We start from the raw sequence: 56620 nt of genomic DNA on the forward strand, positions 1-56620 counted from the left end.
CCGCTAGAAACGGATCCAAACCACGAGGTTTTTGGCATTTGACATTGTGCACGCTGTTGAGTTCTCAAGGATCGGACGCACTCGACTTCAAGCCCCATAACGGGCTGTCGCTTCGAGGCAACTTGTATAACTTAGCTGCCCGGCCACACCCTGTCAAATCACGGAAAGCAGCCGATTCCGAGTGCACCAAAGCGACTCGAACAACCACCCACCAGACCAGACACGCAGCCGGAGAGAGTTACCATCTTAGGCCTCCCCCACACTCACCTGAAACAGGAACAAGCATGAGACGAAGCTAAAACTGTGGTCCCACATGAGGCCGGGAAGCTCAGCGGCTTTCCGCACCTGTGGGGTACGTTTGAATACATTACGGCCGTCACACCGGGCCGTCAAAACCAGCAACCGCCCGGGCGTGTCACGCCCCAACGGGGCGGAACGACCGGGCGGTATCCGGCTCTGAATCAGACGACGAAAACGCCGGCCAGGGTCTTCTTCCCGCGGCGGAGCACGGCGACTCCCCCGGGAAGAACGGCCCCCTCGATGGTTTGGTCGTCGCTCAGCACCTTCACGTTGTTGAGGTAGACCCCACCCTGGCTGATGGCACGGCGGGCTTCGCTCAGACTCATGCTGAGTCCGGTGTCGACCAGCAGCTGCACCACGGGGGCGTGCGGGGCGGTGGTGGTGTTCGGGAGTTCCCGCAGGGCGGCTTCGAGGGTGGCTTCGTCGAGATCGGAGAGTTCACCCTGGCCGAAGAGGGCATGCGCGGCCTGGATGGCGGCATCCGTTGCGGCACGCCCGTGAACGAGGCTTGTCACCGACACGGCGAGCGTGCGCTGGGCGAGGCGTTTGAACGGTTCGGTCGCCACGGCACTCTCGAGCTCCTCGATGTCGGCCCGGGTGAGGAAGGTGAACACCTTCAGCCGGTTGATGACATCGGCATCGTCGGTGTTGAGCCAGAACTGGTAGAACGCGTACGGGCTGGTGAGGGTGGGGTCGAGCCAGACCGCGTTGCCCTCGCTCTTGCCGAATTTGGTGCCGTCACTGTTGGTGATCAACGGGGTGCCGATGGCGTGGGCGCCCTTCCCCTCCGCCTTGCGGATGAGGTCGATACCGCTGGTGAGGTTGCCCCACTGGTCGCTACCTCCGGTCTGCAGCACGCAGCCGGACGTGCGGAAGAGCTCGAGGAAGTCCATCCCCTGCAGTACCTGGTAACTGAACTCGGTGTAGCTGATGCCGGCGTCGGAATTCAGCCGGGCGCTCACGGCATCCTTCTTGAGCATGCTGCCGACCCGGAAGTACTTGCCGATGTCGCGCAGGAAGTCGATGGCGCTGAGCGGGGCGGTCCAGTCCAGGTTGTTCACCAGGGTGACGGCGTTGTCGCCCTCCGAGCTCAGAAAGCGCGAGACCTGGGCCTGGAGGTAGCCCACCCACTCGCCGACGACATCCCGAGAGTTCAGGGTGCGTTCGGCCGTGGGGCGCGGGTCACCGATCAGTCCGGTGGACCCGCCGACCAGGCCGAGGGGCTTATGCCCGGCCAGCTGCAGCCGGCGCATGAGCAGCAGCTGCACGAGGTTGCCGAGGTGCAGGCTCGGGGCGGTCGGGTCGAAGCCGCAGTAGAACGTGACCGGCGGGCCGGCGAGCAGCTCACGCAGTTCGGTGGTGTCGGTGGACACCTGCACCAGGCCTCGCCAGGAGATCTCCTCCCAGACGTCGTCGAAGGTCGGGTCGTTGGCTTGCAGGGTGAGGATGGCTGGATCTGACACGAGCCAAGGATATCAGCGCCCGACTCGCTGCCCGGGAATTCGGGACCACACCTTGATCGGAAGATATTAAGCCTATAGGGTGAATTAATGTAGATTCACCGTGGAGGCTTCATATCAGCCCGCCAATTCCGTCGGAGGACCCGCCCATGTTCGTCATCACAGCCGATCAGGTCGACAGCCGCAACGATCGCGATCGGGCCGGCGAGATGATCGCCGAGCTCGTGGCCGCGTACGGCCCGGCGTTCACGCTGCCGCCCGACCAGACCTCCGGCGATGAGATCCAGCTACTGCTGCCCGACGCCGGCTCGGCCCTTGCCGCCGTTCTCTCACTGCATCGCGCGGGCCATTGGAGCATCGGGCTCGGCATCGGCGAGGTGCGCACCCCTCTTCCAGAAACAACCCGGCAGGCCTCCGGCGGTGCGTTCGTCGCGGCGCGGGCGGCCGTGACGCGGGCAAAGAAGGCCGAGGCCAGGTTCAGTCTCGAGGTTGATCCGGCCGCTGGCCGTACTGCTGGCCGTACTGCTCCGCTGCTCGACGCCGACGGGGTGGAAGCGCTCATCACCAATCTGCTGCTCCTTCGCCAGCGTCGCTCGCAGGAGGGTTGGGCGGCCATCGACCTGCTGGCGAGCGGGATGTCCCAGGTCGAGATCGCCGCCGAGCTCGGCGTTTCCCCCGCCGCCGTCAGCCAGCGCATCCGAGTCGCCCTCTGGAGGGTCGACCAGTCCGCCCAGCCCGCACTCGTTAGGCTGCTGGAGAACCTCGAGCACGCCACGACCGAAACGGACCCTGCCGCATGATCTCCTCGTCCTTCCCGATCGTTGCCTACCTCTACTGGTTGTCCCTTCTGGTCGTCACCACCGGATCGCTGGTCTTCGCCATTCTCGCGTTCCGGCGCCAGAAGCCGCAGTTCGCCGCAATCTCCGGCGGCGCCCTCGCTGCGGCCCTGATGATCGCCGCCCTCCCCTCGCCCGGAGGCGCGACCGTGTCGGGCGTGCTCCTCGGCATGGTGGCCCTCGGTCTCGCCGTGGTCGGCGGCGGCCCGGCGGCGCTGCTTACGCTGAGGCTGGCCACGAACAACTCCGTGCCCCAGGGCCAGCATGGCGGGATCCTGGTCGAGAACGGCGGTGCGCCCGTGACGCCGGAGCCGGGCCGCGCGTCCGGGGTTGATGCCGGCGCGCCGGATGCACCGGCTGCACCGGCTGCCACGGGTGCACCCGATGCAGAGGGGACGGCCGGAACGCACGGCGCTTTCGTGCACGAGGTGCTGCGCGGTGGATTGATGATCGGAATCCTGGAGCGCCTCGCCGTGGCCGGAGCGATCCTGGCGGGCTTCCCGGAAGCCATCGCGGTCGTCGTGGCGATCAAGGGCGTCGGTCGGTTCACCGAGCTGGCCACGGCCGAGGCCCGGGAGCGGTTCATCATCGGCACGCTGGCGAGCCTGATCTGGGCGTGCGCGTGCGCCGCCCTGGTGCAGATCGCCCTGACGTAGGCGCCGGTCGGCGGTCGGCGGTCGGCGGTCGGCGGTCGGCGGTCGGCGGTCGGCGGTCGGCGGTCGAGCTTGACGGGCCCCGGAGACCCGAACCTCCCGCGCGACCCGGGACATCCCTGCCGATCGCGCTGACGTCACCTCGGAGTTTTTCGCGCCACGCCGGTCGGCACGCCACCGAAGCCCGCGTTTCCCGAAAATCTCCGTGATTGCGTGACGCCGGATGCCGCAGCGCGGGCCCCGGTGACGGCCCGCGCCTGTCGACGGCGCGGGGCTAGCGAGAGTCGGGCTCAGCGCCCAGCTTCGGATGCCGCCGGTACGGCGACACCGACGCGTCGCCCGGGATCCAGAATCGCCACGGATACTCCGCTCCCCCGCCGGCTCCGCCCACCCCGGTGCGGGGTCCGCTGCGGAAAGCGACCGGTTGGGGAGGCAGGGTCAGCGTGAACGGTGCCTCACCGAGGTTCGCACCGTCGTCTCCCAGCCCGATGCCGAGCGCCAGCGTGAGCCGGGCCGGGCCGCGCGCCAGGTCGCGGTCGCTGCGTGAGGTGGGGCGGCGCATCCGTGCCTCGGCGACACCGTCGACGATCTCGCCGGCGCGCAGCAGCACGGCGGACGCCTCGCCGCCCGGCGAGCAGACGATGTTCGCACAGACGTGCATGCCGTAGCTGAAGTACGCGTAGAGGTGGCCGCTCGGGCCGAACATCGACGCGTTCCGCCGGGTCTGGCCACGGAAGGCGTGCGAGCCGGGGTCGAGCCCCGGCCCGAGGTAGGCCTCCACCTCGGTGATGCGCAGGCGCACCCCGGCGCGGCCGAGCAGCGCGCCCAACAACCGTGGCCCGACCTCAACCGCCGGTCGCGCCAGGATGCCGTCGGCGAGTGTCACCTGCCGAGCGCAGCTGCCAGCGCGCGCACCCGGGTGACGAGCGCCGCGCGCTGCTCGGCCACGCGCACCGGGGCGGTCCCGCCCTGGCCGTCGCGGCGGGACACCGAACCGGTGATGGTGAGTACCTCGCGCACGTCCGGCGTGAGGTGCGGCGACAGCGCGAGCAGCGCGACGTCGTCCACCTCGTGCAGGTCGAGCCCGTTCCGCTCCGCGAACTTCACCAGCGAACCCGTGATTTCGTGCGCGTCCCGGAACGTGACCTGCTGCTTGACGAGCCACTCGGCGACGTCGGTGGCCAGGGAGAATCCCTGGGGGGCGAGCTCGGCCATCCGTTCGGTGTGGAAGGTCAGGGTCGCGATCATTCCGCTGAAGGCCGGCAGGAGCACCTCGAGCGTCTCGATCGAGTCGAAGACGGGCTCCTTGTCTTCCTGCAGGTCGCGGTTGTAGGCGAGCGGCAACCCCTTGAGAGTGGTCAGCAGACCGGTCAGGTTGCCGATCAGGCGCCCCGACTTGCCGCGGGCCAGCTCGGCGATGTCCGGGTTCTTCTTCTGCGGCATGATCGACGAGCCGGTGGAGTAGGAGTCGTCGAGGGTGACGAAACCGAACTCGCGGGTATTCCAGAGGATGATCTCCTCGGCCAGACGGGACAGGTCGATACCGATCTGGGCGGTGATGTACGCGAACTCGGCGACCAGGTCGCGGCTCGCGGTGCCGTCGATCGAGTTCTCGACCACGGCGCTGAAGCCGAGGTCGGCCGCCACCAGGTTGGCGTCGAGGCCGAGCGTGTTGCCGGCCAGGGCACCCGACCCATAGGGCGAGAAGTCGGCGCGCGTGTTCCAGTCGGTGAACCGCTCGAGGTCGCGCACGAGCGGCCAGCAGTGCGCGAACAGGTGATGGGCAAGCAGCACCGGTTGGGCGTGCTGCAGGTGCGTGCGGCCCGGCATGATGGCGTCGGCGTTCGCCTCGGCCTGCGACGCCAGGGCGTCGATCAGGTCGATCACGTGGGCGGAGATCCCCTGCGCCTTGTCGCGGAGCAGCATCCGCACCAGGGTGGCGACCTGGTCGTTGCGGCTGCGGCCGGCGCGCAGCTTGCCGCCGAGTTCGACGCCGACGATGTCGATCAGGCCTCGTTCCAGGGCCGAATGCACATCCTCGTCGGATTCTTCCGGCAGGAAGCCCTCGTCGAGCACGGCCTGCATCAGGGTGTCGAGGCCGGCGATCATGGCGACAAGTTCCGGTTCCGTCAGGTAACCGGCCGCGGCCAGGGCCCGCGCGTGGGCCTGGGAGCCGCGGATGTCGTAGGGAGCCAGCGGCCAGTCGAACTGGGTCGACTTGCTCAGCTTCGCCAGTTCCGGTGACGGTCCCCCGGCGAAGCGGCCGCCCCAGAGGGCGCCCGCCTTGCCCGCGCGGTTCTCGGTCGTGTCTTTGTCGCCAGCCACGTCGGCCCTACTTGCCGGCGAGGTCGCGGCGAGCCGAGATCTTGCTCGGCAGCGACCACAGCTCGATAAAACCCTTGGCCATGGACTGGTCGAAAGTGTCCCCGGTGTCGTAGGTGGCGAGGTTGAAGTCGTAGAGGCTCTTCGACGACTTCCGCCCGGTGACGACGGCGGAGCCGGCGTGCATCTTCAAACGGATGTCGCCGGTCACGTGCTTCTGCGTCTCATCGATGAACACGTCGAGGGCCCGCTTGAGGCCGGAGAACCAGAGGCCGTCGTAGACGAGTTCCGCCCACTTCGATTCGACCGAGCGCTTGTAGCGGGCCAGGTCGCGTTCGACGGTCATGTTCTCGAGCTCTTCGTGCGCGGCGATCAGGGCGATGCCGGCGGGGGCCTCGTAGACCTCGCGGCTCTTGATGCCGACGAGGCGGTCCTCGACGATGTCGATGCGTCCGACGCCCTGGTTGCCGGCGAGGAGGTTCATCATTTCGATGGCCCGCAGCGGCGTGACGGCGACGCCGTCGATCGCGACGGGAACACCCTGGTCGAAGCTGATGACGACCTCGGTGGGCTCGCGAGTCACGGCCGGGTCCTGCGTGTAGGTGTAGAGGTCTTCGATCGGGGCGTTCCACGGGTCTTCGAGGAAGCCGGTCTCGACCGCACGGCCGTAGACGTTCTGGTCGATCGAGTAGGGGCTCTTCTTCGACTGTGCGATGGGCAGGTTGTGCAGCGCCGCGTATTCGATGGCTTTGTCCCGGGTGAGGGCGAAGTCGCGCACCGGGGCGAGCGAGGTGAGCTCGGGCGCGAGGGCGGCGACGGCGGCCTCGAAGCGCACCTGGTCGTTGCCCTTGCCGGTGCAGCCGTGCGCGACGCTGTTCGCGCCGAGCTCCTTGGCCGTGGAGGCGAGGTACTTGGCGATCAGCGGGCGGCTGAGCGCGGAGACCAGCGGATAACGCTTCTGGTAGAGCGCGTTGGCCTTGAGGGCCGGCACGACGTAATCGCTGGCGAACTCGTCCTTCGCGTCGACGACGATGGACTCGACGGCACCGCAGTCCAGGGCGCGCTGGCGGATGACGTCCATATCCTCGCCGCTCTGTCCCACGTCGATGGCGAGGGCCACGACCTCTTTGCCGGTCGCATCCTTCAACCAGCCGATGCCAACCGAGGTATCGAGTCCGCCCGAATATGCCAGCACAACGCGTTCAGCCATGGTTCTCCCTAAGAATTCGATCTGTTCAAGTTTACGGTCACGCTCTGACGCCCGCCGGGGCGTTAGGCGCTGTTGTGGGTGAGCAGCCAGACGAGCAGCGCCTTCTGGGCATGCAGGCGATTTTCTGCCTCGTCCCAGATGATGCTCTGCTCGCCGTCGATGACGTCGGCGGTCACCTCGTAACCTCGGTCAGCCGGCAGACAGTGCAGGAAGTGCGCGTCGGGCTTCGCGAGCGCCATCAGGGCGGTGTCCACACGGTAGCGACTGAGGTCACCCAGGCGGGTGGCCTTCTCCTCTTCCTTGCCCATCGACACCCAGGTGTCGGTGACGACCACGTCGACGCCTGTGACGGCCGCGCCCGGGTCGGTGAAGAGCTCCACGGAGCCGCCGGTGCGCAGGGCGATCGCCGCGGCGTCCGCAACGACCGCATCGGTGGGCGCGTACCCGACCGGGGAGGCGATGCGCACGTGCATGCCCGCGGTCGCGCCGGCGAGCAGGTAGGACTGGCCCATATTGCAGGCGCCGTCGCCGAGGAACGCGAGGGTCTGACCGGCCAGGTCGCCGCGGTGCTCACGGATGGTGAGCAGGTCGGCGAGCAATTGGCAGGGGTGGAAGTCATCGGACAGCGCATTGACGACGGGCACCGTGGTGCCGAGGGCCATCTCCTCGAGTCCGGCCTGGCCGTAGGTGCGCCAGACGATCGCGGCCACCTGGCGCTCGAGCACGCGGGCCGTGTCGGAGGCGGTTTCCTTGCCACCGAGCTGGCTGTTCGCCGTGCTGATGATCAGCGGGCTGCCGCCGAGGTCGGCGATCCCCACGGCGAAGGAGACCCGGGTGCGGGTCGATGACTTGTCGAAGATGACAGCCACGGTCTGCGGGCCGGCCAGAGGCTTGACCGCGAATCGGTCACGCTTGAGTTCCAGGGCAAGGTCGAGGATCTCGGCCTGTTCGGCCGGTGAGATGTCGTCGTCGCGCAGGAAATGGCGGGTCACGGTGTCACTTTCGCTTCTGGGGAATAGATCGTTCAACTCTAGAGGCTGGTCAGAGCGAGCCCGAATCGGCGCTCGAAGTCGGCCAGTTCATCGTCGCCGACGATGAGGGGCGGGGCCAGACGGATGGTGGACTCGTTTGCGGCGTTCACGATCAAGCCGTTGCTCTGGGCCGCGGCCGCCAGGCGGGTGGCGACCGGTTCGGTCAGCCCGACACCGAGCAGGAGCCCGCGGCCGCGCACCTCGCCGATGAGGGGGGAACCGAAACCGGCGAGGATCTCCCGCAGCTGCTCGCCGCGCCGCGCGGCGTTGGCGACCAGGCCGTCGGCGTCGATGGCGCCGAGCACGGCGTTGGCGGCGGCCGTGACGAGCGGGTTGCCGGCATAGGTCGAGCCGTGCTGGCCGCGCTGGAACAGCTCCGACGCCGCCCCGAAGGTGATGAGGGCGCCGATGGGCAGGCCGCCGCCGATCCCCTTCGCCAGCGTGAGCGCATCCGGCTGGATTCCGTCGTACTGGTAGGCGAACCACTCGCCGGTGCGGCCGGCGCCGGTCTGCACCTCGTCGAGGATGAGCAGCACGCCGTTTCGGGTGCACAGTTCGCGGGCGCGGCGCAGGAACCCAGCGGGCAGGTCGACCACCCCGGCCTCGCCCTGCACGGGCTCGAGGAAGAGGGCGGCGACGGTCTCGTCGATCGCGGCGTCCAGCCCCTCGAGCGTGGCGTGGATGTGCTCGACCCCCTCGGGGACCGGCAGGAACGGCTCGCGCATGGCCGGCTTGCCGGAGAGGGCGAGAGCCCCCATCGTGCGGCCGTGGAACGAGTCGTGCAGGGAGAGGATGCGGGTCCGGCTGCCACCGTCGGTGTTCAGTCGGGCCAGCTTGAATGCGGCCTCGTTGGCCTCGGCGCCGGAATTGCAGAAGTAGACCCGGCCGGCCTGTCCCGCACCGGTGAGGCGCTTGAGCCGTTCGGCCAGTTCCAGCTGCGGTGGCGACGCGAAGTAGTTCGACACGTGGGCAAGCCGGCCGACCTGGTCGGTGACCGCGGCGACGAGAGCCGGATGCGCGTGGCCGAGCGAGTTCACGGCGATTCCGGCGAGGAAGTCGAGGTACTTAGTTCCCTCGTCGTCCCAGACGTAGCACCCCTTCCCGCGCACGAGCATCGCCAGCGGCGGTGCGATCGTGTGCATCATGGCGGCACTGAAACGCTCGCGCCAGTCGGGGGTGCCGGAGTCGGCCATCTGTGCAGTGCTCGATTCTGGGTGCGTGTCGCTCATGCCGGGACCACTTCGGTTCCAATCCCGCTGCCGGTGAAGACCTCGAGCAGGATCGAGTGTGGTACCCGGCCGTCGATGATGGCCGCCTTCGCGACGCCACCCTCGACCGCGTCGAGGCAGGCCGTCATCTTGGGGATCATTCCCGACTCGAGGCCCGGCAGCAGGGAGCGAAGCGAGTCCACGTCGATGACCGACACCAGCGAGTCGCGGTTGGGCCAGTCGCTGTACAGCCCCGCAACATCGGTCAGGATGACCAGTTTGGCGGCGCCGAGCGCGACCGCGAGGGCGGCGGCGGCGGCGTCGGCGTTGATGTTCAGGGACTGGCCCGGGACATCCGTGTCGGGTGCGATCGAGGAGACGACCGGTATGCGGCCGGCGGCGAGCTGGGCGAGCACGGCCTCGGGGTCGACGCCGATCACGTCGCCGACGAGGCCGAGGTCGACCTCGTCGCCGTCGATGACGGTGCCGCGGCGACGGCCCTGAAACAGCCCGGCGTCCTCGCCGGACAGCCCGGCGGAGAGCGGGCCGTGCTGGTTGATGCGGCTGACGAGCTCACGGTTGATCTGGCCGGTGAGCACCATCCGCACGACGTCCATCGCCTCGGGCGTGGTCACCCGGTAGCCGCCGCGGAACTCGCTCTCGATGCCGAGGCGGTCGAGCATCGCGGAGATCTGCGGGCCGCCGCCGTGCACGACGACGGGGCGGATGCCGGCATAACGCAGGTACACCATGTCTTCGGCGAACGCACGCTTCAGCGCCTCGCTGACCATGGCGTTGCCGCCGAACTTGACCACGATGATCTGGTCGTGGAACCGCTTGAGCCAGGGCAGCGACTCAATCAGCGTGGCGGCCTTGACGGCTGCCGCCGCCCGGCTGTTCCTCGCGTCGCCGGGGGTCGTCTCGTCGCCGGGGGTTTCGTGGACCGGGTTCAACTCGAGTACGCGCTGTTCTCTTCGACGTAGGCGTGGGTGAGGTCGTTGGTCCAGATGGTGGCCGTCTCGTCGCCCTCGTGCAGGTCGATCAGTACGGAGACCGAGCGGGGGGTCAGGTCGACGAGCTCGCGCGGCTGATCGGGTTCCCCCGCGGTGCAGACCTGCACGCCGTTGATGGCGACGTCGATGCCGTAGGGGTCGAAGGCGGCATCCGTCGTACCGACCGCCGCGAGCACGCGGCCCCAATTCGGGTCGTTGCCGAAGATCGCGGTCTTGAACAAGTTGCTGCGGGAGACCGCGCGGGCGACCATGACGGCGTCGGCCTCGGTGCCGGCGTGCCGCACCGTGATGGCGACGTCGTGGGCGGACCCTTCGGCGTCGGCCTGCAGCTGCAGGGTGAGGTCCTGGCAGATGGCGATGAGGGCATCCGTGAATTCGGCCAGGTCGGCGGTGACCCCGCTCGCCCCGGAGCCGAGGAGGGTGACAGTGTCGTTGGTGGACATGCAGCCGTCGGAGTCGAGGCGGTCGAACGTGACCCGGGTGGCCTGACGGAGGGCCACGTCCAGCTGCTCGGAGTCGAGCACGGCGTCGGTGGTCAGCACCACGAGCATGGTGGCCAGGCCAGGCGCGAGCATGCCGGCGCCCTTGGCCATGCCGCCGATGGTCCAGCCGGTGTCGGAAACGAGCACGGTCTGCTTGGGTGTGGTGTCGGTGGTCATGATCGCCTGAGCCGCGGCCAGGCCGGCGGCGTCGGAGGTGGCCTTCTCACCCTGCAGCGCGAGGGTCGCGTCCCACACGCCGGCGGTGATCGTGCCGAGGTCGAGCTGTTCGCCGATCAGGCCTGTGGAACAGACCAACACCTCGCCGGCGGAGATCTCCAAGCGGTCGGCGACGGCCTCGGCGGTGGCGTGCGTGGTCTGGAAGCCGATGCTGCCGGTGTAGCAGTTCGCGCCGCCCGAGTTGAGCACGACGGCCTTGACCCGGCCGCCCTTCATGACCTGCTCGCTCCAGAGCACCGGGTTCGCCTTGCACCGGTTACTGGTGAAAACGCTGGCCGCGCTGGTGAGCGGGCCGAGGTTCTGCACGACGGCGAGGTCGAGCCCGCCGGACTGTTTCAGGCCGGCCGTGACGCCGGCAGCGGCAAACCCGGCGGGGGCGGTGACACTCATGGGGCAACTCCATTCGTGCTCAGGCCCGTGGTTTCGGGCAGTCCCAGCGCCAGGTTGGCGGACTGGATGGCGGCACCGGCGGTGCCCTTGGTGAGATTGTCGACGGCGGTGATCGTCACGACGCGGCCCACGGCCTCGTCGACGGCGAGGCCGATCAGCGCGGTGTTGGCGCCGAGCACATCGCTCGTGCGCGGGAATCGGCCCTCCGGCAGCACATGCACGAACGGTTCGTCGGCGTAGGTCGCTTCCCAGGCGGCGCGCACCGCGGCGCCGGATGTACCGGGCACGAGACGGGCCGTCGCGGTGCAGAGGATGCCCCGCGACATCGGCACGATCACCGGGGTGAATGAGATGGTCGGGTTCGAGGCCCCGGCCCAGCGCAGGCTCTGCTGGATTTCGGGGATATGGCGGTGCACGCCGCCGACCGCGTAGGGGTTCGCGGAGCCGAGGATCTCGCTTGCGAGGTTCGGCAGCGTCAGGCTCTTGCCGGCGCCGGAGGGTCCGACCGCGAGCACTGCGGCCAAGTCTTCGGGCTCGATCACCCCGGCACGGATGCCCGGCGCCAGCGCCAACGCCACCGTGCTCGCGTTGCAGCCGGGGGCGGCGACGCGCCGGGAGCCGGCCAACCGGGAGCGCTGCGTGCCGCCGGCCACCGGGAGCTCGGGCACGCCGTAGGTCCAGGCGCCGAAGTAGTCGCCCCCGTAGAACGCCGCCCAGTCGCTCTCACTTTCGAGCCGGTGGTCGGCACCGCAGTCCACGACTAGCGTGTCGGCGGAAAGGTGCGCGGTGAGGGCACCGGATGCCCCATGGGGCAGGGCGAGGAACACCACATCGTGCCCGGCGAGGGTTTCGGGCGTCGTGTCGACCAGGGTGAGGTGCGCGAGCGAGCGCAGGTGCGGCTGGGCGTCGATCAGACGCCGCCCGGCAGTGCTGTGCGCCGTGACCGTGCGCACCTCGAAGTCGGGGTGCCCGGCGAGCAGACGCAACAATTCACCGCCCGCGTAGCCACTCGCACCTGCCACCGCCACCGAAAAAGACATGTTCCCAACTTAGCGCGCCGTCCCGCGCGCCGAGAATCGCCGTTCGCGCAGATAATCGCCGCCCGGGCGGTGACTCTCGGCAGAACGGGCGACACTCGGCGCGCGGAGCGGGCGCCAGCCCGCGCTACTCGCGGAGAGTGGCCCCGAAGCGGGCGGCGGCCACCGCGACGCCGGCGAGCTTGGCGTCGCTGGCCTCCTTGGCGGTGAGGGTGCGCTCCGGCGCCCGGAACCGCAGCGCGAACGTCAGTGACTTGCGCCCGGACGGCACGCCCGTGCCGCGGTAGTCGTCGACGAGTTCGGCGTGGTCGAGCAGCGGCCCGCAGCCCTCGAGCACCGTGCGGAGCACGTCAGCGGCCGGCACGCCGGCGTCGACCACGAGGGACAGGTCCTGTGTGGCGGCCGGCATCGTGGCGATCGGGGTGGCGCGCAGCTCGGCGCCGGCCTCAGCGAACACGGCGGTCAGGTCGATCTCGGCAACCGCGACGACCGCGGGCAGGTCCGCGTCGCGGGCGATGCTGGGCAGCAGTTCGCCGGCGTAGCCGACCGAGGTCATGCCGGCATCCGTCGTCACGAACAGCTCGGCGGTGCGGCCGGGGTGCATCGCCTGGTGCGAACCCTGGCGAACCATGATCGGAACGCCGGCGGCCAGCGCGACCTGCTGCACCGCGGCGAGGGCGTGCTGCCACCCTGCGGCCACGGCGGGCTGCCCCGGCTGGTGCCGCACGACGGAGCCGGTCAGCACCACCGCCACCGACAGGGGCTGCGGGGGGATGCCCGCGTTGAGCTCGGCCTCCAACTGCACGCTCGGGCGCACCGCGCCGGGCGGCACGACGGAGCCGCCGTAACGGATGTCCACCACCGGCCGGAACACCAGGCCCAGTTCGAAGACGGCCAGGTCGGTGAGGCCGCGCGAGCGGTTGCGGTGTGCGATCTGCAGCAGCCCGGGCAGGATCGACGTGCGCAGGAACGGCGCCTCTCCGTCGAGGGGGTTGGCGACCCGGATCTGCGGCACATTCGGGCCGACGGGCCGCCCGAACGAGTTGTTCGACTTCTCCGCCACGAACGGGTACGCGAGCACCTCGGTGTGGCCGGTGGCGGCGAGGGTCTGCGCCACCTGGCGGCGCAGGGTCTGTGCGTGGGTGAGGCCGCGCCCGGGCGGGGCGATGGGCAGCACCGAGGGGATCCGGTCGTAGCCGACGATGCGGGCGACCTCCTCGGCCAGGGTCCACTTGTCGGTCAGGTCGGGGCGCCAGCTCGGGGCGGTGACGTTCAGCCCGGTCTCGGTCTCCTCGAGCGAGGCGCCGATCTCGGCCAGCGAGGTGCGCACCTCGTCCCGGGTGTAATCGAGTCCGATCAGGCCGGAGATGAAGCCGGTCGGCAGGAAGATCGGCTCGGCATCAGGCGTGGCGTCGTGCAGGGAGCCGAGGCCGTCGGCCTCTCCCCCGGCGAGCTCGACCAGCAGCTGAACGACGCGGGTGGCGGCGACCGCGGCCACGGCCGGGTCCACCCCGCGCTCGAACCTGCGGGATGCCTCGCTGGGAAGCTTGTGCCGGCGGGCCGTGCGAGCGATCGATACCGGGTCGAAGTTCGCGGCCTCGATCAGCACATTCGTGGTGGCGGAGCCGATCTCGGTGCTCTGACCGCCCATCACGCCGGCCAGACCGATCGGCCCGGACTCGTCGGTGATCAGCAAGTCTTCGGCGTTCAGGGTGCGGGTGACGTCGTCGAGGGTGGCGAGCTTCTCGCCCGGCTGCGCGCGGCGCACGGTGATGCCGCCGGTCAGCTTGTCCAGGTCGTAGCCGTGGATCGGCTGGCCGAGCTCGATCATCACGTAGTTCGTGACGTCGACGATCAACGAAATCGAACGGATGCCGGCCAGCTTCAGCCGGGCGATCAACCAGGCCGGAGACGGCCGGGTGGGGTCCACGCCGCGCACCGCGCGGGTGACGAACACGCTCGCGCCGACGCGACCGCGGACCGGGGCCTGATCGGCGATGGTGACCGGGAAGGCGACCGTGGACGCGTCCGCGGTGACGGAGAGCGCCGGGTCACGGAAGGCAGCACCGGTGGCGTGCGCGTACTCGCGGGCGACGCCACGGATCGAGAAGGCGTAGCCCCGGTCGGGCGTGACGTTGATCTCGACGGCGGTGTCGTCCAGGCCGAGGAGGGCGATCGCATCCGTGCCGATCGCGGGGTCGAGCCCGAGGCTGCCGAGCACCAGGATGCCGTCGTGCTCGTCGCCGAGGCCGAGCTCGCGGGCCGAGGCGATCATGCCGTCGGACACGTGGCCGTAGGTCGTGCGCGGCGCGATCGGGAACGGGCCGGGCAGCACGGCGCCGGGCAGGGTCACGACGACCTTGTCACCGACGACGAAGTTGTGGGCGCCGCAGACGATGCCGTGCACGGCCGGGCCGCCATCGGCCGCGAGTTCATCCCCCGGTGCCACGCGCACCTGGCACCAGTTGATGGTCTTGCCATTGGTCTGCTCTTCGCCGACGAACTCGAGCACCTGGCCGACCACGATCGGACCGGTCAGCTCGAAGCGGTGGATCTCCTCCTCTTCGAGTCCCACGCTCACCAGGGCCGCGTGCACGTCTTCGGGCGTGGCGCCCGGGGCCAGGTCGACGAACTCGCCCAGCCAGCTCAGTGGAACGCGCATCAGACGGTCATCCCGTACTGCTGGCTGAACCGGACGTCGCCTTCGACCATGTCGTGCATATCCTTCACATCGTTTCGGAACATCAGGGCCCGTTCGACGCCGACGCCGAACGCGAATCCGGAGTAGACCTCCGGGTCGATCCCGGCGGAACGCAACACATTGGCGTTGACCATGCCGCAGCCGCCCCACTCGATCCAGCGGGGGCCGTCCTTGAAGGTCGGGTGCCACAGGTCGAGTTCGGCGCTCGGCTCGGTGAACGGGAAGTAGTTGGGGCGCAGGCGCACCTTCGCCTCGGGGCCGAACATGGCCTGCACGAAGTGGTTGAGGGTGCCGCGCAGGTGCGCCATGGTCAGACCCTTGTCGACGGCGATGCCCTCGATCTGGTGGAACACGGGCGTGTGCGTGGCGTCAAGCTCGTCGGTGCGGAACACCCGGCCGGGCGCGACGACGTAGACGGGCAGTTCGCGCGACAACAGGGCACGCAGCTGCACCGGAGAGGTGTGGGTGCGCAGCACCAGGTGCGCCTCGGGCGGGTCGATGAAGAAGGTGTCCTGCATGGCGCGGGCCGGGTGGTCCTCGTCGAAATTGAGGGCGTCGAAGTTGAACCACTCGCTCTCGAGCTCGGGGCCCTCGGCGACCTCCCAGCCCATGCCGACGAAGACATCCGCGACGCGCTCCTGCAACAGGGTGAGCGGATGCCGCGCGCCGGGCCTCCAGGTGGAGGCCGCCGCGGTCACGTCGACCGTTTCGGCCGCAAGCTGAGCGGTTGCCTCAGCCTTGGTGATCGCGGCCTCGCGGGCGGCGAACGCCTGGGCGACGGCACCGCGGGCCTGGCCGAGGAGCTTGCCGGCGGTGGCCTTCTGGTTGCCCGGCACGCTGCGCATCAGCGCGTTGAGCCGGGCCAGCGGGGAGGCCTCGCCGGTGTGCGCGGTGCGCACGGTTTTCAGGGCCGCGGAGTCGTTCGCGGCGTCAATGGCGGCGAGTGCGGCGTCGACGGCCGCGCTCACGACTGGTTCGGAGATCTCAGTGGGGTCAGACACAAGGCACAAGTTTAGTGCCGCTAGAGCCCCCGGGCGCCCATCTGGTTGCCGAGCGCAGCGGGGTAGACCACCTCGGGATCGAGGGGCTTCTCAGGTGGCGCCTTCGTGTCCGTGGTGACGCCGCCGGACTTGGAGCCGGTGCGGCGGGCGATGACGCGGGCCAGCCAGGAGAGCAGCAGGTTCATCGTCAGGTAGATCGCGAGCACGACGAGGAAGAAGGAGAAGGAGTACCGGCTGCCGAAGAAGTTCGTCAGGTTGTACAGCCCGCTGCGGAGGAGCTCCTCGTAGCCGACCACGAACGCCAGGGACGTGTCCTTGAGGAGCACGACGAGTTGCGCGATGATGATCGGCAGCATCTGCCGGAACGCCTGCGGGAACTCGATCCGGAACCGGGTCGCCACGGGGGTGAGCCCGATGGCCAGCCCGGCCTCGCGCTGGCCGCGAGGCAGGCTTTTGATACCGGCCCGCAGCGCCTCGCCGATGATCGCGCCGTTATAGACGGAGAGGGCGGCGACACCGGCCCAGAAGGAGCCGGTGGAGAAGACGAGGAGGATGAAGAGCATCATCAGCAGCACGGGCATGCCGCGCACGAATTCGAGCAGGACCGTGGTCGGGATCCGAATCCATTTAGTGTCGGAGACGCGCCCGAAAGAGAACAGCACACCGAGCACCAGGGCGAATGCGGCGGCGACGCCGGCCATTCGGAGAGTGTTCAGCGCTCCGCGGCCGAGCGTGCGCCAGACCTCGCGGTCGGCGAAGACGTCCCACCGGGAGACGTCCCAAAGGCCCGGCTGAACGGCGCCGTTGGCGCTGGTTTTGGGCGCACCCAGCGCCAGGATCAGCCAGACCAGGCCGGCGGCGATGACGAGGCCGGCCACCACGGAGAACAGCCGGGAACGGAAGATGGCCTTGGGGCCCGGAGCGTCGTAGAGCACGGAAGTCATCGGAGAACCGCCACCTTCTTCTCGACCCGCCCGGCGATCAGGCCGAGCGAGATGGTGACCAGGAGGTAGAAGACTGCCACGGCGAGCAAGATCGCGAGCACCTCATCGCCGCGATCGTTGGTGATCTTACGGGCGGCGCCGAAAAGTTCGAAGACGAAGAAGGCGCCGGCGACCGAGGTGTTCTTCGTCAGGGCGATGAACACATTGATGAGCGGCGGGATGACCATGCGCACCGCCTGGGGCATGACGACGAACGAGAGGGTCTGCGTGAAGGTCAGACCCACGCTGCGGGCGGCCTCGGCCTGACCCACGTGCACACCGTTGACGCCCGAGCGCAGGGCTTCGGCGACGAACGGCGAGGTGTAGACGGTCAGTCCGATCGTGGCGAGCACGAAGTAGCCTGGGCTGAACTGGAGGTAGGGCAGGATGTAGGCGCAGAAGAACAGCACCAGCGTGAGCGGGGTGTTGCGCACAATCTCGGTGTAGACGGTGGCGAATCCGCGCAGGGATGCGACGGGCGAGATGCGCATGGCAGCGATGATGATGCCGAGCACGAGCGCTCCCGTGCCGGCCAGAAGCAGAAGGCCCAACGTATTCCTGAAGCCCTCCAGAAACAGGGGCAGGTTTTCGATGACTGCGTCCACAACTCACCTCCTCTTCTGTAGTGACTATCTGAATGTCGTGCGGGTGGGTCGTGCGGGTGCCCGGGGAAAGGTGCTGGTCGAGGCGGCCGCGTGCGGCGCGGCCGCCCCGATCAGCAGGTGCTGCTTTCGGCGACTAGTACCGGTCGACTGCCGGCGGGGTCGGGGTCTCGAGCACGGTACCGGCGGTCGCTTCCCAGGCTTCGGCCCACGTGCCATCCTCGTACGCCTCATCGAGCACATCGTTGATGAAGGTGCGGAATTCGGTGTCGTCCTTCTTCAGGCCGATGCCGTAGGGCTCCTTGGTGAAGGGGTTGTCGACAACCTCGAACTCACCGGCGTTCTGGTCGGCGAGGCCGGCCAGGATGACGTTGTCCGTGGTCACGGCGACAACCTCGCCGCTGCGGAGCGGGCCCAAGCAGTTGGAGTACGTGTCGGTCGCGATCACGTTGTCCGTGTACGCGGCGATGTTCTTCTCCGACGTCGAGCCGCTTACGGTGCAGACGGGCTTGCCGGCGAGATCTTCCGGGCCGGTGATCTTGTCGGGGTTGCCGGCGAGCACAAGCAGGTCCTGGCCGGCCTGGTAGTACGGTCCGGCGAAGTCGACGACCTCCTTGCGGGTGTCGTTGATCGTGTAGGTCGCGACGACGAGGTCAACCTGGCCGTTCTGGAGGAAGGGCTCGCGGTTGGCCGAGACGGTCTCGGTCCACTTGATCTTGTCGGCGGGGATGCCGAGTTTCGCGGCGATGAGCTTGCCGATCTCGACGTCGAAGCCGACCGGGTTGTTGTCCGGGCCTTTGAGGCCGAACAGCGGCTGGTCGAACTTGGTGCCGATGGTGATCGTCCCGGCCTCGTTCAATGCGGCCATGGCGGTGCCGGCTTCGAACTCGACCGTTTCCTCGACCGGTGCGGCCTCGGGCGTCTGGGCGGAATCGGTACATCCGCTCAACGTGAGAACGCTCGCGAGGGCAATGGCCGAAATCATTAGACCTTTACTGAGTCTCATGGGTATCTCCTGATTGCTGTGTCGTCCTGCACACCGGTTAGTGGGCAAGTATTTTGGAGAGGAAGTCCTTCGCTCTCGAGCTCTGGGGGTTGGTGAAGAACTGCTCGGGCGTGGTCTCCTCGACGATCTCGCCCTCGGCCATGAAGATGACCCGGTCGGCGGCGCGGCGGGCGAAGCCCATCTCATGCGTGACGACGATCATGGTCATGCCGTCGTTGGCCAGGTTGATCATGACTTCGAGCACCTCGTTGATCATCTCGGGGTCGAGCGCACTGGTGGGCTCGTCGAGCAGGATGACCTTCGGGTCCATGGCGAGGGCCCGTGCGATCGCGACCCGCTGCTGCTGTCCACCGGAAAGCTGGGCAGGCATCTTCTTGGCTTGGTTGGCCACACCGACGCGCTCGAGGAGGACCATGGCCTTTTTCTCGGCCTCGGCCTTCGACAGGCCGCGCACCTTGATCGGTCCGAGGGTGACGTTCTCAAGGACGGTTTTGTGGGCAAAGAGGTTGAACGCTTGGAACACCATTCCGACGTCCGCGCGCAGCTTGGCCAGCGCCTTGCCCTCGGCCGGCAGCTTGACGCCGTCGATCGTGATGACGCCCGCGTCGATGGTCTCAAGCCGGTTGATGGCTCGGCAGAGGGTGGACTTGCCTGAGCCACTCGGCCCGATCACCACCACGACCTCGCCACGGTTCACCACGGCGTTGATCTTCTTCAGCACGTGAAGGTCACCGTAGTGCTTGTCCACGTCGCTGATCACGACGAGAGGCTCACCGCGCAACACCGTGATGTTGGACGTCGCCGGCGCAGATTCTGTAGGCTCCATGTCCCAAACCTAGGCTAGAACAGGGTCTCAGAGAACCACCAAGCCGGTGGTTACCGAGCTGTGATGATCAGCTGCGCTGCGCAAACGCGCTTTCATACAGGCAAACACTGGCGGCCGTCGCCAGGTTCATCGATTCGGCGTGACCGTAGATGGGAACGGAAATGGACCGGTCGACCACGGCGAGATCTTCGTCGGTCAGTCCACGGGCTTCGTTGCCGAACAGCCACGCCGTCGGCGCGACCAGAAGCCCCTCGGTGCGGGCAGCGAGCAAATCGGTGCCCTTGACGTCGGCGGCGAAGATCTGCAGGCCCGCGAACCGGGCCCGTTCGCGCACGTCGGAGAGCGTCGCGCTGACGGCGACGGGGAGGTGGAAGATCGAGCCGGTCGAGGAGCGCACGACCTTCGGGTTGTACAGGTCCACGCTGCGGCCGGTGAGGATCACGGCGTCGGCGCCGGCGGCATCCGCGGCACGGATGATGGTGCCGGCGTTTCCGGGGTCGCGCACCTCTTCGAGGATGGCGATGAGCTTGGGCTCGTTGGCGAAGATGTCCTTGACCGAGGTGGGGAACTGACGGCACACCGCGATGAAACCCTGCGGCGTGACCGTGTCGGCCATCGTTTCGAGCACCTGCTCGGTGACGAATTCGAGCTCGGTGCCCACCTCTTGGGCGACCTGGGCGATCTCGGGGTGCCGCTCGAGGGCGGTGGGGGTCACGAAGAGCTCCACAACGAGCTCGGGCCGGAAGTTGAGGGCCTCGGAGACCGACTGGGGGCCTTCCAGGAGGAACAGCCCCGTCTCGGAGCGAGCGGCTCGATTCGCCAGTTTCGCGACAGCCCGCACGCGCGGAGAACGGGGATTATCTAACATGCCTCCAGCTTACTTGCCGGGGCGGGGCGGCTGTGTTCCCGCTCGGGGTGCACACGGTGACCCCGCGAACCGGCCCCGGGCACGCAAAACGGGAGCGGGCGCGGGGCCCGCTCCCGTGAAGAGTGCGTGATGGTGCTGGTGCCGGCTGAACGCTACGCGGCGATCCGGGGTGCCGACGTGTCGGCGGGCAGTGCTGCCTTGGCGCTCTCGACGATGGCCGCGAACGTGGCGGGCTCGTTGACGGCCAGCTCGGCCAGGATGCGACGGTCGACCTGGATGCCGGCCAGGGCGAGACCCTGGATCAGACGGTTGTAGGTCAGGCCGTTCGCGCGGGACGCAGCGTTAATCCGCTGGATCCACAGGCGACGGAAGTCACCCTTGCGTGCACGACGGTCACGGTAGCTATAGGTAAAGGAGTGAGTGAGCTGCTCCTTGGCCTTGGTGACCAGACGCGAGCGCTGACCGCGGTAACCCTTGGCGCGCTCGAGAATAACGCGACGGCTCTTATGGGCGTTTACGGCCCTCTTGACTCTTGCCATTTTCTTAGTTCCTTACGGGGTACGGGTCTAGCGACCGAGAAGCTTCTTGATGACCTTGGTGTCGGCCTTGGCCAGCACCTGGTCGTGGTTGAGGCGGGACTTGCGCTGGGTGCTCTTGACCTCGAGGTTGTGGCGCAGGCCGGCCTGCTGCTTCATGATCTTGCCGGAGCCGGTGACCTTGAAGCGTTTCTTCGTCCCGGAGTGGGTCTTCATCTTAGGCATCTTTTTCCTCCAGTTTCGCTGCCTTATCAGCAACTTTGTCAGCCTTGTCGGCAACCTTTTCTGCCCGATCGGCAGCCTTGTGTGCGTTGATCTCGGCCTTGGCTTCCGCTTTGTTCTTCAGCGGGCCAACGACCATGACCATGTTTCGACCGTCGATGGTCGGGCTCGATTCCACGGAACCGAACTCGGCGACATCCTCGGCAAATTTTTGGAGCAGACGTACGCCCTGGTCGGGACGGGACTGTTCACGGCCACGGAACAGAATCATGGCCTTGACCTTGTCACCGGCCTTCAGGAAGCCCTCGGCGCGCTTGCGCTTGGTCTCGTAGTCGTGCTTATCAATCTTGAGACGGAAACGAACCTCTTTCAGGATCGTGTTCGCCTGGTTGCGCCGGGCCTCCTTGGCCTTCTGCGCAGCCTCGTACTTGAACTTGCCGTAGTCCATGATCTTGGCAACGGGCGGCTTCGAGGTCGGTGCAACCTCGACGAGGTCAAGATCGGCCTCCTGTGCAAGGCGCAGCGCAACATCAATGGCCACGACCCCTACCTGCTCGCCGTTAGGACCAACGAGACGGACTTCGGGGACGCGGATACGGTCATTTGTACGGGGATCGCTGATGCGTCTCTCCTCTTCTCATGCATCGTGGCTACAGCCAGGAGACGGATGTCGCCCGGAGACGAAGAGAGGAAAACCGCGTCTGGATTGTCGGAGAAAACTGCCCGAACATCACAGACGACACCCTGTCTACCCTCGTGGAGCGGATTCCTGTCGGAGTCCAGCGCCGCGAAGGCGGAGTGCAACTACCCGGTAACCTTGATGAAGCGGTATGCGCGGGTGGGAGATTATCCACTTTCGTACCGAGACTTGCATCTCGGAGCCCAGTCGAGTCTAACAGAGGAATGCAGTGACCAACAGCAATGAGCAGGATGCAGCCCAGGCAACACGCGATATCGCCGACGTGCCGGCCGTGGAGATCATCACGACGGCATCCGTTCACCTGATGAGCGCCGCCGCGGTCAAGGTGGGCTTGGCCGACGACCCGAAGAACCAGACCGACCTCGACGAGGCACGCAAGCTGATCACGGCCCTCGCCGGCCTGATCACCGCCGCGGCCCCCGACATCGCCGACATGCACGCGCGCAGCCTGCGCGACGGTCTGCGGTCGCTGCAGCTGGCGTTCCGAGAGGCCTCGGCCATCCCCGACGCGATCGGCCAGGGTCCGGGCGAAAAGTTCACCGGGCCGGTCAACTAGCGCGAACGGCTGCGGGGGGATCGCCATGGATCTGAGACTGCTGTTTCCGTTTCGAAAGGATGCCGGTGTCGCGCAACGGGCCACACCGGCCCGTCGGCGATTCATGTGGGGCGTGATGGTGCCCTATGCGATCACGCTTGTTCTCACCTGGATAGACGTGATCCCCCGGTGGGTGCTGTGGCCGCTTCTCGTGGCCGTCTTTCTGCTGGTCACGGTGCTCAGCAACGTCTGGGCAGGCCAGGACGCCCTCGCGGCGTTGGACGAGGACGACGTCGGCGACAACCCGATGCCGTAGGGCGTGTCCCGGCACCGTGTCCTGGCCGGGCGCAGCGAGTGGTGGGTACCCGGATCGCACGACCGCTGCTGCGCGTCCGCCGGACGTCGTGGCTAACTCAGGAGATCCGTCCGGTTACGCCGGGCATCGGCGCCGGTTCCGCACTGGTCCGCGGCGGCCGGTGACCGATGACGACGGATGTCCTGAGTTGGCCACGTCCACGGTCGTTCGGACACACACGCCCCTAGGTCTGGCAGCGCGGGCACCAGTAGGTGACCCGCAGTTCGAGCTCGGTGCGGCCGAGCCGGCCCTGCTCGACCGCGGTACCGCAGCGCCGGCAGGGCTGGCCGGCGCGGCCGTAGACCCAGCTCTGCATGCCGCGCCGGGCATTGCCGGTCGTGATCCGCTCCGTGCGGTCACGGTTCGCCAGGATCAGGCGGCGAGCGAGAGCGACGAGACCCGGGACATCCGTCACCTCGGCCACCGGCCGGGTCGGCAGCAGGCCGCGAAGGAAGCCCAGTTCGTTCACGTAAACGTTGCCGAGCCCGGCAAGGTTGCCCTGGTCGGCGAGCGCGACGGCGATGGGTTGCGCGGGGCGTGATTGGAGGCGGCGCACGGCTTCGGCCGCATCCCAGTCGGGGCCGAGCAGGTCAGGCCCGAGGTTGTCGAGCAGGGCGGCCTCCTGATTGAGCGGCACCACCTCGAGCAGCCCGAGTTCGAAGCCCACAGCCACCCAGTCCACCGTCTCGAGAACGATGCGCGCCTGGAACGCGGGCCGGCGCCAGGCGCTCCCATGACGGTAGAGGTGCCACGACCCCTCCATTTTCAGGTGAGAGTGGATGCTGGCCTCCCCCACGCGCATCAGCAGGTGCTTCCCGCGACTGAGAACCTCGTGCACGGTCTGCCCGGTCAGGTCGACGGTGGCGAACGCCGGCACCCGCACGTCGCAGCGGGTGAGCCGGGCGCCGTGCAGGGCCTGGTCGAGGTTCCACGCGGTGCGGTAGACGGTGTCACCCTCAGGCATGCAGCTTCACTCCCCGCGGCGTGACGCCGAATCCGGCCGCGAGCAGGGCGGTGCCCACCGCTGTTCCGATCACGAACACGCCGTTGACGGTCTCCACGCCGAGCTTCGGAACCCGCCCCGCGGTGACCGTGCCGGCAAGGGTCGCGGCGGCGAGGGTCAGGACCGCAGTCGGTTCGAAATGTTCGACGGCGGGTTCACGGTTCCCGTCGGCACCGTTCCCGGCCGCTCCGTTCCCGGCCCCTCCGTTCCCGGCCCCTCCGTCGAACGCGAGCACGGTCTTGCCGCCGCGTTCGACGTAGAGCACCAGGGCCCCATCGACGAGCACGACCAGCGCGCCGGCCTTCCGTCCGGGGCGGTGCCCGGTGCCCTCGGGCAGCGGAGGCCAGGGCAACACGGAGCCGTAGGGGTTGGCCGGGTCGGTAGCGGCGAGGGTGATCGCCTCCGGTTTCGGATGCTGTGCCTCGGCGACGTAGGAGCGCAGCCGGTCGATCGTGCCGACCGTGGCGAACTGGGCGGCCCCGAGACCCTCGATGAAGTAGCCGCGCCGGCACCGCCCCATCTCCTCGAAGCCGCTGAGGGTGCGGTAGACGAGGGCGAAGCCGCCCGTCACGCCCTCCCCCATCACCGCGCCCCGGGTGACGATGCCGTAGCGTTCGAGCAGGGTTTCGCCCAGGGCGTGCGCCCGGCGGGTGGGCGAGTCATCGGCGACCGGAACGATCGACCAGCGCCCGGAGACGGTCGGTGGCCCGGTGCGGGACGGGAGGGTGCCACGCGCGGGGATGCGGCCGCCGTGCAGCCGGGCTCGCGGGGCGGTCCGGCGGGTGCTGTGCGCCGCGCGCCCGCCGGAGAGCAGGGCGCGTACGGGGGCGAAGGTGTCGTTGCCCACCAGTCCAGCCCAGACCAGGTCCCAGAGGGCGGCGGCGAGGCCGGCGTCGTCCTGGCTGCCGACGGCATCCGCGAGTTGACGGAAGAAGAAGGCCCCGCCGCCGGCCAGGGTGGTCAGAATCTCCTGCTGGAGCGCAGTCGTCTCCAGCGGGGTGGGCAGCGGCAGGGTGAGCGGCGCGGTGTCGCGCAGGTGCAGGCTGATCCAGCCGTCATTACCGGCCAGCGTGCCGGCGCCGGCCCAGAGCACCTCGCCCGTGTTGGTGAGCTCGTCGAGCATGCCCGGCCGGTAGTCTGCGACGCGGGAGGGCAGCACAAGCGTCTCCCAGGCGGATGCCGGGATGCGCGCCCCCTCCAACTGTTCGATCACGGATGCGACCCCGTCGATCCCGCGCAGGCGCCCGCCCACATGCTGCCAGGCCGGCAGGAACCGGCCCATTGTGACCTGGTCGACCGGCTCGACCTCGTGCCGGAGCGCGGCCAGGGAGCGGCGGCGGAGGCGCCTCAGCACCTCGGCGTCGCACCACTCGCTGCCGGTGCCGTGCGGCCGGAACTCGCCCTCGAGGAGGCGGCGGGCCCCGGCCAGGCGCCGGAGGGCGACGAGCGCCACGGCCGGGCCGAGCCCGAAGCGCGCGGCCACGTCGGTGAGAGTGAACGGGCCGTGGGTGCGGGCGTACCGGCTGACCAGGTCGCCGAGCGGGTCCGGCACCGGCTCGGTGAACACGGCCGGGACCCCCTGCGGCAGGGGGACGCCGAGGGCGTCGCGAAGCCGGGCGGCGTCTTCGATGGCTGCCCACCACTGCTGCCCGGCGAAACCGACCGGGATGATGCGCCGCGCGTCGAAAAGCACCTGCAGGCCCTCGGTGGCGCCCGGTGACACGGCGGGGTCGAGGCGGGCGGCCACCTCCGCCGTGGTGAGCGGACCGAGGCCGCGGAGCAGGTCCGCGATGCCCTCGACTCCGCGCGCCTTCCGGTCGGCCGGCAGCCGCTGCAGTTCCAGGTCGGTCTGCAGGATCACGGCCGGGTCGAGCAGCTCGCGCAGCTCCACCCGACCGAGCAACTCGGCCAGCAGGCTGGAATCGAGCGAGAGGGCGGTGGCGCGCCGCTCGGCGAGCGGGGAATCTCCCTCGTACATGAACGCGGCCACGTAGCCGAAGAGGAGGGTGCTCGCGAACGGGCTCGCGGCATCCGTCTGGGTCTCGACCAGGCGCAGGGCGCGACTGTCGATGCGGCGGGTGAGGGCCAGGAGGGCGGGCAGATCGTAGACGTCCTGCAGGCACTCGCGCACGGTTTCGAGGATGATCGGGAAGGTCGGGAAGGTGCGGGCCACGTCGAGCAGCTTCGCGGCCTTCTGGCGCTGCTGCCAGAGCGGCGACCGCCGACCCGGGTTGTAGCGCGGGAGCAGCAGGGCCCGCGCGGCGCACTCGCGGAACCGGGCGGCGAACAGGGCCGACCCGCCGACTTCGTCGGTGACCATCTGTTCGAGCTCGGTCGGGTCGAAGACAAAGAGGGAGCTTCCGGGTGGGTCGGACTCGGTGTCGGGGATGCGCACGACGATGCCGTCGTCACTGGCCACGCAGGCCCCGTCGAGCCCGTAGCGCTCCCGCACCCGGGCGCCCACGGCGAGGGCCCAGGGCGCGTGCACCTGCAGGCCGAACGGGGAGTGCAGCACCACCCGCCAGTCGCCGAGCTCGTCTCGGAACCGCTCGACGAGGAGGGTGCGGTCGGTCGGGACCTGACCGGTCGCGGCGCGCTGCTCGGCGAGGAAGGCCAGGAGGTTGTCGACGGCGCGCTCGTCGAGGCCGCCGGCCCGGCAGCGCACCCGGGCCTCCGGGTCGGGGAGCGCCGAGACCTCGCGCAGGAACGCGCCGATCGCCTCACCGAGCTCGGCGGGCCGGCCGAGGCCGTCGCCCTTCCAGAACGGCAGCCGCCCCGGTTCACCGAAGGCGGGCAGCACGAGCACCCGGTCGTGGGTGATCTCCTGGATACGCCAGCTCGTCGTGCCGAGGGCGAAGACATCGCCGACCCGGGACTCGTAGACCATCTCCTCGTCGAGCTCCCCCACCCGGCGGCCGGTGGCCTGGTCGCCGCCGACCATGAAGACGCCGAACAGGCCGCGGTCGGGGATCGTGCCGCCACTGGTCACCGCGAGCCGTTGCGCGCCCGGGCGCCCGGTGAGGATGCCCGTCTCCCGGTCCCAGACGATGCGGGGGCGCAGCTCGGCGAACTGGTCGGAGGGATACCGGCCGGCAAGCAGGTCGAGGGTGGCCTCGTAGGCCGACCGCGGGAGGGCGTGGAAGGGGGCGCTGCGGCGCACGGTGTCGAACCACTCCTCCGCGTGGATGGGTTCAAGGGCGGTCGCCGCCACGGTCTGCTGGGCGAGGATGTCGAGCGGGTTGGACGGCACCTGCAGTGATTCGATCAGTCCGGCGGCCATGCGCTCGGCGGCAACGGCCGCATGGATGAGATCGGCCCGGTGCTTGGGGAAGATCACGCCCCGGGAGACCTCCCCCACCTGGTGCCCGGCCCGGCCGATCCGCTGCAGCCCGCTGGCCACGGACGGCGGCGATTCCACCTGCACGACCAGGTCGACGGCGCCCATGTCGATGCCGAGTTCGAGGCTGGACGTCGCCACCACGCAGCGCAGCCGCCCGGCTTTGAGGTCGTCTTCGATCAGTGCGCGCTGCTCCTTGCTGACGGAGCCGTGGTGCGCGCGGGCAAGCAGCGGCTCGGCCCCGGCGCTCTGGCCGCTGGCGCCCATGAGCGCGGCCGGCGGGCCGGGTGCCGCAGTGCCGACGGGCACGAGGGCAGGCATCCGCTCGGTCATCACGGCCGGCATCGCGGGCATGGGCTCGTCCTCGAGGCGTTGGGCGTAGATCTCGTTGAAGCGCGCGGTCAGCCGTTCGGCCAGCCGGCGGGAGTTGGCGAACACGATCGAGGAGGTGTGCGCCAGCACCTCGTCGACGATTGCCTCTTCCACATGCGGCCAGATGGACCCGGTCTGTGGGGCGGCGGCGGCCGTCGAACCCTCCCGCACCGGTGCCGGGCCGACCTGGCTCATGTCGTCGACGGGAACGACCACGCTGAGGTCGAATCGTTTGGTCGACACCGGTGCGACGATCTCTACCGGTGCGGAACCTCCGAGGAACCGGGCGACCTCGGCGGCCGGTCGCACGGTAGCCGACAGTCCGATTCGCTGGGCCGGGCGGGCGAGCAGGTCGTCGAGCCGTTCCAGTGAGACGGCCAGGTGCGCGCCGCGCTTGCTCGCCGCGACCGCGTGCACCTCGTCGATGATGACCGTGTCCACGGCGCGCAGCGATTCCCGCGCCGCCGAGGTGAGCATGAGGAACAGCGATTCTGGCGTGGTGATCAGGATGTCCGGCGGCGTTTTGACCAGGCTTCGGCGTTCCGTGGCCGGGGTGTCCCCCGACCGCACGCCGACGGTCACCCGGGGCGGGGCGAACCCGAGGCGCTCGGCAGCCTGGACGATGCCCACCAGCGGGGCCCGCAGGTTGCGTTCCACGTCGACGCCCAGCGCCTTGAGCGGCGAGATGTAGAGCACGCGGGTTCCCGGCGCGGTGAACCGGTCAGGACGCGCCGAGGCTTCCGAGACATCTGCGGCCTCTACAGTATCCGCGGCCAGGCGGTCGATGGCCCAGAGGAACGCGGCGAGGGTCTTACCTGATCCGGTGGGGGCCACCACCAGCGCGTGTGAGCCCCGAGAGATGGCGTCCCACGCCCCGAGCTGGGCCTCGGTGGGTGCGGCGAAGGCCTGCGCGAACCAGGCGCGGGTGGCCGGGGTGAATCGGTGCAGAACCTCGTTCATACGACTATCCTCGTCGATCCGCCTGAGCCGGGCCACTCGAACCAATTCGACGGAGATTATGAATCTAAACCGGGGTTTCCCGGACATCCAGAACCGATTTGGCCACAATCTCCGTCGTATTCGTTCGTGGCGGACGCGGGGGCGGAGCGCGGAACGCGGGACCCGGAACCGCCGACGATGGAAGAGACCGCCTAGGCGGAGGGCAGCAGCTGCACGGTGAGGGAGTCCACCTGGGTGGCGATGACGTCGCTCGATGACCAGCGGGCCGCGAGCCGGGCGAGGGTCGCGTCGAGCTCGGTGCGGGTCAGGCCGTCCATGAGCTCGAGACGTACAATCAGTTCCGGTCCGGCGAGGCGGGCGGCCGGGTCGCCGGGGGCCAGTTCAACCCCGAGCACACTCAGTTCGGTGGCCACGGAGTCGGCGAAGGCGTCCGCGACGTCGCGACTGGCATAGCTGGGGGTCCAGGGCAGGGACTGGGCGATGGCCCACAGGGCCGGGCGCCGCACCACGAACTCGGTGGGCGCGGTCGGATCGAGCACGACCAGATCGGTGTTCTCCTGAGCCGCGGCCAGCGCGACGCGCACGCCGTCGGCCGGGACCGGCCGGGCCTGCGTGTTCCACGCCGTCATCGCAGCGACCGAGGTGAACACGGGAAGCACCGTGCGTCCGTCGGGCCCGGCCACGGTGATGATCGACAGTTCCTGGGTCTTGTCGACGCGGAGGCCGGCCTCGGTGGTGCCCGATTGGCCGAGTTCGGTCACCAGGGGAACGAGCAGCCGCGAGCCACGGATGGCGTCGACCACCGTCTCTTCGCCGGCCTCCCGAGCCTGGAAGCGGCGCACGGCCGCCAGGAGCGGCTCGGGCGCGAGCCCGTCGTCGTCGCTGTGCATGTTGGGCTCAAACTGTCGTCCCTCCCACGGCTGCCCGGCGGAGTCTCCCCCTCCGGGTCCGCCGGGAAGGCCGGTGGAGCCGAGGTTACGCGCCCGCGACATCCAGCGCCTCGCCCAGGGTGAACGCCCCCGCGTAGAGGGCTTTTCCGACGATCGCGCCCTCGAGTCCGAGCGGCACGAGTTCGCGCAATGCGCGGAGGTCGTCGAGGCTGGAGATGCCGCCGGAGGCGACGACCGGTCGATCGGTGCGCTCCATCATCTGGCGGAGCAGGTCGATGTTGGGGCCTTGCAGTGTGCCATCCTTGGTCACATCGGTGACGACGTAGCGCGAGCAGCCAGCCTCCTCGAGACGGGCGAGCACCTCCCAGAGGTCCCCTCCCTCCCTGGTCCAGCCGCGGGCGGCGAGGGTGGTTCCGCGCACGTCGAGCCCGACGGCGACGGCGTCCCCGTGCCGGGCGATGACCTGCGCCGCCCACTCCGGGTTCTCCAGTGCCGCGGTGCCCAGGTTGATCCGGCTGACGCCCGCGTTCAGGGCCGCGTCCAGCGACGCGTCGTCGCGGATCCCGCCGGAGAGCTCGATCTTCACACCCGTGACCTCGCGGATCACGGTGCGGATGACATCCGTGTTGTTGCCGCGACCGAAGGCCGCGTCGAGGTCGACGAGGTGGATCCACTCGGCGCCCTGGCGGGCCCAGTCAAGTGCCGCGTCGACGGGGTCGCCGTAGTTGGTCTCGGTGCCGGCTTCGCCCTGGGTCAAGCGAACGGCCTTGCCGTCGGCCACATCCACGGCGGGCAGCAGAACGAGACGGAGGGAAGGGGTATTCACAGTCATGGGTGTCCTCGGTTGGGAGTGGTCGCGGCGACCAGGTCAGTCAGGGAAAAGTCACGGTCAGTTCTTGACGGTGCCGAGCCAGTTATGGAGCAGACGGATGCCTGCCTCACCGGATTTCTCCGGGTGGAACTGGGTGGCGGTAAGCGGTCCGTTCTCGATGGCGGCCAGGAAAGGTTGTCCGTGCTCGGACCAGGTGAGAATCGGCTTCGGGAACGGCGGCATGACGTCGAGGGACCATTCCTGGGCGGCGTAGGAGTGCACGAAGTAGAAGCGCTCCTGCTCAAGGCCATGGAACAGCATCGAGCCCTCCCCCGGCGTGACCGTGTCCCAGCCCATGTGCGGCAGCACCGGCGCCGTCAGCTGCGTCACGGTGCCGGGCCACTCGCCCAGCCCCTCCGTGTCCACGCCGCGTTCGACGCCGTGCTCGAACATGATCTGCATACCCACGCAGATGCCCAGCACCGGGCGTCCGCCCGCGATCCGGCGGTCGATGATCTCGTCGCCGTGCACCGCCTTCAGGGCCTGCATGACGGCGCTGAACGCGCCCACGCCGGGCACGACGAGCCCGTCGGCCTCAAGCGCCTGACGGCGGTCGCTGGTCAGCGTCACCTCGGCCCCGGCAAGTTCGAGTGCCTTGACGGCGGAGTGCACATTTCCGGTGCCGTAGTCGAAGACAACGACGCTGGTCACAGCGCACCCTTGGTCGAGGGCACGCCGGACACCAGGGGGTCGAGCGCCTTCGCCTGGCGGAACGCTCGGGCAAAGGCCTTGAATTCGGCTTCGGCGATGTGGTGGGGGTCGCGGCCGCCCTGCACGGTGACGTGCACCGTGAGGCCACCGTTGAAGGCGATAGCCTCAAATACGTGGCGCACCATGGAGCCGGTGAAGTGGCCGCCGATCAGGTGGAACTCGAAACCGGCCGGCTCGCCTTGGTGCACGAGGTAGGGGCGCCCGGAAATGTCGACGACGGCCTGCACGAGGGCCTCGTCGAGCGGCACGAGGGCGTCACCGTAGCGGGAGATGCCGGATTTGTCCCCGAGAGCCTGCTTGATCGCTTGGCCGAGCAGGATACCGACGTCCTCGACCGTGTGGTGCACATCGATCTCGATATCACCGCGGGCGCGCACGGTGAGGTCGGTCAACGAGTGTTTCGCGAAGGCCGTGAGCAGGTGATCGAAGAACGGGACCGACGTCTGGATGTCCGACTCACCGGTGCCGTCGAGATTGAGCGACAGATCGATGCTCGACTCGCTGGTCTCGCGCTGCAGGTGGGCGAAACGGGGCGAGGTGGTCGCGAAAGAGAAGCTCATACGGCTAGTTTATTGGCCCGAGCCGTTCACGGCCGCCCAAGCGCCTCGAGAGCGTCGAGGAACGCCGTCGTCTCGGACTCGGTGCCGGCGCTGACCCGCAGGTGGCCCGGGATTCCGACGTCGCGCACGAGGATGCCTTCCGCCAGCAGCGCCTCGAAGGTGGCCCGAGGGTCCTCGACGCCGCCGAACAACACGAAGTTGCTCGCACTGCGCAGCGGAGAGTAGCCAAGCCGGGCCAGTTCGCTCACGATGCGGTCCCGCTGCCCGCGGATGTCGTCGACCATGGCGAGCATCGCGGGCGTGTGGACGAGGGCGGCGACCGCGGCAGCCTGGGTGAGCGCGGACAGGTGGTAGGGCAGACGAACCAGGCGGAGGGCATCCGTCACGGCGGGATCGGCGGCCAGATAGCCGACGCGCACACCCGCGAAGGCGAACGCCTTGCTCATGGTGCGGGACACCAGCAGGCGCTCCCGGCCGGGCAGCAGGCTCAGGGCGGTCGGCGCGTCATCCGTCCCGAACTCGGCGTATGCCTCGTCGACGACGACGATGCCGTCGGTCGCGTCGTAGACGGCCGCGATCGTCTCCAGGGACAGGGGCGTGCCGGTGGGGTTGTTCGGCGAGCAGAGGAAGACGAGGTCAGGGGCAACCCGGTCGACCCACTCCACCGCCGTTGCCGGGGAGAGTTCGAACTCGGCGTCACGACCGCCCGCGATCCAGCGGGTACCGGTGCCGGAGGCGAGCAAAGGGTACATGGAGTAGGTCGGTGCGAAGCCGAGAACGGACCGACCCGGGCCGCCGAAGGCCTGCAGCACTTGCTGAAGAACCTCGTTGGATCCGTTGGCGGCCCAGATGTTCTTTCGAGTGAGGCCGTGACCGAGATAACGGGCGAGGGAATCCCGCAGCTCGGTGAACTCCCGATCGGGGTATCGGTTCACGGTCGTGACCGCCACGGCCAACGCCGCCACGATGTCCTGCGCCACCTCAGCCGGGATGCCGTGGGTGTTCTCATTCACGTTGAGAGCCACCGGCACGTGCAACTGCGGCGCCCCGTAGGGGGTGAGTCCGCGCAGATTATCGCGAAGGGGCAGATCGTTGAGACTGGTCACTCCCCCCATGTTACCGGGGTGAGACCGGCGGGGACTCGTTGCGGGTAGTTCACAGGTCGTTCGGAAGCGCCAGCCGCTGACCGGGCTGCACGCTGTCGGACGGCAGCTGGTTGAGGCTCACAATCTCGGCGATCACCTCGCGCGGATCGGCCGTGGGCGCAATTGTCTCGGCAAGTTGCCAGAGCGACTGCCCCGACTTGATGGTGACGTAGTCGAAGGCCGTGGCCACGCGACCGACGGTCGAGTTCTCGGCGGCGGCAATGCCTCCGTTGAGGGCGACGGCCAGAGCCACGGCCACGAGCGGAAAGGCAGCCAGGCACGTGAAAACGACGCGACCGCGCCGGGTGAGTCGGAGCCGGGTGCGTCCGGTCGTGATGGGGACGCCTCGTTCAAGTGCAGTGCTCATGTCATACCTCCTGTGAGAAGCTACATCCGACTCTCGGCCGGGAGAGCCGGATACGAACTTATGTTCCGAATGTATATTCGATTATTCGAACAATCAAGCTTTTTTCGGTAGTTTCTGAAATATTCATCCCGACCCACTCGAATACATGTTTGTTTAATGGCCTCAACGCGGATACAGTTTCGATTGTTGATTGACACTCAATCAGGCACCCCCGACATTCGCGTGAATCGGCGGCATTCGATGCGTGCCGCCAGCGCATCAATCACAACGAGGAGCGACGAACGTGGCACAGAACACCAGCGGTCCCCGCGACAAGGGCGGCACCAGACGGCGCAAGAGCCTCAGCGAGAAGCAGCTCGCCATCCTTGACGTCATCCAACGCTCGGTCAGCCAACGCGGCTATCCGCCGAGCATGCGGGAGATCGGCGACGCCGTCGGCCTGTCGTCACTGTCGAGCGTCACCCACCAGCTCAACCAGTTGGAACTGAGCGGTTACCTCCGCCGTGACCCGAACCGCCCCCGAGCGCTGGAGGTGCTCATCGAGATTCCGCAGTCGCCCGAAGACACGACGGCCGGAGCCTCGGAAAGTTTCCACACCGGAGTGCAGGTCGGCGACGCCGCCATGGTTCCGCTCGTCGGTCGCATCGCCGCCGGCATCCCGATCACCGCCGAACAGCAGATCGACGAGATTTTCCCGCTGCCCCGCCAGCTGGTGGGGAAGGGCGACCTGTTTATGCTCAAGGTGTCGGGCGAATCGATGATCGACGCCGCCATCATGGACGGCGACTGGGTCGTCGTGCGGCAGCAGAAGACCGCCGAAAACGGTGAAATCGTTGCTGCCATGCTCGACAACGAGGCAACCGTCAAGGTCTTCCGCCAGCGCGACGGGCACACCTGGCTACTGCCCCGCAACACCAACTTCGAACCCATCGTCGGCGATCACGCCGAGATTCTGGGGAAGGTTGTGGCCGTGCTGCGGTCGGTTTAGGGCAACAGCACTGAAGTTCATTAGCACTTCAGGCCGACTCTTGATCTCGCCGGTTTCGACCAACGTCGTGGTGACGCGCGTGTGTTGAGTCACCATGGTTGTTTCGGTCGGGCCTTATGGGCCGGGTCTTGTGGGCCGGGTCTTGTGGGCCGGGCACGAACACTGGTTTTGGTGTCGTGCCCGGCTTTTGTGTGGGTGGAGGCAGGGTCAGGCGGAAACGGAGGAGGTCAGGCGGGCGCGGAGGATGCGGGTCGCAGCGAGCATGTTGTGCAGGGACTGGACGGTTTCGGCGTAGCCGCGGGTTTTGAGGCCGCAGTCGGGGTTCACCCAGAGCCGGATGGCCGGGATGGCCGCCGCGGCGCGCTCGAGCAGGTCGGTGAGTTCGGCCACGCTCGGCACACGCGGCGAGTGGATGTCCCACACTCCCGGGCCGATACCGTGGTCGAAGCCCTGGGACCGGATATCGCCCACCACCTCCATGCGAGAGCGTGCCGCCTCGATGCTGGTCACATCCGCGTCCAGGTTGCGGATCGCGTCGATGACCACCCCGAACTCCGAGTAGCAGAGGTGGGTGTGGATCTGGGTGGCCGCGGCCGCACCGGCCGTCGCCAGGCGGAAGGACCCCACCGACCAGTCGAGGTATTCCGCCTGGTCCTTCTGCTTCAGCGGCAGCAGCTCCCGCAGCGCGGGCTCGTCGACCTGGACGATCTGAATGCCGGCCGTCTCCAGGTCGGCGATCTCGTCCCGCAGGGCCAGGGCCACCTGCCTGGCCGTCTCGCCGAGCGGCTGGTCGTCGCGCACGAACGACCACGCGAGGATCGTGACCGGACCGGTGAGCATCCCCTTGACGGGCTTGGGCGTCAGACCCTGCGTGAACGCTGACCACTCGACCGTGATGGGCCGCGGTCGGGACACGTCACCCCAGAGGATCGACGGGCGCACGCACCGGCTGCCGTAGGACTGCACCCAACCGTTCTCGGTGACCGCGAATCCGTCAAGGTTCTCGGCGAAGTACTGCACCATGTCGTTGCGTTCCGGCTCCCCGTGCACGATCACGTCGAGGCCGATGTCCTCCTGCAGCGCGACGACGCGACGGATTTCGGCGCGCATCAGGTCCCGGTAGTCCGCGGTGCTCAGCACCCCCCGTACCAGCTGCGCTCTGGCCCGACGGATGTCCCCGGTCTGCGGGAAGGATCCGATCGTGGTTGTCGGCAGGAACGGCAGCCCGAGGGCAATCTCCTGGGCTGCCACTCGGGCTGCGTAGGCGTCCCGGGTGAAGTCGCCCGAAGTGAGCGCGTCGGCGCGAACCCGAACGGCGCCATCGCGGACTCCGGGAGCCACCCTCCGCGCGTCGAGGGCCGCGGACGCCGCAGAGAGGTCGGTCTCGATGGCACGGCGACCCAGACTGAGGCCGCGGGCGAGTGTGGCAACCTGCGCGACCTTCTGGTCCGCAAAGGCGAGCCAGCTCTTCAGGTCGTCGTCCAGCGCCGATTCGTCGTCGATGTCGTGGGGAACGTGCAGCAGCGAGGTTGAGGTGGAAACTGAGATCCGCGGCGAGAGGCGGACCAGGCCGGCCGCCGTGTCGAAGGCGGCGGCCAGGTCGCCGCGCCAGATATTGTGGCCGTCAATGATGCCGGCTACGAGAGTTGTCGTGTCCAGTCCGGGGGTCTCCGCCGGCACGCTTCCCCGCACGAGGTCGAGTCCGATGGCTTCCACCGGGGTGATGGCAAGAACGGGTAGGGCGTCGTCGAGGCTGCCGTACGGCGCGGCGACGAACAATGCGGGGCGCTCGGCGAGGGCGCCGAGGGTGTTGTAGGCGAAGCGGAGGCCGGCGAGGGCATCCGTTCTCGGGGTGTCGATGCTCTCACTGACCAGGGCAGGCTCGTCGAGCTGCACCCATTCGGCTCCGGCGGCGCGCAGCCGCTGCAGGAGGGCGGCGTAGACCGGCACAAGGTCGTCGAGGCGGTCAAGCGGACTGAATCCGGTCGGGGCCTCGTTGCTGGGCTTGCTCAGCAGCAGGAAGGTGACCGGGCCGACGATGACGGGCCGGGTCAGGAATCCGGCCGCCTTCGCCTCCTCGAACTCGCGCACCAGCCGGGTGCCGGCGAGGGTGAACTCGGTCTCGGGGCCGATCTCCGGCACCAGGTAGTGGTAGTTGGTGTCGAACCATTTGGTCATCTCCAGCGGCGGATGCTCACCTTCGCCGCGGGCGAGGGTGAAGTAGCCGGCCAGGTCGAGGTGGCCGTCCTCGCCCCGGAGATGCGCGAACCGGGCGGGGACGGCGCCCACCGTGCACAGGGCATCCAACATCTGGTCGTAGTAGGAGAACGATTCCGGGATGGACGAGTCGTCCCGGCCGAGTCCTAGCTGCACGAGGCGCTCTCGGGTGCCCTGGCGCAGGACGGCCGCGGTCGCCTCGAGCTCGTCGGCGCTGACCGATCCGGCCCAGAACGCTTCGACGGCCTTCTTCAGTTGGCGGCGCGGCCCGATGCGCGGGTAGCCCAGGATGGTGCCGGCGGGAAAGTCGGGAAACGTGGAAGAGTTGGTCATGGGTTCTCCTTGACGGGGTGAGGGGCAGGCAGTGCGGACGATGGCAGGGTGGGGGTGAGCAGACCGCAGCCGTCGAGCACGGCGAGCACGGTCTCGTGCTGGTTGAAGGCGTAGAGGTGCAGCCCGGGGGCACCGCCGGCGATGAGTTCCCGGGCAAGTTCGGTGGCCTGACGGATGCCGATCTCACGTTGGCCTTCCTTCGTCGGCTCCACCTCGAGCGCGATCGCCAGCTCGGACGGCAGTTCCTCGCCGGACAACTCGAGGATGCGGCGCAGGCGGGCCGGGCTCGTGACCGGCATGATCCCGGGCAGGATCGGGAATTCGACCCCGGCGGCACGGGCTCGCAGGATGAAGCTGAGGTAGTGGTCGGCGTGAAAGAAGAGTTGCGTGATCGCCAGGTTGGCGCCGGCGGCCTGCTTGGCCAGCAGCGTGTCGATGTCCTGGGTGGCGGACCGGGAGCGCGGGTGGCCGTTCGGGAAGGCGGCCACGGCGATGCGTACCTTCTCCCGTTCCCGCTTGATTGTGCGGGCGGCAGGGAGTCCCGGGATCACGGCCTCGCGGTACGGCACCCGTTCGGCCTGCACCCGGTGGATCAGCTGCACCAGTTCCGCGGCGCTGCCCAGGTCGCCGAGGAAGGCCTCACCCTCCCGAATGCCTTCCGGCGGGTCGCCTCGCAGGGCCAGGAAGCTCCGCACCCCGGCGTCCAGAAACTCCCGGATCAGCTGACTGGCTTCCGCGTTGGACGAGCCCACGCAGGTGAGGTGGGCCAGCGGGTCCACGGTGGTGGTGCGCAGGATGTGGGTGAGCACGTCCAGGGAGGAGCGCCGGGAGGAGCCGTTCGCACCGTAGGTGACCGCGATGAATTCCGGGCCGGCCGCGGCCAGCCGCTCGATGGTGGCGTGCAGCACGGAGGTGGCGGCATCCGATGTGGGCGGATACAACTCGAATGAGAACGGGATCTTCCGGCACGCAGGGTCCGAGGTGTGGGGCATTGCTCCTCATTCGACAGTTGCCAGTGTCAGGCACTGGGGGCCGGGCGGCCGCGGACCGCCCGGCAAGCCAGGCGGGCGTTCGCGGGCGGGTGCCGGGCTCGGCTGTCGCTCCATGCCGCCGGCCAGGAGACCGGAGGCAACGATTGAGAAGACTCTAACAAGCACCCCCGATGCCCGGCAGGTCCGTGACCGAATATGTCGTCAGCCGGAGGCGGTCAGCCGGTGACGGCCGGCGGCACGGCGAACGGCTCGAACAGCGACCGGATCTCATCAGTCACCAGAGCCGTAACCCGGGTGCCGGTCTCGGCGTATACGGTGGACAGCACCGTGCCCTGATCGTGCAGCACCGCGATCAGGTCGCCCCGCTCGTAGGGGACGAGTAACTCGAGCCTGATCGACGGCCGCGGCAGCAGGTCCGAGATGGTCGCGAGCAGTTCCTCGATGCCCTCGCCGGTGCGGGCCGAGACGAAAATGCCCTTCGGCCAGAGTCCGCGCAGCACGAGCCCGTCATCATCGCTGATCAGGTCGCTCTTGTTGAAGACGACGACCTCCGGGATCTCCCGGGCACCGACCTCGGCGATGACCTCGCGCACTGTGGCAAGCTGGCTCGCCGGGTCAGGATGCGAGCCGTCGACGACGTGCACGATCACGTTGGCGTCGGCGACCTCCTCGAGGGTGGACCGGAACGCCTCCACCAGCTGGTGGGGCAGGTTCCGCACGAACCCGACGGTGTCCGTCAGCGTGTAGAGCAGCCCGTCGGCCGTCGTGGACTTGCGCACCGTGGCGTCCAGGGTGGCGAACAGGGAGTTCTCGACGAGTACGCCGGCCCGGGTGATGCGGTTGAGCAGGCTCGACTTGCCGGCGTTGGTGTAACCGACGATGGCGACGGATGGCACGGCGTTGCGCTTGCGGTTGGCCCGCTTGGCCTCGCGGGCGGGTTTCATCTCGAGGATCTGCTTGCGGAGGCGAGACATCCGGGTGTGGATGCGCCGGCGGTCCAGCTCGATCTTGGTCTCACCGGGGCCGCGCGAACCCATGCCTGCACCGGCGCCGCCCACCTGGCCTCCGGCCTGGCGGGACATCGAGTCGCCCCAGCCGCGCAGGCGGGGAAGCAGGTATTCGAGCTGGGCGAGTTCGACCTGGGCCTTTCCCTCGCGGCTCTTGGCGTGCTGACTGAAGATGTCGAGGATCACGGCGGTGCGGTCGATGACCTTCACCTTGACGACGTCCTCGAGTGCGCGCCGCTGGCTGGGCGCCAGCTCGGTGTCGGCGATGACGGTGTCGGCGCCCATCGCCTTGACGATGCCGGCCACCTCTTCGGCCTTGCCCTTGCCGAGGTAGGTGCTGGCGTCCGGCTTCGCCCGGCGCTGCATGAGGCCGTCGAGAACGGTGGCGCCGGCGGTCTCGGCCAGAGCGGCGAGTTCGCGCATGGAGTTCTCGGCGTCCGCGACGGTCCCGTGCGTGTACAGGCCGATCAGAACAACGTTCTCCAGCCGGAGCTGGCGGTACTCGACCTCGGTGACGTCCTCGAGTTCGGTGGAGAGGCTGGGCACGCGGCGCAGCGCGTTGCGGTCCTCGCGGTCCTGCTGCACTCCGTCGTGACCCTCGTCGTCGTGCGACGGGCCGGATTCGGCCTGCAAAGCCTGCGCCGAGCCGCTGCGGAACAGCGAATAGCCGGCAGCCTTGCTGTCAGCGCTGGCAAGAACGCGGGCGACCACGTCGTCGGTGTCGTCGGGCAGATGTGACTCAGTCATTCCTTTAACAATAGTTCCTCGATGCACGGTAAGTTCCCTCTATGCCTTCCGACCACTACTTCACCCCGGCACCCGACAGCACCCTGAAACTCCGCCAGGTGACCGTTCGATTGGGAGGCCAAGAACGCGAGCTGACCACAGCCAATTCGGTCTTCAGCCCGGAGCACATCGACACCGGTACCCAGGTGCTCTTGAACAACGCGCCGACTCCGCCGCCCGGCGGCGATTTCCTCGACCTGGGCTGCGGCTGGGGTCCGATCAGCCTGCACTTGGCCCTCGCCTCACCCCGCGCCACGATCTGGGCCGTCGACGTCAACGAGCGGGCGCTCGACCTGGTGCGGCTGAACGCGCAGAAGCTCGGCCTCACCAACATCACCGCGGTGCTGCCCGATCAGATGCCCGCCCACGTGACGTTCCGCACCATCTGGTCGAATCCCCCGATCCGGGTCGGCAAAACCGAACTGCACACCATGCTGCGTACCTGGCTGCCGCGCCTGGAGCCGGGTTCGGATGCCTGGCTCGTCGTGCAGCGCAACCTCGGCTCCGACTCCCTGCAGCGCTGGCTCGACGGCGACCTGCCCGCCGAATTCAGCACCTCACGGCACTCCATCAGCAAGGGTTTCCGGGTCCTGCGGGTGAAACGCCAGGACTAGGCCGCGTCGCGGCCCATCGCCTCGAGCGAGTACTCAGCCGAGGCGGAAGACGCCGTCGTACACGAGTTCCGCCGGACCCGACAGTGAGACGTGTTCGCCGTCCTCGGTCGGGAACATGCGCACGCCGAGCGTGCCGCCGGTGACCTCGACCTGCCACTGGTTCGGGGCACCCGCGCCGGCCCAGTGCCGGGTGGCGAGGGCCGCCGCGGCCGCCCCCGTACCGCAGGAGAGTGTTTCGCCGCTGCCGCGCTCGTGCACGCGCATCCGGATGCGGCCGACACCGTTCACGACGAGCGGATCGCCCGGTAGCACGAGCTCGATGTTCGCCCCGGCCGCCGGGTCAGGGTCGAGCTGCGGCACGAAGGTGAGGTCGACGCCTGCGAGCTCGTCGTCGTCGGCCAGGGCCACGACCACGTGCGGGTTACCCACGTTGATGCCGAGACCGGGGCGGGCCACGGGCAGGTCCTTCGCCCGAACGAGCGGTTCACCGCCGTCGAGGCGCCACCGGCCGAGGTCGACCTGGTAGCCGGTTGCGCCGCGCTGAACGTCGCGCACTCCCCCGCGGGTGCCGATGCAGAGCGTGTCGCCGCAGTCGAGCGTGGTCAGGCCCTGCTCCACCAGGAAGCGGGTGTAGACGCGGATGCCGTTGCCGCACATCTCGGACACCGTGCCGTCGGCGTTCCAGTAGTCCATGAACCATTCGGCCGCATCGTCCTCAGCGAGGGCGATCGCGCCGGCGGCCAGGCTCGTGGAGCGCACCGCGCGGATGATGCCGTCGGCACCGATGCCGAATCGGCGGTCGCAGATGGCCCGGATCTGGCTCGGGGTGAGGTCGATCTGCCCGTCGGGATCAGAGAAAAGCACGAAGTCGTTCCCGGTGCCGTGGCCCTTGGTGAAGTTCAGATCAATACCCATGCCGTCCAGTTTAGGAGGCCGGATCGATCGCCCAGTGCTCGGCCGGCTGCTCCGGGTCGGCCAGGCGGGTCAGCGCCCGGTCAACCCGATCCGGCGCGTCGAAGTCGATCCAGTGGGTGTGCGGGGAACGCTTGAACCAGCTCACCTGCCGTCTCGCGTACCGGCGGGTGAACTGCTGCGTCTCCTGGATGGCCTCCGCCCGGCTGAGGCTGCCCGTCAGCTGCCCAAGGGCCTGGGCGTAGCCGATGGCCCGGCTGGCCGTGACACCGGTCTCGATTCCACTCGGGATCAGCCCGCGCACCTCCTCGACGAGTCCGCGGGCCCACATGCCCTCCACCCGGGCGTCGAGGCGGGGGGTGAGCTCGGCACGCTGGGCGCGGAGTCCCACTGTGACCGCGGGCATCCAGTAGACCGGCTCGTCGGGCAGGGCGGCGGTGTGCGGCCCCCCGGTCAGCTCCACGACCTCGAGGGCGCGCACGAGGCGCCGACCGTTGCCGGCGCCGATGCGGGCGGCGGCGACGGGGTCCACGGCCTTCAACCGGGTGTACAGGGCGCCGGGCCCCTGCTCGGTCAGCTCGGCTTCGAGTCGGGCGCGCAGCACGGCATCCGTGCCGGGGAACTGGAAGTCGTAGACCACGGCGGACACGTAGAGCCCGGAGCCGCCGACCAGGATGGGCACGTTGCCGCGCGCCACGATGTCGGTGATCGCGGCGCGGGCCTCCGTCTGGTAACGGGCGACGGTGGCGTCGTCGGTGACCGAAAGCACGTCGAGCAGGTGGTGCGGGATGCCGCGGCGCTCCAGCACGGTGAGCTTGGCGGTGCCGATGTCCATGCCGCGGTACAGCTGCATGGCGTCGGCGTTGACGATCTCCGCCCCCCGACCGGTCTCAGCCAGGCGTTCGGCGAGGTCGAGCGAGAGGTCGGACTTGCCGGTGCCGGTGGGTCCGACGACAACGATCAGTGTCGGGTCGGTGCCGGTCACCGGGTTCGGGCCGGGCACCTGCCTAGCGCTCCCCGTCGGTGACGTCGTAGATCGGCGTGGTGCTGGAACTGGTCACCGCGGGCGAGCCCACGGCTCGGTCGGGTAGGCGCAGGGTCGGCAGGCCGAGGGAGACCGAGCCAGACCCGCCGGCGACTCCGCCGTGACTGGGCACGCCGCAGGACTCGACTTCGAGGCGGTCCCAGGCGTCGCCGGCGATGGTGCGCCGGATGCGCAGCGGAGCCCCGTCGACGGAGTCGGCGATCAGGTGGAAGGGGGCCGCCTGGGTGACCGTGACGGTCACGAGGTCGCCCGGACGGGGCAGTTCCGAGCCCTCCGGCACGTCGAAGTGCACGAGCCGGCTGTCAAGGGCGCGGCCGCTGAGTCGACGGGTGTCGGCGTCCTTGCGGCCCTCGCCGTTGGCGACGAGCAGTTCGACCTCGCGACCGACCACGGCCTGGTTCTCCTCCCAGGAGATGCGCTCCTGCAGGGCGGCGAGGCGCTCGTAACGATCCTGGACGATCTCCTTGGGGACCTGGTCGGGCAGCGTCGCGGCGGGGGTCCCGGGCCGGATGGAGTACTGGAAGGTGAAGGCGGTGGCGAACCGGGCCAGCTCCACGACCCTCAGGGTCTCCTGGAAGTCCTCCTCGGTCTCGCCGGGGAAGCCGACGATGACGTCCGTGCTGATGGCCGCGTGCGGCATCTGCGCTCGGACGCGGTCGAGGATGCCGAGGAATCGCGCCGAACGGTAGGAGCGGCGCATGGCCTTGAGGATACGGTCCGAGCCGGACTGCAACGGCATGTGCAACTGCGGCATGACCGACGGCGTCTCGGCCATGGCGTCGATCACGTCATCGGTGAAAGCAGCCGGGTGCGGGCTGGTGAAACGGATGCGTTCCAGCCCCTCGATCTTGCCGGCCGCGCGCAGCAGTTTGCCGAAGGCGAGACGGTCGCCGAACTCAACCCCGTAGGAGTTGACGTTTTGGCCGAGCAGGGTGACCTCGATTGCCCCGTCGTCGACGAGGGCCTGGATTTCGGCGAGGATCTCGCCGGGACGGCGGTCCTTCTCCTTACCGCGCAGCGCGGGCACGATGCAGAACGTGCAGGTGTTGTTGCAGCCGACGGAGATGGAGACCCAGCCGCTGTAGCTCGAATCGCGCTTCGTGGGCAGGGTCGAGGGGAAGGTCTCGAGGGAGTCGAGGATTTCGAGCTGGGCCTCGCCGTTGTGCCGCGCACGCTCGAGCATGCTCGGCAGTGACCCCATGTTGTGCGTCCCGAAGACGACGTCGACCCAGGGTGCCTTCTTGAGGATGACATCCTTGTCTTTCTGGGCCAGGCACCCGCCGACGGCGATCTGCATGCCGTCGTGGCGGCGCTTGACCGAGGCCAGCTGCCCCAGGTTGCCGTAGAGCTTGTTGTCGGCGTTCTCGCGCACGGCACACGTGTTGAGCACGACGATGTCGGCTTCCTCCCCGTCGGCCGTCACGTAGCCGGCCGCTTCGAGCGACCCGCTGAGCCGTTCGGAGTCGTGCACGTTCATCTGGCAGCCGAAGGTGCGCACCTCGTAGGTGCGGGCCCGGCCCGCAGCGTCGTGCGAGGCCTGGCTTGGAGCAATCAGAGTCGGCGCGCTCAGGGCCGAGGTGCGCAGGGCCGAGGTGCGCAGGGCCGACTGCTGCGGGTCCAGCGTCTCGGCGCTGGAGAATGGGGGCGTAGCGGTGCTGCTGGTCATAGTGGGTACCAGCTTACGCGTGGCACCTCCGAAACCGGGCCGGGTTGCCCCGACCCGCTCCCTACTGGAACCGCACCCGCGATGGCGAACCACCGCGGGAGGCAAGGGCGGCCTTCACCGCCACGCGCACGATGGACGAGGAATAGCCCTTGCGCATCAGGAACGCGTTGAGTCGACGGTCGATGGTCTGGTCGTCGAGCCGCCCGAGCTGCCCCACCCGCTTGACGGCTATTTCGATGGCCCGTTCCGTCTCGTCGTCGGGCATTTCGTCGAGCTTTTCCAGGATGAGGTCCTGATCGAGCCCGCGGCGGCGCATCTCCGCCTGCACGCCGGAGCGTCCCAGGCCTTTACGCTCGTGGTGGCTGTGCACGATCTGATCGGCGAGGCGGCCCTCGTCGATGTAGGACAACTCGATGAAGCGCTCGATGATCTCTTCGATCTCGTGCTCAGCGACCTCCGTACCGCCAAGAATTGTGCGGGCCTCGGCCGCCGACAGGGACCGGCCGCGCAGCCGCTGGCGCAGCACCCCTTCGGCGTGCTCGCGATCGACGGCGGCCCGGGAAGCCACTCCCTCGGGGGTGTCGTCCCCGTCGTCGGCACCGTCGTCGGCACCGGCACCGACACCGGCACCGGCACCGGCACCGGCACCGGCACCGGCACCGGCAACGCTGTCGACTGCGGGGCCGCTCGATGCCGCCGGACCACCGTCGCCGAGATACGAGACGGGCGCCAGTCGTTCGTCGGCGATCGGCGCCGCCTCGAGCTCAACCGGCCGGATCGCGGCGGTGCCGCGGGCCGCGCTCTTGCGACGTGCCGCACTCAGCGACGCGACCTCGTCGGCCGGCTCGAAGTGGACCATGCGCTACGCCCCCTTGCGGGCGGCGAGCTTGGCCTGGAGGGACTCCGCCTTGGCGGCTGCGGCCTCCTTGGCTGCGGCTGCGGTGACCAGGGCGGCTGCGGCGTCGATTGCGGCCTGAGCCTTCTTGGCGGCCGCACCCTCGGGGCTGATCCCGAGCTTGAAGAGGATCTTGTTCTCGATCTCGTTGGCCATCTCCGCTTCGCGCAGCAGGAAGTTGCGCGAGTTCTCCTTGCCCTGGCCCAGCTGGTCGCCGTCGTAGGTGTACCAGGCGCCGGACTTCTTGACGATGCCGTGCTCGACACCGAAGTCGATCAGGCTGCCTTCCCGGGAGATGCCGATGCCGTAGATGATGTCGAATTCCGCCTGCTTGAAGGGCGGTGCCATCTTGTTCTTGACGACCTTGACCCGCGTGCGGTTACCGACGGCCTCGGTGCCGTCTTTCAGGGTCTCGATACGGCGGATGTCGAGGCGCACCGACGCGTAGAACTTGAGCGCCTTGCCCCCGGCGGTGGTCTCGGGGCTGCCGAAGAAGACCCCGATCTTCTCGCGCAACTGGTTGATGAAGATCATGGTGGTGTTGGTCTGACTGAGGCCACCGGTGAGCTTGCGCAGGGCCTGGGACATCAGACGGGCCTGCAGGCCCACGTGCGAGTCACCCATCTCGCCCTCGATCTCGGCGCGGGGAACCAGCGCGGCGACGGAGTCGATCACGATCAGGTCGATGGATCCGCTTCGCACGAGCATGTCGGCGATTTCCAGCGCCTGCTCACCCGTATCGGGCTGGGAGACGAGGAGCGCGTCGATGTCGACTCCGAGCTTGCGGGCGTACTCAGGGTCCAGAGCGTGCTCGGCGTCGATGAAGGCGGCGATGCCGCCGTTCTTCTGCGCGTTCGCGATGGCGTGCAGGGTGAGCGTGGTCTTTCCCGACGATTCCGGACCGTAGATCTCCACGATGCGACCTCGGGGCAGGCCACCTATGCCGAGGGCCACGTCCAGCGCGATCGACCCCGTGGAGATCGTCTCGACGGGGGCGCGCTCGTCGCTGCCCAAACGCATGATCGAACCCTTGCCGAACTGGCGGTCGATTGCTGCGAGAGCGGTGTCAAGCGCTTTTTCGCGATCTGCTGATGATGCCATGAGGGGTCTCCTTCGGTCGTGCATTTCGGCGCCTATAGGCTGTTGCGTTTGGCTACCGGGAAGACCCCGACACCCGCTTTCAACAAGGCATGTGCTCTCTGTCGCTGACACAAACCGACTGTACGCGGCACGTCCGACAGAGCCGGGAACGGGGAGCGGCAGTGGATAAGCCGTCTTCGACTCCTGCTGTGGAGGAGCATATCAAAATGCGAACACGCATTCGAGAATTCCCCGAAATCCGGCGCGTGTCGAGCGAAACCTAGCTGCGGGCGGCGGGGAGGCCCGCACCGTGCCAACGGGCCTTCGGGACATCCGTCTCGGCGCAGAGGGCCAGCCAGACGTCGCGCGCCGAAGCACCGCCGGCCAGAGCCTGGTCGGCGGTGCAGCCAAACGGGGTCAGGATGAGATCGCGAGTGAGAACGCGGCCGTAGCCATCGCCGAACTCGTCGCTCAGAGCCTGACGGAACTCACTGAGTCGCATGGGATGGAACTAGCGCACCATCATGTCGTCGTAGGTGGCCACGAGCTCGTCGGGCACAGTGTCGGGGAACCTGTCGATTCCCTCGATGATGGCCAGTCGGTCGCCGACTTCCCGCATGATGACCGAGATCGGGGTCTCCAACGCTTCTGCAACGGAAGCCAGAATCTCGGAAGACGCTTCTTTCTGGCCACGCTCCACTTCGCTCAGATACCCAAGGGCCACGCTGGCCCTGCTGGCTACCTGACGGAGTGTGCGCCCTTTCTGCAGGCGGAAGTCCCTGAGCACATCGCCGATTTCCTGTCGAACAAGAATCATCGGAACCTCCTTCTCGTACTGATTATGTGTTGCTTATCGAGTACCGTTTGATACTTCTGGCGCCCACTCAACCGGGTGGTTTCGTGTGTTGGATCGCAAGAGTACTACAACCTTGAACACCCTGACACTACCGATATCGACTGGGCTTTTCTTGTGAATACGCTCGTTGTAACCACGGAATTCGGGGAACTATTCCACCGCGTCACGGGCTAACAGCTGCCACACAGCTTCGATGGCCGCGGCCACGGAGGCTGCTCGAATGAGAGCACGGTCTCCGTGCAGCCGGAGCGGGATGACCGATATTTCTCCTCTACGAGCCAGCCCGAGGAACACCGTCCCCGGCTCGTGGCCGCCCTGGCCGTCCGGCCCTGCCACGCCCGTCGTGGCGATGCCGATGTCGGCGGGCCGGCCGTCGACGGCGAGGCGCGTACGCACGCCCTCTGCCATCTGCAGGGCAACCTGCGGGTGCACCGCACCGTGCTCCTCGAGCAGAGCCGCGTCGACGCCGAGGAGGGTGTGCTTGAGCGCACTCTGGTACGCCACCACTCCCCCGTTGACGACGACGGATGCGCCGGGGATGCGGACGAGTTCGGCTGTCAGCGCCCCGCCGGTAAGGGACTCGGCCACGGCGATAGTGAGGCCGCGGCGGCTGAGTTCGGCGATGAGGCGCGCGGTGGCATCCGTCGCTCCGGGTGTGTCAGCGGGTGACAGGCTCTCGGCGAATGCCGGGGGAATCGGATCAGCCACGGTCGTGCTGGAGCCGGTTCTCGCGCCGCGCCGCCACGAGGTAGTCGAAGCCGGTGACGACGGTAACGATGAGGGCGAGGGCCATGGCCGTCCAGTTGACCCAGTAGATCCAGTCGCCCAGTAGCAGCCAGAGGGGCACGAGGGCGAGCGAGATCGCCACGGACTGCAACACGGTCTTGAGCTTGCCCCCCCGTGAGGCCGGGATGACCCGGTCCTTCAGCATGACGAACCGGAACACCGTGATGCCGACTTCGCGCACGAGGATGACGATGGTCACCCACCACCACAGCTCGCCGAGGAGGGAGAGGCAGACCAGGGCTCCGCCGGTGAGCACCTTGTCGGCGATCGGATCGAGGATCTTGCCCAGGTCGGTGACCAGGTTGCGCCGGCGGGCGATGGCCCCGTCGATCCCGTCGGTGGCGATGGCCACGATGAACAGGGCGGCCGCCCACCAGCGCAGCGCGCCGTCCTGGCCGGCGTCGGCGAGGAGCAGATAGATGAACACCGGCGCGAGCAGGATGCGCACGATCGTGATCAGATTCGGGAGATTCCAGTTGCTGGGCCGTACGACCGGCGTGGATGGTGTGGCCATGGGTCAGTCCCTGTCGGTCAGTTGCCAGGCGTCTTCATCGGGAGATGCGTCTTCTTCAAGGTACCCCTCCGACATTTTGGCGACCGGGTCGTCGGCGTAGCGCGGATCGGGCGGGCCGGGCGTGTGCTGGGCCGCGGACTGGTGAGCCGCGGCGGCCTGAGCGGTGGCCGTGGCGGCGTGGTGTTCGGCGTCGGAGCCGCGCAGCAGGGCCAGCACGCCGGGCAGCTGCTCCACGGAGACGAGCACGTCGCGCGCCTTCGATCCCTCGGAGGGACCGACGATTTCGCGGGACTCGAGCAGGTCCATCAGGCGACCCGCCTTGGCGAAGCCGACCCGGAGCTTGCGCTGCAGCATCGAGGTGGACCCGAACTGGGTCGACACGACCAGTTCCGCCGCGGCGAGGAGCACCTCGAGGTCGTCTCCGATGTCGGAGTCGATCTCTTTGCGGGGGGCGACCATGGAGACATCCGGCCGGTAGTCGGGGCGGGCCTGCAGAGTGACGTGCTTGACGACGCGTTCGATCTCGGCCTCGTTCACCCAGGCCCCCTGCACGCGGATGGCCTTGGAGGCTCCCATCGGCAGGAACAGGGCGTCGCCCTGCCCGATCAGCTTGTCGGCGCCCGGCTGGTCGAGGATGACCCGGGAATCGGTGACGCTGGTCACGGCGAAGGCGAGGCGGGAGGGCACGTTGGCCTTGATCAGGCCCGTGACGACGTCGACGCTGGGGCGCTGGGTGGCGAGCACGAGATGGATGCCCGAAGCGCGGGCCAGCTGGGTGATGCGCACGATCGAGTCTTCGACGTCGCGCGGTGCGACCATCATCAGGTCGGCGAGCTCGTCGACGACGACCAGGAGGTAGGGGTACGGCTTGAGGCTGCGCAGGCTGCCGGCGGGCAGCACGATCTCGTTGTTGACGACGGCCTTGTTGAAGTCGTCGATGTGGCGGAATCCGAAGCTGGCCAGATCGTCGTATCGCATATCCATCTCTTTCACCACCCACTGCAGCGCCTCGGCGGCCTTTTTCGGGCTGGTGATGATGGGGGTGATCAGGTGAGGGACCCCGGCGTAGGCGGCCAGTTCGACCCGCTTCGGGTCGATCAGCACCATGCGCACGTCGCTCGGCTTGGCCCGCATGAGCAGGCTCGTAATCATGGAGTTGACGAAGCTGGACTTGCCGGAACCAGTGGAACCGGCGACCAGGAGGTGAGGCATCTTGGCGAGGTTGGCGAGCACGAAGCCGCCGCCGACGTCTTTCCCGACGCCGATGGTCATCGGGTGGGTGCTGTTCGAGGCCGCCGGGGAGCGGAGCACGTCACCGAGGGTGACGATTTCGCGGTCGGTGTTGGGGATCTCGATGCCGATCGCGCTCTTGCCCGGGATCGGCGACAGGATGCGCACCTCGTTGGAGGCGACGGCGTAGGAGAGGTTTTTGCTCAGCGCGGTGACGCGCTCCACCTTGACTCCGGGGCCGAGCTGGATCTCGTACTGGGTGACGGTGGGGCCGCGGGAGAACCCGGTCACCTTCGCGTCGACCTGGAACTGGCTCAGCACCTCGGTGATGGACTTGACGATCTCGTCGTTGGCCGCCGAGCGGGCCTTGGCCGGCGGGCCCTTGGTGAGGGTCGTGTCCGAGGGCAGCAGGTAGGGCGCGGCGGGCTGGTCTGATGCCGGCGGAATCGGGGCCGGTACCAGCGACAGGGGCGTGTCGGTGGAACCGACGGCCCCACCGGCCGCGGCCGGGTCGAGGGCGTCGAATCCTGATCCGGTCAATCCGGGAAGAACCTCGGTCAGGCCCGTCTGGTCGTCGGCCTGGAGCCCGGTCGAGGAGCCGTGCGGCAGGTCGATCGCGCCCGTGAAGCGTTTGAGGGCGTCTTCGGCTCGGAGCAGGTCTTCGAGCACCTCGGTGCCGTAATGGTCCTGGTTGGGACCCGGGGTCGTCGGCGTCGTCTCCAGCGCGGTGTCGAAGCTGCCTCGTTTGTCGCCGCCGAGCAGGGTGCGCAGCGGGTCGGCGCCGTGCGGGCCGGCGGCGCTCGGATCGTCGGCGGGGGTACCGGCACCGTTCGGGCCGAGCGGCCCGCCGAAGTCAGGGTCCTCCTCGCGCTTACTCGTGTTGCGCCGCCACCAGGGCAGCGCTCCGGCATCTGCGTCGTCGTCGTCGACCCCGTCCAGTTCGACCTGAACGGCCTTCTCATGCTTCGCTTCCCGGGCGGCGGCGCGCTCCTCGGGATCGGGGAGCTGGGCCCCGAACAGCCAGGCATAGAGCTCCCGGCTGCGTTCACCGATGCGGTTGGGCGGGGTCTTGGTGATGATGAAGAGGCTCAGGGCGAGAAGCAGGATGACGACGATGGTGGCACCGATCGCCGTGGTCAGGTAGATCAGGGGGGCAGCGATCATCCAGCCGATGACGCCGCCGGCCAGTGCGAGGGTCTCCATGCCGTCGCTGGGGGCAGGCTGGCCACCGAAGATGTGGCAGAGCCCCGACACCGAAACGAGCAGCACGGATAGTCCGATGCCGATGCGGCCGTTGTCGTGCACCGAACTGGGTTTGCGGAACAGCCAGACGGAGAAGAGCAGCATGATCACGGGCAGGGCGAACGCGACGCGGCCGAACAGGCCGCCGAAGGTCCAGGCGTCGAGGGTCTGGGCGACCGCGTTGTTGATCAGGAACCACTCGATCACGGCGCCGGCGACCGACAGCAGCACGAGGAAGAAGGGCAGGCCGTCGCGGCGTTCTTCTTTGGAAAGCTTCTCCGGGCCGAGCGCCCGGGCGGCCCCGCCGGTCACGTGGGCCAGGGCCATCCACGACCGCACGAACAGGCTCGGCTTGACCTCGACCGCGGTGAACTTGACCGTCTTCTGAGCGGCAGTGCGGGCTGCGGGCTTGCGCGCCGGGGTGCCGCGCGCAGGCGTGCTGCGGGCGCGACCGTTCGACTTAGTGCTCGTAGCCATGCACCTACGGTACTTCGATCCCCCGACATTGGGGCTTAGGCACGCCACAACGCCTGCGGGCGGCGATCAGTGACTGCGACATCAGGGGCGGGCGGACGCGCGGCATCCGTCGCCCTCGGCGGGATCAGGCCTCGATCACCAGGGGGACGATCATCGGGCGGCGGCGGAAGGCGGTATTCACCCAGCGGCCGACCGTGCGGCGCACGATCTGCTGCAGCGCGAACGGGTCGCGCACCCCGTGCTCGGCGGCTTCCGCCAGGGCCGCCTCGATTTTCGGGCGCACGGCGTCGAACACGGAGGCGTCTTCGGCGAAGCCCTTCGCGTGGATCTCCGGCCCGACGATCACCCTGCCGGTGGCGGCGTCGACCACGATGATGATCGAAATGAATCCCTCCTCGGCGAGGGTGCGGCGGTCCTTGAGGTCGGCCTCGGTGATCTCGCCGACGGTGGAGCCGTCGACGTAGACGTAGCCGAGGTCCAGCTGGCCGACCTTGGTGGCCACACCGTCCTTGAGGTCAATGACCGTGCCGTCTTCGGCCAGGAGCACGTTCGCCTCCGGCACGCCGGTCTGCACCGCGAGCTTGGCATTGGCGACCAGGTGCCGGTATTCGCCGTGCACAGGCAGCACGTTCTTCGGTTTCAGGATGTTGTAGCAGTAGGTCAGTTCCCCGGCGGCGGCGTGCCCGGAGACGTGCACCTTCGCGTTGCCCTTATGAACGACCGTGGCGCCGAGCTTGGTCAGGCCGTCGATGATGCGGTAGACCGCGTTCTCGTTGCCGGGGATCAGGCTGGAGGCCAGGATGACGGTGTCGCCGGGGCCGACCTCGATCTGGTGGTCCTGGTTCACCATCCGGCTGAGCACGGCCATCGGCTCACCCTGTGAGCCCGTCGACATGTAGACGATCTTGTCACCCGCGATGTTGCCGGCCTTCTTGAAGTCCACCAGCACGCCCTCCGGCACCCGCAGGTGGCCGAGGTCCGCGGCGATGGTCATGTTGCGCACCATCGAGCGGCCCAGGAGCGCGACCCGGCGTCCGTTCGCGTGGGCGGCGTCGAGTACCTGCTGCACCCGGTGCACGTGGCTGGAGAAGCTGGCCACGATCACCCGCCGCGGAGCCCGGGCGATGACATCGTCGAGCACGGGGCCGATGGAGCGTTCCGTGGGGGTGAAGCCGGGGACATCCGCGTTGGTGGAATCGACCAGGAACAGGTCGACGCCCTCGGTGCCGAGGCGCGCGAATTCGCGCAGGTCGGTGAGGCGGTCATCGAGCGGCAGTTGGTCCATCTTGAAGTCGCCGGTGTGCAGCACCGTGCCGCCGACGGTCTTGATGGCCACGGCCAGGGCGTCGGGGATGGAGTGGTTCACGGCGACGAATTCGAGGTTGAACGGGCCGAGCCGTTCCTTCTGGCCTTCCCGGACCTGCAGCGTGTACGGGGTGATCTTATGTTCCTTGAGCTTCGCCTCGATGAAGGCGAGGGTCAGGCCCGAACCGATCAGCGGGATGTCCGCGCGCAGCTTCAAGAGGTAGGGGACGGCACCGATGTGGTCCTCGTGGCCGTGCGTGAGCACGACCGCGAGGATGTCGTCGAGGCGGTCCCGGATGGGGCTGAAGTCGGGCAGGATCAGGTCGACGCCCGGCTGGTGCTCCTCGGGGAACAGCACCCCGCAGTCGACGATCAGCAGCTTGCCGTCGATCTCGAACGTGGTCATGTTGCGGCCGATTTCGCCAAGGCCACCGATCGGCGTGATGCGGAGGGTTCCCGCCATGAGCGGGGCCGGGTCGTACACATCGATGGGCACAGGCCCTCCTCGGGGTTCGGTGGGGCGGTTAGCGTGTCGTTCCGGCGACCTTCGGCAGGGCGCCGCCGGCCGCGGCATTGCGGTCCGGGCGGAAGTTGGAGAAGTCGACCCCGGGGATGTTCTTGACCAGGTCTATTTCGTCTTCGATCTGGGCGGCTTCCCACTCCTCCGGGCCGACGAGGGGCAGGCGCACGCGCGGGCTGTTGATTCGGCCGAGGCCGTGCAGGATGTACTTGACCGCGACCGTACCCGGAACGTGCGTCATGCAGGCCCGCACCAGCGGTTCGAGCTGCTGGTGCGCGGCGGTGGCCGCCTTCAGGTCTCCCGCATTCACGGCGTCGACCATCTGGCGATACGGGGTCGCGGCGATGTTCGCCGTGACCCCGATCAGGCCGGTCGCCCCGATCGACAGGTGCGGCAGAACGTTGGGGTCGTCGCCGGAGAAGTACATCAGGTCGGTCTGGTTGAGCACGCGGCTGACCTGGGCCAGGTCACCCTTGGCGTCTTTGACGGCGAGGATGTTCGGGTGCTTCGCGGCCCGTAGGATCGTCTTGTATTCGATCGGGATACCGGTGCGTCCGGGGATGTCGTAGAGGATCACGGGCAGATCCGTGGCATCCGCGATCATGCGGAAGTGGGTGAGCACGCCGGCCTGGGTGGGCTTGTTGTAGTACGGGGTGACGATCATGTTGCCGTCGGCGCCCGCCTTCTCGCTCTGCTTGGCAAGCTGCATGGCGTGGGCGGTCTCGTTGGACCCGCCGCCGGTGATGATCTTCGCGCGTCCGCCGGAGATATCCCTGCCGACCTCGACCAGGCGGATCTTCTCCGCGTCGGTGAGGGTAGACGTCTCACCGGTGGTGCCGGTGACGACGATGCCGTCCGCTCCGGCGTTGATGACGTCGTCGATGTGCTGGGCCACGCCCGCCCAGTCGACTTCGCCGTCGGCGGTGAAGGGAGTCACCAGGGCAACGAGGACCTGGCCGAAGGGATTCTGAGACATAGACACGAGGGACAGGCTACCGGTCAGCGTGGGGCCCCGCACCGCCGCGGCGTCACGTTACGGGGCGACGCGACCGTTCTTGTTGAAAGCGGCGTAGGTAAGCGGCATCAAGGCCGCGAACTGGTCTTCCATCTTCTCGGCGCACATCTCGATCTCGCGCTGCGGGAACGACGGGAAGTGGGTTCCCTCGCGCTTGGTGCGCAGACTGAGAAAGTTCATCAGCGACCGGGCGTTCATGGTCACGTACATCGAGGAGAAGATGTTGAGCGGCAACACGATGCGGGCAACCTCGCGGGCCACGCCGGCTTCGAGCATCCGTTGATACGACGCGTAGGCGTGCGCGGAGGCCTCGCGGGTCAGCTGGTCGACCAGCGCGGCCTGCTCGGCCGTGCCGGGCAGGAAGTCGTAGGCGCCGGGCTTGCCGACCTGCACGAGGTTGCGGGTCGGGGCCGGAACGTAGAAGACCGGGTTCAGCTCGCGGTAGCGGCCCGATTCCTCGTTATAGGAGGCGATGCGGTGCCGCATGAACTCGCGGAACACGAAGATCGGCGCCTGCACGTAAAAGGTCATCGAGTTGTGCTCGAACGGCGAGCCGTGGCGGTCGCGCATGAGGTAGTTGATCAGCCCGGCGTCACCCGTGCTCGCGGCGTCGCCGTCCGATTCCTCGAGCAGGGCCTTGGTCAGGGTCTGCTCCCCCTGAGTCGACACCCGTGCGGCGAACAGCACATCGGAGTCGTGGGCGCTCGCGCGCACCAGTTCGACGGTTACATCGGAGCGGAACTCAATTTCAGACACGGCTAAACGATACCTGCTGCACGCGTAACCTGTCGTCACACGGACCCGCCCGGTCCGAGATCCTTGTATCGTCGCAGCATGAGTCCGATCTCCGCCCTGATTCTCGTGCTGGTTCTCGTCTCGGGCGCCACCGTGCTGGGCCTCGTCTGGCGGTCCCGCCAGGGGCGCCCCATCGTGGTCGCCCCGGCGGCTCCGGAAGCGCTCGGTGTGCCGGACGCGCTCACGCCGGCGGATGTCAGCAGCCGGGTTCCGTTCGGGGCGAACGCCACGCTCGTGCAGTTCTCCACCAGTCACTGCACCCGCTGCCCCGGCACCCAGGTGCTCCTCGCCGGCCTGGCCCGGTCCCGTCCCGGCGTCGCGCACCTGGACGTCGACCTGACCCACCGCCGCGACCTCGCGAACCGGTTCGGGATCCTGCAAACCCCGACCACACTGATCCTCGATGGAACCGGTCAGGTGCGCGCCCGGATCGGCGGCGTTCCGAACCGGGCCGGCGTCCTCCGGCAACTCGACGACCTCACCGGGAGCAGCCATGCCCAGCTCGCCCGCTGAACCCCGGCCGCAGCCCTCCGCGCGCCGGGTCCGCCCGGATCGCCCGGACCTCGACCCGCGCGGACCACGCTTCGGCGCCGCGATCACGGCCGTTCTGCTCCTGGTGGTGGTGTTCCTGTCGCTGACCGGGGCATCCGTCGCCGCCTTCGTCCTCCTCACGATTCTCTCGGCCCTCTTTGCCTGGGGTTCCTTCGCCGGCGCCGGGCGGCACCCGTACGGCGTGCTGTTCAAGACCGTCGTGCGGCCGCGGCTCGGCCCGCCCGTCGCACTGGAGAAATCGGCCGCGCCGACGTTTGCGCAGGGGGTAGGGCTGCTGGTCACCGTGACCGGCGTGCTGCTCGGTCTGGCCGGGCTGACGCCCGCTGTGGGCGTCGCTGCCGCCGTCGCATTCGTCGCGGCGTTCCTGAACGCCGTGTTCGATTACTGCCTCGGCTGCCAGCTGTACCTGCTCCTGGTGCGTGCCGGCATCCTCGGACGCGGGCCGACGGCCGTGGCCGGGAGCTGATGGCTGCCGCGGCTTCATCCCTGATCATTGGCTGAGAGTGAACCCCCTGTGGGCCGAGGCGACAGTTAGGCTGAAGCTTCACTTTCAGGAGGCAACACCATGGCACTCACCAGCGAAGCAACAACTGTCTGGACCGGCGATCTGAAGTCCGGCAGCGGTACCGTCACCCTCGACTCCTCCAAGACCGCCGAGTTCCCGGTCACCTGGCAGGCCCGGTCCGTCGGCACCCCGAACACCACCAACCCGGAAGAGCTTCTCGGAGCCGCCCACGCGGCCTGCTTCTCGATGGCCCTGGCCAACGGCCTCAGCGCCGGCGGACACACCCCCGACAGCATCCAGACCACCGCGGCCGTCACCTTCGAAGCCGGCGTCGGCGTGGTGGGCAGCCACCTCCTGGTCAGCGCCAAGATCCCCGGCCTGACCGAAGAGGAGTTCGCGGTCTACGCCGAGGACGCCAAGGCCAATTGCCCGATTTCGAAGGCGCTCGCGGGCATCCCGATCACCATCGAAGCCGAGCTGGCGTAGGCGCGGCCCGCACACAATGCGAGTTCTCGTCTCCGGCGCGTCCGGACTGATCGGCACCGAGCTGAGCGCACAGTTGCGCGCGGCCGGCCACACCGTGGCCCACCTGGTGCGCCGCGATCCGCGCGGGGCCGACGAATTCCGCTGGGACCCGGCCGCGCTGAGACTGGACAAGGGCGCCCTCGACGGCGTCGACGCCGTGATCAACCTGTCGGGGGCTTCCATCGCCCGTTTGCCATGGACGAAGGCCTATCGCCGGGAGATCCGTGACTCGAGGGTGCAGGCCACACGCACGCTGACGGATGCCATGGGCCGGCAGGCGACACCGCCGGCCGTGCTGCTCAATGCGTCGGCTGTGGGCATCTACGGCGACCGTCCGAGTGAGGTACTCACCGAAAACTCCCCGGCCGGCAACGATTTTCTGGCGAAGGTCACCCGAGACTGGGAGGCCGAGGCCGAACGTGCGCCGGAGTCGACCCGTGTCGTCACCCTCCGCACCGGGCTGGTCATCGCCCGCGGCGGCGCCCTGAAGCCGCTTCTGCCGATCGTCAAGCTCGGCCTGGGCGGCCCGCTCGGCCGTGGCACCCAGCACTGGCCGTGGATCAGCCTGCACGATGAGGCCGCGGCCGTCGTGCACCTGCTCACCTCGACGCTGTCGGGTCCGGTCAACCTGGTCGGCCCTACACCGGCCACCGCGAACGACGTCATCCGGGCCGTCTCGGCCGGGCTGCACCGCCCGTTCCTGGTGCCGGTGCCGGAATTCGTGCTGACGCTCGCACTGCAGGATGCCGCTCGCGCACTGCTGCTCGCCGACCAGCAGATCGTGCCGGAGAAGCTGCACACAGACGGTTTCGTCTTCACCCACACGACCGCGGCCGAGGCCGTGGCCTGGATGCTCAGCCGCCCGTAGTTCTGACCGTTCGCGGCCGTGGACGGCCGAGGCGCCACCCCTTTAGCGCGCGGTGATGGATGCGGGTGAGCTGGTTCGAGGGCCGGGTCACCGGGTTTCGGCGGGCTCACGCACCGGCGGAGGCTAGAAGCGCTCGAGGGCGATCGCGGTACGGATGGCGCCGCG

54 protein-coding genes (1 of these 54 cut by a window edge) are annotated in these 56620 nt (G+C 68.5%); 10 read left to right on the top strand and 44 right to left on the bottom strand.

Annotated features, from left to right (window positions below; genetic code table 11):
• Window positions 1-461: 461 nt before the first annotated feature.
• A complete protein-coding gene (gene tyrS, locus E3O62_RS09310; RefSeq protein ID WP_134394575.1) occupies window positions 462-1763 on the bottom strand; it encodes a tyrosine--tRNA ligase in 1302 nt (433 codons plus the stop codon).
• Between the two features lie 146 nt (window positions 1764-1909).
• On the opposite strand from tyrS, the gene E3O62_RS09315 reads away from it, so the two are divergent.
• Together E3O62_RS09315 and E3O62_RS09320 are read left to right on the top strand one after the other, a co-directional pair.
• Entirely contained in the window at window positions 1910-2560 is a 651-nt protein-coding gene (locus E3O62_RS09315) for a DNA-binding protein (RefSeq protein WP_134394576.1), read from the top strand.
• Entirely contained in the window at window positions 2557-3252 is a 696-nt protein-coding gene (locus E3O62_RS09320) for a hypothetical protein (protein WP_134398321.1), read from the top strand. Before E3O62_RS09315 ends, E3O62_RS09320 begins: the two co-directional genes overlap by 4 nt.
• 271 nt (window positions 3253-3523) lie before the next feature.
• Here E3O62_RS09320 and E3O62_RS09325 read toward each other — a convergent pair whose 3' ends face one another.
• The 18 genes from E3O62_RS09325 to infC form a co-directional block, all read right to left on the bottom strand.
• Complete coding sequence (locus E3O62_RS09325) at window positions 3524-4135, bottom strand: DNA-3-methyladenine glycosylase (protein WP_134398322.1); 612 nt, start codon at window positions 4133-4135, stop codon at window positions 3524-3526.
• A complete protein-coding gene (gene argH / locus E3O62_RS09330; RefSeq protein ID WP_134394579.1) occupies window positions 4132-5574 on the bottom strand; it encodes an argininosuccinate lyase in 1443 nt (480 codons plus the stop codon). Before argH ends, E3O62_RS09325 begins: the two co-directional genes overlap by 4 nt.
• Before the next feature lie 7 nt (window positions 5575-5581).
• Window positions 5582-6781: an argininosuccinate synthase gene (locus E3O62_RS09335; protein ID WP_134394580.1), complete on the bottom strand. Its 1200-nt coding sequence runs from the start codon at window positions 6779-6781 to the stop codon at window positions 5582-5584.
• Between the two features lie 62 nt (window positions 6782-6843).
• Window positions 6844-7773 (bottom strand): ornithine carbamoyltransferase, encoded by a 930-nt coding sequence (argF, locus tag E3O62_RS09340; protein WP_134394581.1) that lies wholly within the window; start codon window positions 7771-7773, stop codon window positions 6844-6846.
• A 38-nt stretch (window positions 7774-7811) separates the two neighbouring features.
• Window positions 7812-9041, bottom strand: a complete 1230-nt coding sequence (locus E3O62_RS09345; protein ID WP_134398323.1) for an acetylornithine transaminase — start codon at window positions 9039-9041, stop codon at window positions 7812-7814.
• Window positions 9038-9883 carry an acetylglutamate kinase gene (gene argB, locus E3O62_RS09350; protein WP_370448907.1) on the bottom strand — a complete coding sequence of 282 codons (846 nt, stop codon included), beginning with the start codon at window positions 9881-9883 and terminating at the stop codon, window positions 9038-9040. Before argB ends, E3O62_RS09345 begins: the two co-directional genes overlap by 4 nt.
• An 86-nt stretch (window positions 9884-9969) precedes the next feature.
• Window positions 9970-11142: a bifunctional glutamate N-acetyltransferase/amino-acid acetyltransferase ArgJ gene (gene argJ, locus E3O62_RS09355; protein WP_134398325.1), complete on the bottom strand. Its 1173-nt coding sequence runs from the start codon at window positions 11140-11142 to the stop codon at window positions 9970-9972.
• Window positions 11139-12182, bottom strand: a complete 1044-nt coding sequence (argC, locus tag E3O62_RS09360) for an N-acetyl-gamma-glutamyl-phosphate reductase (protein WP_134394588.1) — start codon at window positions 12180-12182, stop codon at window positions 11139-11141. The genes argJ and argC overlap by 4 nt, the downstream gene beginning before the upstream one ends.
• Before the next feature lie 124 nt (window positions 12183-12306).
• The gene (gene pheT / locus E3O62_RS09365) at window positions 12307-14841 is read right to left on the bottom strand and encodes a phenylalanine--tRNA ligase subunit beta (protein ID WP_134398326.1); all 2535 of its coding nucleotides are present in this window, start codon (window positions 14839-14841) and stop codon (window positions 12307-12309) included.
• Entirely contained in the window at window positions 14841-15881 is a 1041-nt protein-coding gene (pheS, locus tag E3O62_RS09370; RefSeq protein WP_134398327.1) for a phenylalanine--tRNA ligase subunit alpha, read from the bottom strand. The genes pheT and pheS overlap by 1 nt, the downstream gene beginning before the upstream one ends.
• Window positions 15882-15901: 20 nt before the next feature.
• Complete coding sequence (locus E3O62_RS09375; RefSeq protein ID WP_134394593.1) at window positions 15902-16825, bottom strand: amino acid ABC transporter permease; 924 nt, start codon at window positions 16823-16825, stop codon at window positions 15902-15904.
• A complete protein-coding gene (locus tag E3O62_RS09380; protein ID WP_134394595.1) occupies window positions 16822-17469 on the bottom strand; it encodes an amino acid ABC transporter permease in 648 nt (215 codons plus the stop codon). The genes E3O62_RS09375 and E3O62_RS09380 overlap by 4 nt, the downstream gene beginning before the upstream one ends.
• Window positions 17470-17602: 133 nt before the next feature.
• Window positions 17603-18472: a glutamate ABC transporter substrate-binding protein gene (locus E3O62_RS09385; protein ID WP_134394597.1), complete on the bottom strand. Its 870-nt coding sequence runs from the start codon at window positions 18470-18472 to the stop codon at window positions 17603-17605.
• Between the two features lie 37 nt (window positions 18473-18509).
• Window positions 18510-19298, bottom strand: coding sequence for an amino acid ABC transporter ATP-binding protein (locus E3O62_RS09390; RefSeq protein ID WP_104101236.1), 789 nt, complete (start codon window positions 19296-19298; stop codon window positions 18510-18512).
• Window positions 19299-19365: 67 nt separating this feature from the next.
• Window positions 19366-20166 (bottom strand): RNA methyltransferase, encoded by an 801-nt coding sequence (locus E3O62_RS09395; protein ID WP_134394598.1) that lies wholly within the window; start codon window positions 20164-20166, stop codon window positions 19366-19368.
• A gap of 152 nt (window positions 20167-20318) precedes the next feature.
• On the bottom strand, window positions 20319-20705 hold the full coding sequence (gene rplT, locus E3O62_RS09400) for a 50S ribosomal protein L20 (RefSeq protein WP_134398328.1): 387 nt from the start codon (window positions 20703-20705) through the stop codon (window positions 20319-20321).
• 27 nt (window positions 20706-20732) lie between these two features.
• The gene (rpmI, locus tag E3O62_RS09405; protein WP_104101228.1) at window positions 20733-20927 is read right to left on the bottom strand and encodes a 50S ribosomal protein L35; all 195 of its coding nucleotides are present in this window, start codon (window positions 20925-20927) and stop codon (window positions 20733-20735) included.
• On the bottom strand, window positions 20920-21546 hold the full coding sequence (gene infC / locus E3O62_RS09410; RefSeq protein WP_104101226.1) for a translation initiation factor IF-3: 627 nt from the start codon (window positions 21544-21546) through the stop codon (window positions 20920-20922). The genes rpmI and infC overlap by 8 nt, the downstream gene beginning before the upstream one ends.
• Window positions 21547-21832: 286 nt before the next feature.
• On the opposite strand from infC, the gene E3O62_RS09415 reads away from it, so the two are divergent.
• A complete protein-coding gene (locus E3O62_RS09415) occupies window positions 21833-22180 on the top strand; it encodes a DUF1844 domain-containing protein (protein WP_134394600.1) in 348 nt (115 codons plus the stop codon).
• Between the two features lie 25 nt (window positions 22181-22205).
• A complete protein-coding gene (locus E3O62_RS09420) occupies window positions 22206-22475 on the top strand; it encodes a hypothetical protein (protein WP_134394602.1) in 270 nt (89 codons plus the stop codon).
• Between the two features lie 223 nt (window positions 22476-22698).
• Here the strand turns inward: E3O62_RS09420 and E3O62_RS09425 are convergent, their stop codons facing one another.
• From E3O62_RS09425 to E3O62_RS09460, 8 genes are all read right to left on the bottom strand, one after another.
• Complete coding sequence (locus E3O62_RS09425; RefSeq protein ID WP_134398329.1) at window positions 22699-23478, bottom strand: DNA-formamidopyrimidine glycosylase family protein; 780 nt, start codon at window positions 23476-23478, stop codon at window positions 22699-22701.
• Window positions 23471-28186, bottom strand: coding sequence for an ATP-dependent helicase (locus tag E3O62_RS09430; protein WP_134398330.1), 4716 nt, complete (start codon window positions 28184-28186; stop codon window positions 23471-23473). The genes E3O62_RS09425 and E3O62_RS09430 overlap by 8 nt, the downstream gene beginning before the upstream one ends.
• 191 nt (window positions 28187-28377) lie before the next feature.
• Complete coding sequence (locus tag E3O62_RS09435) at window positions 28378-29178, bottom strand: SseB family protein (protein WP_134394608.1); 801 nt, start codon at window positions 29176-29178, stop codon at window positions 28378-28380.
• Complete coding sequence (gene priA / locus E3O62_RS09440; protein ID WP_134394610.1) at window positions 29162-29908, bottom strand: bifunctional 1-(5-phosphoribosyl)-5-((5-phosphoribosylamino)methylideneamino)imidazole-4-carboxamide isomerase/phosphoribosylanthranilate isomerase PriA; 747 nt, start codon at window positions 29906-29908, stop codon at window positions 29162-29164. The genes E3O62_RS09435 and priA overlap by 17 nt, the downstream gene beginning before the upstream one ends.
• Window positions 29909-29965: 57 nt before the next feature.
• Window positions 29966-30598, bottom strand: coding sequence for an imidazole glycerol phosphate synthase subunit HisH (gene hisH, locus E3O62_RS09445; RefSeq protein WP_134394612.1), 633 nt, complete (start codon window positions 30596-30598; stop codon window positions 29966-29968).
• Window positions 30595-31218, bottom strand: a complete 624-nt coding sequence (hisB, locus tag E3O62_RS09450) for an imidazoleglycerol-phosphate dehydratase HisB (RefSeq protein WP_134398331.1) — start codon at window positions 31216-31218, stop codon at window positions 30595-30597. The genes hisH and hisB overlap by 4 nt, the downstream gene beginning before the upstream one ends.
• 26 nt (window positions 31219-31244) lie before the next feature.
• Complete coding sequence (locus tag E3O62_RS09455) at window positions 31245-32333, bottom strand: histidinol-phosphate transaminase (RefSeq protein WP_134394615.1); 1089 nt, start codon at window positions 32331-32333, stop codon at window positions 31245-31247.
• 40 nt (window positions 32334-32373) lie between these two features.
• Window positions 32374-32730, bottom strand: coding sequence for a LysM peptidoglycan-binding domain-containing protein (locus E3O62_RS09460; protein ID WP_134394617.1), 357 nt, complete (start codon window positions 32728-32730; stop codon window positions 32374-32376).
• A gap of 283 nt (window positions 32731-33013) precedes the next feature.
• Here E3O62_RS09460 and lexA point away from each other — a divergent pair, with 283 nt between their 5' ends.
• Entirely contained in the window at window positions 33014-33718 is a 705-nt protein-coding gene (gene lexA / locus E3O62_RS09465) for a transcriptional repressor LexA (protein WP_104101199.1), read from the top strand.
• A gap of 207 nt (window positions 33719-33925) precedes the next feature.
• Here lexA and metE read toward each other — a convergent pair whose 3' ends face one another.
• The 3 genes from metE to hflX all read right to left on the bottom strand — a co-directional run bounded on the left by metE (window position 33926) and on the right by hflX (window position 39014).
• A complete protein-coding gene (metE, locus tag E3O62_RS09470; RefSeq protein WP_134394619.1) occupies window positions 33926-36268 on the bottom strand; it encodes a 5-methyltetrahydropteroyltriglutamate--homocysteine S-methyltransferase in 2343 nt (780 codons plus the stop codon).
• Window positions 36265-37260: a methylenetetrahydrofolate reductase gene (locus E3O62_RS09475; RefSeq protein ID WP_134398332.1), complete on the bottom strand. Its 996-nt coding sequence runs from the start codon at window positions 37258-37260 to the stop codon at window positions 36265-36267. Before E3O62_RS09475 ends, metE begins: the two co-directional genes overlap by 4 nt.
• A 215-nt stretch (window positions 37261-37475) precedes the next feature.
• Window positions 37476-39014 carry a GTPase HflX gene (gene hflX / locus E3O62_RS09480; RefSeq protein WP_134394623.1) on the bottom strand — a complete coding sequence of 513 codons (1539 nt, stop codon included), beginning with the start codon at window positions 39012-39014 and terminating at the stop codon, window positions 37476-37478.
• Between the two features lie 41 nt (window positions 39015-39055).
• On the opposite strand from hflX, the gene E3O62_RS09485 reads away from it, so the two are divergent.
• Window positions 39056-39667 (top strand): class I SAM-dependent methyltransferase, encoded by a 612-nt coding sequence (locus E3O62_RS09485; protein WP_134394625.1) that lies wholly within the window; start codon window positions 39056-39058, stop codon window positions 39665-39667.
• Between the two features lie 33 nt (window positions 39668-39700).
• Here E3O62_RS09485 and dapF read toward each other — a convergent pair whose 3' ends face one another.
• The 13 genes from dapF to thyX all read right to left on the bottom strand — a co-directional run bounded on the left by dapF (window position 39701) and on the right by thyX (window position 53966).
• A complete protein-coding gene (dapF, locus tag E3O62_RS09490) occupies window positions 39701-40582 on the bottom strand; it encodes a diaminopimelate epimerase (RefSeq protein WP_134398333.1) in 882 nt (293 codons plus the stop codon).
• 10 nt (window positions 40583-40592) lie between these two features.
• Window positions 40593-41582 (bottom strand): tRNA (adenosine(37)-N6)-dimethylallyltransferase MiaA, encoded by a 990-nt coding sequence (gene miaA / locus E3O62_RS09495; protein ID WP_241973404.1) that lies wholly within the window; start codon window positions 41580-41582, stop codon window positions 40593-40595.
• Window positions 41583-41586: 4 nt separating this feature from the next.
• Window positions 41587-43290, bottom strand: coding sequence for a tRNA (N6-isopentenyl adenosine(37)-C2)-methylthiotransferase MiaB (gene miaB, locus E3O62_RS09500; protein ID WP_134398334.1), 1704 nt, complete (start codon window positions 43288-43290; stop codon window positions 41587-41589).
• Window positions 43291-43351: 61 nt separating this feature from the next.
• The gene (locus E3O62_RS09505) at window positions 43352-44149 is read right to left on the bottom strand and encodes a regulatory protein RecX (RefSeq protein ID WP_134398335.1); all 798 of its coding nucleotides are present in this window, start codon (window positions 44147-44149) and stop codon (window positions 43352-43354) included.
• 3 nt (window positions 44150-44152) lie between these two features.
• Window positions 44153-45286 carry a recombinase RecA gene (gene recA / locus E3O62_RS09510; protein WP_134394632.1) on the bottom strand — a complete coding sequence of 378 codons (1134 nt, stop codon included), beginning with the start codon at window positions 45284-45286 and terminating at the stop codon, window positions 44153-44155.
• 259 nt (window positions 45287-45545) lie between these two features.
• A complete protein-coding gene (locus E3O62_RS09515; protein ID WP_134398336.1) occupies window positions 45546-45767 on the bottom strand; it encodes a DUF3046 domain-containing protein in 222 nt (73 codons plus the stop codon).
• Between the two features lie 9 nt (window positions 45768-45776).
• A complete protein-coding gene (locus E3O62_RS09520; RefSeq protein ID WP_134394636.1) occupies window positions 45777-46082 on the bottom strand; it encodes a helix-turn-helix domain-containing protein in 306 nt (101 codons plus the stop codon).
• A 189-nt stretch (window positions 46083-46271) separates the two neighbouring features.
• The gene (locus E3O62_RS09525; RefSeq protein WP_370448904.1) at window positions 46272-46829 is read right to left on the bottom strand and encodes a CinA family protein; all 558 of its coding nucleotides are present in this window, start codon (window positions 46827-46829) and stop codon (window positions 46272-46274) included.
• On the bottom strand, window positions 46822-47421 hold the full coding sequence (gene pgsA / locus E3O62_RS09530) for a CDP-diacylglycerol--glycerol-3-phosphate 3-phosphatidyltransferase (RefSeq protein WP_134394637.1): 600 nt from the start codon (window positions 47419-47421) through the stop codon (window positions 46822-46824). The genes E3O62_RS09525 and pgsA overlap by 8 nt, the downstream gene beginning before the upstream one ends.
• Before the next feature lie 3 nt (window positions 47422-47424).
• The gene (locus E3O62_RS09535) at window positions 47425-50370 is read right to left on the bottom strand and encodes a DNA translocase FtsK (RefSeq protein WP_134398337.1); all 2946 of its coding nucleotides are present in this window, start codon (window positions 50368-50370) and stop codon (window positions 47425-47427) included.
• Window positions 50371-50494: 124 nt separating this feature from the next.
• The gene (locus E3O62_RS09540; RefSeq protein ID WP_134398352.1) at window positions 50495-52138 is read right to left on the bottom strand and encodes a ribonuclease J; all 1644 of its coding nucleotides are present in this window, start codon (window positions 52136-52138) and stop codon (window positions 50495-50497) included.
• Window positions 52139-52199: 61 nt separating this feature from the next.
• The gene (dapA, locus tag E3O62_RS09545; protein WP_134394641.1) at window positions 52200-53177 is read right to left on the bottom strand and encodes a 4-hydroxy-tetrahydrodipicolinate synthase; all 978 of its coding nucleotides are present in this window, start codon (window positions 53175-53177) and stop codon (window positions 52200-52202) included.
• Between the two features lie 51 nt (window positions 53178-53228).
• Entirely contained in the window at window positions 53229-53966 is a 738-nt protein-coding gene (gene thyX, locus E3O62_RS09550) for an FAD-dependent thymidylate synthase (protein WP_134394643.1), read from the bottom strand.
• Between the two features lie 78 nt (window positions 53967-54044).
• On the opposite strand from thyX, the gene E3O62_RS09555 reads away from it, so the two are divergent.
• The 4 genes from E3O62_RS09555 to E3O62_RS09570 all read left to right on the top strand — a co-directional run bounded on the left by E3O62_RS09555 (window position 54045) and on the right by E3O62_RS09570 (window position 56455).
• Window positions 54045-54518 carry a thioredoxin family protein gene (locus E3O62_RS09555; RefSeq protein WP_134394644.1) on the top strand — a complete coding sequence of 158 codons (474 nt, stop codon included), beginning with the start codon at window positions 54045-54047 and terminating at the stop codon, window positions 54516-54518.
• Complete coding sequence (locus E3O62_RS09560; RefSeq protein ID WP_134398338.1) at window positions 54499-55023, top strand: DUF4395 domain-containing protein; 525 nt, start codon at window positions 54499-54501, stop codon at window positions 55021-55023. The genes E3O62_RS09555 and E3O62_RS09560 overlap by 20 nt, the downstream gene beginning before the upstream one ends.
• Before the next feature lie 99 nt (window positions 55024-55122).
• Window positions 55123-55548, top strand: a complete 426-nt coding sequence (locus tag E3O62_RS09565; RefSeq protein ID WP_134375124.1) for an OsmC family peroxiredoxin — start codon at window positions 55123-55125, stop codon at window positions 55546-55548.
• A 16-nt stretch (window positions 55549-55564) separates the two neighbouring features.
• Window positions 55565-56455: a TIGR01777 family oxidoreductase gene (locus E3O62_RS09570; protein WP_134398339.1), complete on the top strand. Its 891-nt coding sequence runs from the start codon at window positions 55565-55567 to the stop codon at window positions 56453-56455.
• Between the two features lie 123 nt (window positions 56456-56578).
• Here the strand turns inward: E3O62_RS09570 and E3O62_RS09575 are convergent, their stop codons facing one another.
• Window positions 56579-56620: the end of a tetratricopeptide repeat protein gene (locus E3O62_RS09575; RefSeq protein WP_134398340.1), read on the bottom strand. It continues 396 nt past the right edge of the window; only the last 42 of its 438 coding nucleotides appear in the window; its start codon lies beyond the right edge, outside the window; the stop codon is at window positions 56579-56581.

Source organism: Cryobacterium sp. TMT2-15-1, from assembly GCF_004402345.1.
Lineage (GTDB): Bacteria > Actinomycetota > Actinomycetes > Actinomycetales > Microbacteriaceae > Cryobacterium > Cryobacterium sandaracinum.

Coding starts and splice junctions, on each gene's coding strand:
- E3O62_RS09555 (WP_134394644.1), top strand. CDS start 54,045: ATGAGTCCGATCTCCGCCCTGATTCTCGTGCTGGTTCTCGTCTCGGGC.
- E3O62_RS09395 (WP_134394598.1), bottom strand. CDS start 20,166: ATGTTAGATAATCCCCGTTCTCCGCGCGTGCGGGCTGTCGCGAAACTG.
- E3O62_RS09535 (WP_134398337.1), bottom strand. CDS start 50,370: ATGGCTACGAGCACTAAGTCGAACGGTCGCGCCCGCAGCACGCCTGCG.
- E3O62_RS09505 (WP_134398335.1), bottom strand. CDS start 44,149: ATGGTCCACTTCGAGCCGGCCGACGAGGTCGCGTCGCTGAGTGCGGCA.
- E3O62_RS09515 (WP_134398336.1), bottom strand. CDS start 45,767: ATGCGACTCAGTGAGTTCCGTCAGGCTCTGAGCGACGAGTTCGGCGAT.
- hisB (WP_134398331.1), bottom strand. CDS start 31,218: ATGAGCTTCTCTTTCGCGACCACCTCGCCCCGTTTCGCCCACCTGCAG.
- E3O62_RS09420 (WP_134394602.1), top strand. CDS start 22,206: ATGGATCTGAGACTGCTGTTTCCGTTTCGAAAGGATGCCGGTGTCGCG.
- E3O62_RS09565 (WP_134375124.1), top strand. CDS start 55,123: ATGGCACTCACCAGCGAAGCAACAACTGTCTGGACCGGCGATCTGAAG.
- E3O62_RS09475 (WP_134398332.1), bottom strand. CDS start 37,260: ATGCCCCACACCTCGGACCCTGCGTGCCGGAAGATCCCGTTCTCATTC.
- E3O62_RS09540 (WP_134398352.1), bottom strand. CDS start 52,138: ATGGCGGGAACCCTCCGCATCACGCCGATCGGTGGCCTTGGCGAAATC.
- E3O62_RS09315 (WP_134394576.1), top strand. CDS start 1,910: ATGTTCGTCATCACAGCCGATCAGGTCGACAGCCGCAACGATCGCGAT.
- E3O62_RS09345 (WP_134398323.1), bottom strand. CDS start 9,041: ATGAGCGACACGCACCCAGAATCGAGCACTGCACAGATGGCCGACTCC.
- E3O62_RS09455 (WP_134394615.1), bottom strand. CDS start 32,333: ATGGGGGGAGTGACCAGTCTCAACGATCTGCCCCTTCGCGATAATCTG.
- E3O62_RS09390 (WP_104101236.1), bottom strand. CDS start 19,298: ATGGAGCCTACAGAATCTGCGCCGGCGACGTCCAACATCACGGTGTTG.
- E3O62_RS09560 (WP_134398338.1), top strand. CDS start 54,499: ATGCCCAGCTCGCCCGCTGAACCCCGGCCGCAGCCCTCCGCGCGCCGG.
- argC (WP_134394588.1), bottom strand. CDS start 12,182: ATGTCTTTTTCGGTGGCGGTGGCAGGTGCGAGTGGCTACGCGGGCGGT.
- E3O62_RS09425 (WP_134398329.1), bottom strand. CDS start 23,478: ATGCCTGAGGGTGACACCGTCTACCGCACCGCGTGGAACCTCGACCAG.
- E3O62_RS09435 (WP_134394608.1), bottom strand. CDS start 29,178: ATGTCGCGGGCGCGTAACCTCGGCTCCACCGGCCTTCCCGGCGGACCC.
- rpmI (WP_104101228.1), bottom strand. CDS start 20,927: ATGCCTAAGATGAAGACCCACTCCGGGACGAAGAAACGCTTCAAGGTC.
- recA (WP_134394632.1), bottom strand. CDS start 45,286: ATGGCATCATCAGCAGATCGCGAAAAAGCGCTTGACACCGCTCTCGCA.
- pheT (WP_134398326.1), bottom strand. CDS start 14,841: ATGCGCGTTCCACTGAGCTGGCTGGGCGAGTTCGTCGACCTGGCCCCG.
- E3O62_RS09320 (WP_134398321.1), top strand. CDS start 2,557: ATGATCTCCTCGTCCTTCCCGATCGTTGCCTACCTCTACTGGTTGTCC.
- dapF (WP_134398333.1), bottom strand. CDS start 40,582: ATGGGTATTGATCTGAACTTCACCAAGGGCCACGGCACCGGGAACGAC.
- metE (WP_134394619.1), bottom strand. CDS start 36,268: ATGACCAACTCTTCCACGTTTCCCGACTTTCCCGCCGGCACCATCCTG.
- miaB (WP_134398334.1), bottom strand. CDS start 43,290: ATGACCAGCAGCACCGCTACGCCCCCATTCTCCAGCGCCGAGACGCTG.
- priA (WP_134394610.1), bottom strand. CDS start 29,908: ATGACTGTGAATACCCCTTCCCTCCGTCTCGTTCTGCTGCCCGCCGTG.
- pgsA (WP_134394637.1), bottom strand. CDS start 47,421: ATGGCCACACCATCCACGCCGGTCGTACGGCCCAGCAACTGGAATCTC.
- E3O62_RS09570 (WP_134398339.1), top strand. CDS start 55,565: ATGCGAGTTCTCGTCTCCGGCGCGTCCGGACTGATCGGCACCGAGCTG.
- E3O62_RS09335 (WP_134394580.1), bottom strand. CDS start 6,781: ATGGCTGAACGCGTTGTGCTGGCATATTCGGGCGGACTCGATACCTCG.
- E3O62_RS09375 (WP_134394593.1), bottom strand. CDS start 16,825: ATGACTTCCGTGCTCTACGACGCTCCGGGCCCCAAGGCCATCTTCCGT.
- E3O62_RS09485 (WP_134394625.1), top strand. CDS start 39,056: ATGCCTTCCGACCACTACTTCACCCCGGCACCCGACAGCACCCTGAAA.
- E3O62_RS09430 (WP_134398330.1), bottom strand. CDS start 28,186: ATGAACGAGGTTCTGCACCGATTCACCCCGGCCACCCGCGCCTGGTTC.
- hflX (WP_134394623.1), bottom strand. CDS start 39,014: ATGACTGAGTCACATCTGCCCGACGACACCGACGACGTGGTCGCCCGC.
- E3O62_RS09385 (WP_134394597.1), bottom strand. CDS start 18,472: ATGAGACTCAGTAAAGGTCTAATGATTTCGGCCATTGCCCTCGCGAGC.
- rplT (WP_134398328.1), bottom strand. CDS start 20,705: ATGGCAAGAGTCAAGAGGGCCGTAAACGCCCATAAGAGCCGTCGCGTT.
- E3O62_RS09520 (WP_134394636.1), bottom strand. CDS start 46,082: ATGATTCTTGTTCGACAGGAAATCGGCGATGTGCTCAGGGACTTCCGC.
- argJ (WP_134398325.1), bottom strand. CDS start 11,142: ATGAGTGTCACCGCCCCCGCCGGGTTTGCCGCTGCCGGCGTCACGGCC.
- E3O62_RS09460 (WP_134394617.1), bottom strand. CDS start 32,730: ATGAGCACTGCACTTGAACGAGGCGTCCCCATCACGACCGGACGCACC.